The following is a 53,221-nucleotide window of genomic DNA, read 5'->3' as shown; positions in this document are numbered from 1 at the left end:
AGCCGCCGGCGATCATCGACGCCTCGGCCGGGCCGTTGTAGATGACCCAGCGCTTGGTGCCGTCGGCATTCTGGTAATACTGGTTGCCGGCATCGTCCTCGCCGACCTTCTGACCCTTGCGCCAGGTGTAGAATCTCGTGCCGATCGTCTGGCCTTGCCACCAGGTGAAGATCTGCAGCAGCCATTCCTTCATGGGAATTCCAGTCCGTGTCGATGCGGGGACGTTATGCTGCCGCGGCCGCAAAATGTCCACCATGGATCGCGTTCGCTCCGCCCTTCGGCGGCGCCCTGCCCGGCTCAGCCGGCAGCCAGCGTCTTCTCGTAGACCGCGGCCGGAATGCCCGAATCGGCACAGCCGCAATTGGCGGTCGAGCCGGTCTGGGTGAAACCGTGCGCGCGGTAGAAGTCGATCGCCGGCATGTTGGCTTCCTCGACCTCGAGGCGCAACGTGCGCGCCGTCGGGAAGCACTCGGAAATCTCGGCCAGAAGATCGCGGCCGATGCCCTGGCGCTGGCAGCCGGGCCGGACATAGAGCTGATGCAGGACGACCATCTTGCCGTCGCCGGCGGTGGCGGCGGCATAGGCCATGCCGCCGATCCGCGTGCCGTCGTCGGCGACCAGGAACTCCGAGTTCAGCCGGTTGATCCGCGGCCTGAGCGCCTCGACCGAATGCCACGAGCGGGTGATCTCGCTCACCCGCTCAGGCCCGTAGATGTGGTCGTAGGTCGCGTGCCAGGTCTCGCCGAGCAACTGGCTGATCGCCTCCAGATCGGCCGCGCCGGCGGTGCGGACGAAGAAGGTCATTCCACGCCAAGCTTCTGCTTGACCAGCGCGTTGACCGCCTGGGGATTGGCCTTGCCGCCGGTCGCCTTCATCACCTGGCCGACGAACCAGCCGGCCATGGTCGGCTTGGCGCGGGCCTGCTCGACCTTGTCGGGATTGGCTGCGATCACCTCGTCCACCGCCGTCTCGATGGCGCCGGTGTCGGTCACCTGCTTCATGCCGCGCTCGTCGACGATCGTCTCCGGGTCGCCGCCCTCGTTCCAGACGATCTCGAACAGGTCCTTGGCGATCTTGCCGGAGATCGTCTCGGCGCGGATCATGTCGAGGATCGCCCCGAGCTGGTCCGCGGTCACCGGCGTCTCGCCGATGTCCTTGCCGGCCTTGTTCAGCGCACCCAGAAGATCGTTGATGACCCAGTTGGCGGCCTGCTTGGCGTCGCGGCCCTTCGCCACGGCCTCGTAATAGTCGGCGATCGCCTTTTCGGAGACCAGGATCGACGCATCGTAGGCCGACAGGCCGGCATCGCGGATCAGCCGGTTCTTCTTGGCGTCCGGCAGTTCCGGCAGGCCTTCCAGCAGCGCGTCGACATAGGCCTGGTCGAATTCCAGCGGCAGAAGGTCCGGGTCCGGGAAGTAGCGGTAATCATGCGCCTCTTCCTTGGACCGCATGGCGCGGGTCTCGCCCTTGGCCGGATCGTAGAGGCGGGTCTCCTGGTCGATCGTGCCGCCATCCTCGAGGATCGCGACCTGGCGGCGGGCCTCGGCCTCGATGCACTGGCCGACGAAGCGGATGGAGTTGACGTTCTTGATCTCGCAGCGCGTGCCGAAATCGCCGCCGGGACGCCGCACCGAGACGTTGACGTCGGCGCGCATGGAGCCCTCGTCCATGTTGCCGTCGCAGGTGCCCAGATAGCGCAGGATGGTCCGCAGCTTGGTGAGATACGCCTTGGCCTCGTCGGCCGAGCGCATGTCGGGCTTGGAGACGATCTCCATCAGCGCGACGCCGGAGCGGTTCAGATCCACATAGGACATGGTCGGATGCTGGTCGTGCATCGACTTGCCGGCATCCTGTTCGAGATGCAGCCGTTCGACGCCGATCTCGATCTCCTCGAACTCGCCCTTGGAGTCCGGGCCGACGGAGACCGAGACGATGCCCTCGCCGACGATCGGGTCCTTGAACTGGGAAATCTGGTAGCCCTGCGGCAGATCCGGATAGAAATAGTTCTTCCGGTCGAACACCGAGCGGTGCTTGATCTCGGCCTTGAGGCCAAGGCCGGTGCGCACGGCCTGGCGCACGCATTCCTCGTTGATCACCGGCAGCATGCCCGGCATGGCCGCGTCGACGAGGCTGACATGATCGTTGGGCGCGCCGCCGAAATCGGTCGAGGCGCCGGAGAACAGCTTGGCCTCGGACGTCACCTGGGCGTGGACCTCCATGCCGACGACGATCTCCCAGTCGCCGGTGGCGCCGGAGATGAAGTTCTTCGGATCGGGCGTTCGGGTGTCGACGAGGGTCATGGGCGTGTCCAGAAACTGAAGATGGGCTGCCAGAACGGCTGGTTCAATGCGTGAAAACGGTCCGGTGGCGCAGCACGCCGGAGCGGCTGCAGCCGGTCAGCGACCGAGTGCGGCGACGATCGTGTCGCGCTCGGCCTCAAGGCTCTGCGCGCTCGGCTCGCGCCCGGTGCGGCGATACCAGAATTCGGCATTGCCCTGGTCGCCTTCGACGCGGTGGAGATGTGCGTGGATCCAGGCTGCCTCGGCGGAGTGATCGTCCTGCACGATCGCGTGGGCGCCGTGCCAGTCGCCCGCCGCCAAGAGATCGAGTGCCTTGCGAAGATCCGCCATCAGCCTACCACCATTTTGCCGGTTCGAAGCGGCCGGCCGCCTGCTCGATGGCGCTGCCGATCGCAAACAGGGTCTCTTCCTCGAACGGCCGCCCGATAAGCTGAAGACCGAGCGGCAGCCCGTCGCCGGAGAGACCGGCTGGAACGGCGAGGCCCGGCAGGCCGGCCATGTTCACCGTCACCGTGAAGATGTCGTTCAGATACATCTTCACCGGATCGGAGGCCATGTCCTGATCGGCGATGCCGAAGGCGGCCGAGGGGGTGGCCGGCGTCAGCAGCGCGTCGATGCCGTCGGCATAGACGGTCTCGAAGTCGCGCTTGATCAGCGTGCGGACCTTCTGGGCACGCAGGTAATAGGCGTCGTAATAGCCGGCCGACAGCACATAAGTGCCGATCATGATACGGCGCTTCACCTCGCGGCCGAAACCGGCGGCGCGGGTGTTCTCGTACATCTCGGCAACGTCCTTGCCGGGCACGCGCAGGCCGTAGCGCACGCCGTCATAGCGGGCGAGGTTCGACGAGGCTTCGGCTGGCGCAACGATGTAATAGGCCGGCAGGGCGTATTTCGTGTGGGGCAGCGAGACGTCGACGATCTCGGCGCCGGCGTCGCGCAGCCAGGCGATGCCCTGCTGCCAGAGCGCCTCGATCTCCTCCGGCATGTTCTCGACCCGGTATTCCTTCGGAATGCCGATGCGCAGGCCCTTCACCGAACGCCCGACCGCGGCCTCGTAGTCCGGCACCGGCAGGTCGACCGAGGTGGTGTCCTTCGGGTCGACGGACGCCATGGATTTCAGAAGGATCGCCGCATCGCGGACGTCACGGGCGATGGGGCCGGCCTGGTCGAGCGACGACGCGAAGGCCACCGTGCCCCAGCGCGAGCAGCGGCCATAGGTCGGCTTGATGCCGACCGTGCCGGTCAGCGCGGCGGGCTGGCGGATCGAGCCGCCGGTGTCGGTGGCCGTCGCGCCGGCGCACAGATGCGCCGAGACCGCGGCCGCCGAACCGCCGGACGAGCCGCCGGGCACCAGATCGGCATTCGAGCCCTTGCGGCGCCAGGGGTTCTTCACCGGGCCGTAATAGGAGGTCTCGTTGGACGAGCCCATGGCGAACTCGTCCATGTTGAGCTTGCCCAGGATCACGGCGCCATCGGCCCACAGATTGGCGGTGACCGTCGATTCGTAGCGCGGCTCGAACCCGTCGAGAATATGCGACGCGGCCTGGGTGTGGATGCCCTCGGTGGCGAACAGGTCCTTGATACCCATTGGGATGCCTTCGAGCGCGCCGGCCTCGCCCTTGGCCAGCCGCTCGTCGGAGGCCTTCGCCATGGCTAGCGCCTTGTCCGGCGTCACCGCGACATAGGCGTTGATCTGCGGGTTGGCGGCCTCGATCGCGGCATTGTAGGCCTGCGTCAACTCGGTCGCGGAAAACTCCTTCGCCGCGAGCTTGTCCCGCGCTTCGGCGATGGTGAAAGACGTCAATTCGGTCATGGGGACAGCTTCTTCTCGTAAAAGCGACTGTAATCGGAATCCGGGTAGTCGAGCACGGCGCCGCAGCGCGTGAAACCGGATCGTTCGTAAAGTCTCCAGGCCGCCTCGAAGCCGGCCGTGGAGCCCGTTTCCAGGACCAGCCGGCCGAGTTCCCGGCGGCGCGCCTCGGCCTCGATGGACTGCAGGACCAGCCAGCCGAGCCCGGACCCGCGCACCTCCGGCGTCGTGTACATGCGCTTGACCTCACCGATCGCGGGGCTGTGAACCTTCAGCGCGCCCATACCAACCGCGACAGACTGATCATCGCGCACCACGAAGACGGTGGTGTCCTCACGCGCCATCTGCTCGGCGGTGAGTTGAAACTGGAACTCCGGCGGCGACAGCGGCTGCAGATGATCGTTCAGCCGGGCGACCAGTTCGCGCAACTCATCCTGAAGCGGTGATTCCACCGCGACGGTCACCGTCATGGCGCGACTATTCCACCACCTTCGGCACGACGAAGAAATGATCTTCGCTGGCCGGCGCGTTGGCGACGATGTCGTCGGCCTTGGCGCCGTCGGTCACCTCGTCGGCGCGTTTCTTCATCACCATCGGGATCACCGACGTCATCGGCTCGACGCCCTCGACATCGACCTCGCCAAGATGTTCGACGAAGCCGAGGATCGCGTTGAGTTCGCTTTCCATCGCCACGACCTCGTCGTCGGTAACGGCGATCCGGGACAGCCGGGCGACCCGGCGGACTGTTGAAGCATCGACGGACATTGCGGTCCTACTGGTTGCAAGAGGAATTGCGCGAGCTATAGCGGCGCGCCCCTTGCGAGGCAACGCCGCAATGGCCGGACGGCCGAGGCGCTGCTCTGCGCCCCGGCCGTCCGGTCCCGATCCGAAAGCTGAAACGGGTGCGGTCAGACCTCGAAGGCTTCGCCGATCGCCGGATTGAGGATCTTGCCGGCGTCGCCTTCCATCGCCTCGGTGAACTTGTCCGGGGTCTGGTCGAGGATCGGAAGGGTGCCCCAGTGGATCGGGATGATCTTGTCGAAGTTGAAGTAGCGCCGGCAGGCGAGCGCCGCGACCGCCGCGCCCATGGTCAGCCGATCGCCCACCGGCACCATCGCGACCTTCGGGGCGTGCAGTTCCTCGATCAGCGCCATGTCAGCGAAAATGTCGGTGTCGCCCATGTGATAGACCGTCGGGCCGTCGGCGAAGTGGAAGACCAGTCCGTTCGGCATGCCGAGATAGGTCACCGAGCCGTCTTCCTCGACATGGCCCGAGGAATGAAACGCCTGGGTCAGGGTGACGGTGAAGTCGCCGAAGCTCGCGGTGCCGCCGGTGTTCAGCGGCTCGATCGCCTCGATCCCCTTCTTGCCGAGCCAGCTGACCAGTTCGAAGGTACCGACGACCTTGCAGCCATGCTTCCTGGCGATGTCGACGGTATCGCCGACATGGTCGAAGTGGCCGTGGCTCAGGACGATATGGGTGACGCCCGCCACGGCGCTGTCGATATCGCCCTCGAAATGCGGGTTACCGGACAGGAACGGGTCGATCAGGATGACCGACGAGCCGGTGTCGATCCGGAATGCGGAATGGCCGAAATAGGTGATCTTCATGGGGGCTCCTTGCGGTCCGATCGCCGGCCGGACCTCTGTTCTGTGGGTGGTGTCCGGCACTCGGCGTGCTAACTGCACCGGCCCGTCCCCCGGTCAAGGAGAACGCGATGGCCATCGTGTCGCTGGAAGAATTCGCCGACGCCGTCCCGAGCGGCACGACCATCGCCGGTCTCGACCTCGGCACCAAGACCATCGGCCTCGCCGTGTCGGACCGCGGCCAGCGCTTCGCCACGCCGCGCAAGGTGCTGCGGCGAACCAAGTTCACCGCGGATGCGAATGCGCTGGTGGCGGCGCTGAACGAGGACAGCATCGTCGGCATCGTCATCGGCCTGCCGCTGAACATGGACGGATCGGAGGGGCCGAGGGCGCAGGCGACGCGGGCTTTCCTGCGCAATTACAGTCGCTTCGACGAACGGCCGGTGCTGCTGTGGGACGAACGCCTGTCCACGGTGGCCGCCGAACGTGGCCTGCTCGAAGCCGATGTGTCTCGCAAGAAGCGGGCCGAACGGATCGATTCGGCCGCCGCCTCCTTCATTCTTCAGGGGGCGCTCGACCGGCTTTCGTCGCTGCGCTCATAGGCAAAGCCGTTCGCCAGAGCGAGCCGCGCAGCGCGCCGGGCCTGCCACCACGCCCGGATCTTCTTGCGGCGGCGGAAAGCGAGGATCGCGCCGAGGATCAGGCTGTCGATCGCGAGCGCACGGGCCACCAGCGGCGGGATCGTCGCCGGCTCGATACCGAGGATCGCCCCGTAGACCATGAAGACCCGGTCGTGGGTTTCGCGGGAGAAGAGCGGTCCGCCGAGATCGTTCAGCGAGAGAAAGTACCAACCCCAGAAAAAGACCAGGGGTCCGATCCAGAGCACCAGGAAGGTGCGCATCAGCGGGACTCGCCCTTGTCGCTGAACGGCGAGCGATGGCGGCGCATCAGCGCCTCGCGCTCGGCGGCGTGGATCGACCGGAGCACCGATTCGAAGGCCGCGTCGTCGGCCGCGTCGTCGACCTCGACCAGCCGGTCGAACAGCAGCGCGCCGAAGGTCAGCGCCAGCGCGACGAGGAAGCTTGGGCCCTCCCCGAACAGGGTGGCGAGCGGCGATCCGGCGATGCTTGCAGCCGCATAGAAGGCGAAGAGCGCGACCAGCACGGCCGCGGCCAGCGGCTCGGCCCGGCGGACGGCCAGAACCGATGGCGAGGAAAGCCCGACGATCGCCATGCCGAGGCCCGTGGCCAGCGCCACGAAAAGGCCCGCGAAGACGAGGGTCGCCTGGGCCGGCAGATAGAGGTCGGCGGCGATCGCGAGATCCTGCAGGAGCGGCGCGGCCGCGGTGCCAGCGGTCAGCGGATCGAGCCAGCCCGAATGCGCCATGAGCCGCAGACTGCTGACAGCCGCGAACCCAATCCAGGCACTGAGCGCCAAAGTCGTCGCCATTCTGCGCATGGAACCTCCTCGTCACGGTTACCGATCCGTTAACGGCGACCCTGTCGGTGAGAGGCCTTCGCCGCAATCGAAACCGGTTGTTAACCTTAACGCGTCCCCTTCCTTTGCCTCCTTCAGTGCAAACGCTGCAGCTTAGCTTTCGGTTGCCAGAATCCGGTGCCGGGCTCAGCGGATCGGCGGGTAGAGATCCTCGACGATCGCCCGCGAATCATGGCGCAGGTCGAGCATGCCGTAGGTATGGCGGAAGACACCGCCGAGCCGCGTCTCGGTGAAGGCGTCGGCGGTCTGGCCCAACCCCAGCCGGCGCATGGAGGCGCTGGCGCCCGCCAGGGCCAGCTGCTCGGCGAGCAAGCGGCAAGCCCCCTCGTCGGCCAGCGCCATCGACATCGCGGCGCGCAGGACACCGGGCGTGCCGCCGGCGGTCTCGGCCATGTCCGCCTCGATGGTCGCGATCACCGTTTCGAAAGCCTGAGTGTCGCGCTGCAGGATGCGGGCGAGGTCGAGCGCCATCACGTTGCCGGAGCCCTCCCAGATCGCGTTGACCGGGGCTTCGCGATAGGCGCGGGCGAGCCTGCCGTCCTCGACATAGCCATTGCCGCCGAGACACTCCATCGCCTCGTATGTCAGCCCCGGGGCCATCTTGCAGACCCAGTATTTGGTGACCGGGGTCATCACCCGCGCCCAGGCCGCGTCGGCCTCGGATGCCGCCTCCCCCGTTCGCCGGTCGAAGGCTTCGACGAGCCGGAAGGACAGCACCGTCGCGGCCGCGACATCCAATGCCATGTCGGCCAGGACGCGCACCATCTGCGGCTGCTCGATCAGCGTCTTGCCGAACACCCGGCGCTCGCGGGCGTGATGCACCGCCTCGGCGAGCGCGCCACGCATGAGGCCCGCAGAGGCCAGCGCGCAGTCGAGGCGGGTCAGGGTCACCATCTCGATGATGGTCTTCACGCCCTTGCCGGGATCGCCGACACGCCGCGCGTCGGCGTCGACGAACTCGACCTCGGAGGAGGCGTTGGAGCGGTTGCCGAGCTTGTCCTTCAGCCGCTGGAAATGCAGCCCGTTCAGCGAGCCATCGTCGCGGCGCCGGGGCATCAGGAAGCAGGTCGGCCCCTCCTGCGTTTGCGCCAGAACGAGGAACCCGTCGGACATCGGCGCCGACATGAACCATTTGTGCCCGGTCAGCCGATAATGCCCGCCGCCGGCGTCGACCGCACGGGTGGTGTTGGCCCGCACGTCGGTACCGCCCTGCTTCTCGGTCATGCCCATGCCGAGGGTGAGTCCGGCCTTGGTCAGCGGCGCCTTGACGCTGGGATCGTACTGCCGCGTTGCGATGACGGGCAGCCAGGCATCGCGCAGCTTCGGCGCCGCCGCGAGCGCCGCGACCGAGGCGCTGGTCATGGTGATCGGGCACAGATGGCCGCATTCGACGCCGGCCGTCATGTAGAAGCGCGCGGCTCGCACCGCATGGCGGCGCCCGGCCTCCTCCTCCGGCCCCTGCCAGATCGAGGCGTGCAGCCCGTCGGCGACGGAGCGCCGCATCAGGGCGTGATAGGCGGGATGATAGTCGATCAGTTCCAGCCGCCGGCCCTTTTCGTCGAAGCGACGCAGGCGCGGCGTCTCGATATTGGCAAGCCGTGCCAGATCATGGGCCTCGAAGGAGCCGCAGAATCGCCCGTGCCGCTCCAGCGTCGTGAGGACCGGGTCGGAAAAATCGGCGGCCAGGAGACGCAGCAGCGGATCGCCGCGAAACGCGTTGAAACCGGCATAGTCGGAGGACTGGTTGGTCACCTCGTGGGTGTGGAAATTCGTCTCGGCCACACGCGTCTCCTGTGCTTCACTCGCTCTCGATCCTTGCCGCTAAACCACGGATTGCCTATAGGCGTCGTTTTAATGAGCGCGACCCTGCCTTTTCCCCCGTTCGGCCAGCGACACCTTCTGGGTATCGCCCGCCTGCAACCCCACGAGATCGAACAGCTGATCGATCTGGCCGAGGCGGAGGTGGCGGTCAGCCGCCGGCGCGACAAGAAAAAGTCGACGCTGAAGGGCCGCACCCAGATCAACCTGTTCTTCGAGGCCTCGACCCGCACCCAGGCGTCGTTCGAACTGGCCGGCAAGCGGCTGGGCGCCGACGTCATGAACATGGCGGTCGCCAATTCGTCGGTGAAGAAGGGCGAGACTCTGATCGACACGGCAATGACGCTGAACGCCATGCAGCCCGACATCCTGATCGTGCGGCACCATTCGGCCGGCGCCGTGGCGCTGCTGGCCCAGAAGGTCGCCTGCTCCGTGGTCAACGCCGGCGACGGCCAACATGAGCACCCAACCCAGGCGCTGCTCGACGCGCTCACCATCCGCCGCCACAAGGGCCGCATCGCCCGGCTCACGGTGGCGATCTGCGGCGACGTGCTGCACAGCCGCGTCGCGCGCTCCAACATCCTGCTCCTCAATGCGCTGGGCGCCCGGGTCCGCGTCGTCGCCCCGGCAACACTGCTGCCGAGCGGCATCGAATCGATGGGGGTCGAGGTCTACCGGCGCATGGAAGACGGGCTGAAGGACGCGGACGTGGTGATGATGCTGCGCCTCCAGCGCGAGCGCATGGAGGGCTCCTTCGTGCCATCGGTGCGCGAGTATTTCCGCTATTTTGGCCTCGATGCCGCCAAGCTGCGCCATGCCCGGCCCGACGCGCTGGTCATGCATCCCGGGCCGATGAACCGCGGCGTCGAGATCGCCTCGGAGATCGCCGACGGGCCGCAGAGCGTCATCGAGGAACAGGTGGAGATGGGCGTTGCCGTGCGCATGGCGGTGATGTCGGCCCTCATCGGCGGACCGGAGGCCTCGGCATGAGCGTTGCAGCCCCGACCGTCATCGAGCATGTGCGGATCATCGACCCGGCACGGTCGCTGGACGCGGTCGGCACGGTCGTCGTCATCGACGGCCATATCGTCGCCGCAGGCGCCGACGCGCTCAACCAGGGCGTACCCGACGGCGCCGAGATCATCGACGGCCGCGGCCTCTTGCTGGTGCCCGGCCTCGTCGACGCGCGGGTGTTCATCGGCGAACCAGGCGGCGAGCACCGCGAGACGATCGCTTCGGCCTCGGCCGCGGCGGCCGCCGGTGGGGTCACCTCGATCCTCACCATGCCCGACACCAATCCGGTCGTCGACGAGGTGGCAATCGCCGAATTCGTGATGCGGACGGCCCGCGATACCGCGGTCGTCAATGTCTTCCCCGCAGCGGCGCTCACCCGCGGCCTGAAGGGCAAGGAGATGAGCGAGATCGGCCTGCTTACCGGGGCCGGCGTGCGCGCTTTCACCGACGGCCGCCACACCATCGCCGACCCGGTGCTGCTGCGCCGGATCATGACCTATGCGCGCGATTTCGATGCCCTGGTCATGCACGAAACGCAGGATGCGGCGCTGACCGGCAACGGCGTCATGAACGAGGGGTTGCTGGCCTCCTGGCTCGGCCTGCCCGGCGCGCCGGCCGAGGCCGAGATCATTCCGCTGGAGCGCGACCTGCGGCTCGCCGCCCTCACCGGCTGCCGCTACCACGCCGCCAAGCTCTCGCTGGGCGAATCGGCCGATGTCATGCGGCGGGCCAAACGGCGCGGCATCGCGGCGACGGCCGGCGTGTCGATCAACCATCTGTCGCTGAACGAAAACGACATCGGCGAATACCGCACCTTCTTCCGCCTGTCGCCGCCGCTGCGCCGCGAGGAGGATCGCGCCGCCATGGTCGAGGCACTGGCCGACGGCACCATCGACATCATCGTCTCATCCCACGATCCGCAGGACGCCGACGGCAAGCGCCGGCCCTTCGCCGAGGCCGAGAGCGGCGCGATCGGCCTGGAGACGCTGCTGCCGGCGGCGCTGCGCCTGCATCATTCCGGCGCCGTGCCGTTGTCCCGCATCGTCGAGGCGGTGACTGCCGCGCCGGCGAAGCTCCTCGGCCTCGATCGCGGCACGCTGGCGCCGGGATCCGTCGCCGACATGGCGCTGGTCGATCTGGAGGCGCCGTTCCTGTTCAGCGAGGATCGCATCCGCTCGCGCTCCAAGAACACCGCCTTCGAGAACGCCCGCTTCCAGGGCCAGGTCTTGCGGACCTTCGTCGCGGGCCGCACAGTCTTCTCGGAATCGGACCGGAGCGGGGGCTGAATGGTGGATTGGGACTCAAGCCTCTGGCCGATCTGGCTGGCCTGCGTTGCTGGCGGTTATCTCGTCGGCTCGATTCCCTTCGGGCTGATCTTCGCGCGGCTCTTCGGCCTCGGCGACATCCGCAAGATCGGCTCTGGCAATATCGGCGCGACCAACGCGCTGCGGACCGGCAACAAGCCGATGGCGGCGCTGACGCTGGCCGGTGACGTCCTCAAGGGCACGGTGCCGGTCCTGATCGCCTCGCGCTGGGGCGGCGAAGCGGCGATCCTTGCGGGTCTCGCGGCGTTTCTCGGCCACCTCTTCCCGGTCTGGGTCGGATTCAAGGGCGGCAAGGGCGTCGCCACCTATCTCGGCATTCTTCTCGGCATCGCGCCGATCGGCGTCCTGGTCTTCGCGGTGGTGTGGCTCTCGGTCGCCTTCCTCTTCCGCTATTCCTCGCTGGCGGCGCTTGCTGCCACGCTGGTCGTGCCGGTGGTCTATGTCGCGCTCGGCTACATGGACGCCGCCGCCCTCACCGCCATCCTGACCGCCATCGTCTATATCCGCCATCACGCCAATATCCGCCGGCTGCTGGCCGGCACGGAGGGCAAGATCGGAGCCAAGGGGTGAGCCCCTCTGACGCCCCTTCCCACGGCGTCAGACTTCCCGACGAGACGCGGCTCGCCTGGCTCCGGCTGATCCGCAGCGAGAATGTCGGCCCCGCCACCTTCCGGTCGCTGATCAACCGCTATGGCGGCGCCGAGGCGGCACTCGCGGCGCTGCCGGAGCTCGCAGCGCGGGGCGGCCGCAGCGTCCGCGTCGAGAGCCTTGCCGCGGCCGAGGACGAAATGAACCGGGCCAGCCGCATGGGCGCCCGCTTCATCTGTCTCGGCGAACCCGACTACCCGCCGCTCCTCAAGGCCACCGAAAGCGCACCGCCGGTGCTGGCGGTGATGGGCACCGAAACGGTTCTCCACCAGCCTGCCGTCGCCATGGTCGGGGCCCGCAACGCCTCGCTCTCCGGGATCAAGCTCACCCGCCAGTTTGCCGACGAGATCGGCCGGGCCGGCTACGTCATCGTTTCCGGCCTTGCGCGCGGCATCGACGCCGCCGCGCATGAGGCGGCGCTGAACACCGGGACGATCGGTGTCTTTGCCGGCGGCCTCGACCGGCCCTATCCCGACGAGAACCGGCCGCTGATGCGCCGGATCGTCGACGAAGGCGGGTGCCTTCTGTCCGAGCGGCCGTTCGGATGGGAGCCGCGCTCGCGCGATTTTCCCCGGCGCAACCGCCTCGTCGCCGGCTTGGCGCTTGGTCTCGTCGTGACCGAGGCGGCGCTGCGGTCAGGCTCGCTGATCAGCGCGCGGATTGCCGCCGAGATCGGGCGGATCGTCTTCGCCGTGCCCGGATCGCCGCTCGATCCGCGGGCCGCCGGCGCCAATCAGCTTCTGAAGAATGGCGCGATCCTGGCGACCGAGGCGAACGACGTGATCGCAGCGCTGCGGCCGCTGGACGACCGCATGGGCTGGATGCCGCCCGTCATCGAGGAACCGCCGTCCGGCCAGGAAACCGACGAGCCGGCCGAAGGCGAACGTGAGCGCATCATCGAGACGCTCGGGCCGACGCCGATCGATGTCGACGACATCATCCTCCACACCGGTGCGCGGCCGGGTGCCGTGCAACTCGTGCTGCTCGAACTGGATCTGGCGGGACGCCTCGAGCGACATCCGGGCGGACTGGTCTCGCTACTTCTCTGAGCGCCGGGCACCGGACGTGAGCTGGTGCTCGGCCTCGAGACGCGCCATCTCCAGGAAATAACCCAGCAACGAGTTATGCGGCGCGCCGGACACAACCTTAAGTTGCAGCAGCATGTCGCGGACATACCGCAAGCTCGCTTCCCGGTCTTCCGGATGTGCTGTCATGTTCGGCACGCTCCCGAACGCGGCTTGAACTGGCCCCTGATCCTGAAGCCCACCGCTCCGTTGCAAGTTGGGATTATAGAGATTTTCGCTTATTAGTTGCAACCTTTGCTGGGTCACGATCCAGTCGGGGTTGACCGGTCGCGCCGGACTGTCCATGTGACGGTGCGGTCGACGCGCTGCTCGTCGCTGAATTCTCCGCCGCACAGGCGACCTTACCGGGTCGCATCTCTCTTCTCTCAGGACTGCCTTGTCATGGATGTCGTCATCGTTGAATCGCCCGCCAAAGCGAAGACGATCAACAAGTATCTCGGCGGCAACTACCAGGTGATCGCCTCCTATGGTCACGTCCGCGACCTGCCGGCCAAGGACGGCTCGGTGCGCCCGGACGAGGACTTCGCGATGAGCTGGGAGGTCGGCAAGCCGTCCGTGAAGCGAATCAGCGAGATCGCCCAGGCGGTCAAGAAAGCCGACGGCCTCGTGCTCGCCACCGATCCGGATCGCGAAGGCGAAGCGATCTCCTGGCACGTCCTGGAAGTGTTGCGGCAGAAGAAGGTGATCGGCACCAAGCCGGTCAGCCGGGTGGTGTTCAACGCCATCACCAAGAAGGCCGTGCTCGACGCGATGGCCAATCCGCGCGCCATCGACGAGCCGCTGGTGGACGCCTATCTCGCCCGCCGCGCCTTGGACTATCTCGTCGGCTTCACCCTGTCGCCGGTGCTGTGGCGCAAGCTGCCCGGCGCCCGCTCGGCGGGCCGCGTCCAGTCGGTGGCGCTGCGCCTCGTCTGCGACCGCGAAGCCGAGATCGAGCGCTTCAAGAAGGAAGAGTACTGGCAGATTGCCGCGATGCTGGCGACGCCGCGCGGCGACGATTTCCGCGCCCGCCTCACCGGCTTCGGCGGCGACAAGCTGCAGAAGATGTCGATCGGCGACGGCGACAAGGCCGAGACGATCCGCGCCATGCTGGACGGGGCGACCTACCGGGTCGACAGCGTCCAAGCCAAGCCGACCAAGCGCAATCCGGGCCCTCCCTTCACTACCTCGACGCTGCAGCAGGCGGCCTCCGCCAAGCTCGGCTTCTCGGCCTCGCGCACCATGCAGGTCGCGCAGCGGCTCTATGAAGGCGTCGATGTGGGCGGCGAGACCGTCGGCCTGATCACCTATATGCGGACCGACGGCGTGCAGATGGCGCCCGAGGCGATCGCCGACGCGCGCAAGTCGATCGGCGCCGCTTTCGGCGAGCGCTATGTCCCGGAAAAGCCGCGCTATTATTCGAGCAAGGCCAAGAACGCGCAGGAGGCCCACGAGGCCATCCGTCCGACCGAGTTCGGCCGAGCGCCCAAGGATGTCGAGCGCTATCTCGACCGCGACCAGGCGCGGCTCTACGACCTGATCTGGAAGCGCTGCATCGCCAGTCAGATGGCCTCCGCCGAGATCGAGCGCACCACGGCCGAGATCGTCGCCACCAATGGCAGCGAGACCGCGACCCTGCGCGCCACCGGCCAGGTCATCAAGTTCGACGGCTTCATCGGCGCCTATGTCGAGCACCGCGACGACAGCAAGGCGAGCGATCCCGGCGACGAGGACGACGACCGCGCCCGGCTGCCGGAAATCCTCGCCGACGAGGATCTGGCCAAGCGTGCCATCGAGGCCTCGCAGCACTTCACCGAGCCGCCGCCGCGCTATTCCGAGGCGTCGCTGATCAAGAAGATGGAAGAGCTCGGCATCGGCCGGCCCTCGACCTATGCCTCGACGCTGCAGACGCTGGAGGACCGCGGCTACGTGGTGCAGGAGGCCCGCAAGCTCCTGCCCGACGCCAAGGGCCGTCTCGTCACCGCGTTCCTGCACAATTTCTTCGAGCGCTACGTCGAGTACGACTTCACCGCGGCGCTGGAAGAGAAGCTCGACCTGATCTCGGCCGGCCAGCTCGCCTGGAAGGACGTGCTGCGCGAATTCTGGCAGAACTTCTCCGCGCAGGTCGACGGCACCAAGGAACTGCGGGTCACCAATGTTCTCGACGCGCTGAACGTCGAACTGGGACCGCTGGTCTTCCCGCCCAAGGAAGACGGCACCGAGCCGCGCGCCTGCCCGCGCTGCGGCAACGGCCAGCTGTCGCTGAAGCTCGGCAAGTTCGGCGCCTTCGTCGGCTGCTCGAACTATCCCGATTGCGGCTATACCCGCCAGCTCGGCACCAACATGTCGGGCGACGGCGCGGCTGCCGACGAGGGTCCCTCGGATCTCGGCGTCGATCCGGAGACCGGCGAGCCGGTGACCCTGCGCACGGGTCGTTTCGGCCCCTATGTCCAGCGCGGCGAAGGCAAGGAAGCCAAGCGCTCGTCCCTGCCCAAGGGCTGGCAGGCCAGCGAGATGGATCTCGACAAGGCGCTGCGGCTCCTGTCGCTGCCCCGCGAGGTCGGCCTGCATCCCGAAAGCGGCAAGCCGATCCTGGCCGGTCTCGGACGCTACGGGCCGTTCCTCAACCATGACGGCATGTATGCCAATCTCGAGACCATCGAGGACGTGTTCGAGGTCGGCCTCAACCGGGCCGTCACCGTCATCGCGGAGAAGAAGGAAAAGGGCGGTCGCGGGCGCGGCACCCCCGCGGCGCTGGCGACCCTCGGCGAGCATCCCGAATATGGCGGCCAGATCACCGTTCGGGATGGCCGCTTCGGCCCCTATGTGAATGTCGGCAAGGTCAATGCGACGCTGCCCAAGGCCAAGGATCCCGCCAGCGTCACGCTGGAAGAGGCAATCCAGCTGATCAACGAGCGCGTCGAGAAGACCGGCAAGACGCCGAACGCCAAGAAGGCACCTGCCAAGAAGCCGGCGGCCAAGAAGGCTGCCACGAAGAAGGCGCCCGCCAAGAAGGCCGCGACCAAGAAGACGGCGGCGAAGGCCGATGCCGATGGCGAGGCAGCGGTAAAGAAGCCGGCGGCCAAGAAGGCGCCCGCGAAGAAGGCTGCCGCGGCCAGGAAGCCGGCGGCGAAGACAACCACCGAACCGCAGGCCGCCGACGGTTCGGTGCCCTGGGATCAGGAGTAGACCTTGGCGAAAGGCCGGTCCCGGAACGACGCACCGCCCGAGCTCACGCGCGAGGCGGTGCTCCGCTTCATCGCGGACAATCCCGGCCGCGCCTCCAAGCGCGACATCGCCAAGGCCTTTGCGGTCAAGGGCGACGGTCGCGTCGCGCTCAAGGATCTCCTCGCCGATCTGCAGGCCGAGGGGCTTCTGGCGGGGAGCCGCAAGCGCTTCTCGACGCCGGGCGTCCTGCCGCCGGTGGCGGTTCTGGAAATCCGCAGCCGCGACGACGACGGCGGCCTGCTCGCCGAACCGGTGAGCTGGGACGAGGCCGTCGATGGCGAGCGCCCGCGTCTGGCCGTGCGGCAGGATCGCGCCAAGAGCCCGGCGGCGGGCCTGGGCGAACGTATCCTCGCCAGCATCGAGGAGGACGAGGGCGGCACCCGGATCGCCCGGATCATCCGCGTTCTGGAACAGCGCAAGACGACGGCCCTGGGCGTGTTCCGCGCCAAGCCCGGCGGCGGCGGCCGGGTCGAACCGGTCGAGCGCAAGCAGCCGGAATACGCCGTCAAGCCCGGCGACGAGAACGGCGCCCGTAACGGCGACCTCGTGGCCGTCGAGCCGGGGCCGCGCGCGCGTCTCGGCCTGCCCTTCGCCACGGTGACCGATGTCGTCGGTTCGATGGAATCGGAGCGCGCGATCTCGACCATCGCGCTGCATGCCCACTCCATTCCGCATGTCTTCCCGAAGGTGGTGCTGAGCGAGGCCGAGGCCGCCGGCCCGGCGAGCATGGCGCATCGCGAGGACTGGCGGTCCCTGCCGCTGGTCACCATCGACCCGGCCGACGCCAAGGATCACGACGACGCGGTCCATGCGGCGCCCGACGACGACCCGGCCAATCCCGGCGGCATGGTGGTGACCGTCGCCATCGCCGACGTCTCCTATTACGTCCGCCCCGGCACCAAGCTCGATTCCGAGGCCCGGCTGCGCGGCAACTCGGTCTACTTCCCCGACCGGGTCGTGCCGATGCTGCCCGAGCGCATTTCCAACGACCTCTGCTCGCTGCGCGAGAATGTCGACCGGCCGGCGCTCGCCGTGCGGATGGTGCTCGGCGCCAATGGCGAGAAGCGCCGTCACAGCTTCCATCGCGTGATGATGCGCAGCCACGCGAAGATCGCCTACGAGGCTGCGCAGGCGGCCATCGACGGAGCGACCGGCGACGTCGACGCACATGTCACCGAAACGATGCTCAAGCCGCTCTGGGCGGCCTACGCGCTGGCCCGTTCGGCGCGCGAACGCCGCCAGCCGCTGGACCTCGACCTGCCCGAGCGCAAGCTCAAGCTCGGCCCCGACGGCCGGGTGGAGAAAGTCGTCGTGCCGGCCCGCCTCGACGCCCACCGACTGATCGAGGAGTTCATGATCCTCGCCAATGTCGCGGCGGCCGAGAGCCTCGAATCCAAGCGGCAGGCGCTAATCTACCGCGCCCATGACGCCCCGTCCCTGGCCAAGCTGGAATCCCTGCGCGAGTTCCTGCGCACGCTGGAAATCTCGCTAGCCAAGAGCGGCACTCTGCGCCCCTCGCACTTCAACGGCATCCTCAGCCAGGTGAAGGCCAGCGAGCACGAGAGCCTCGTCAACGAGGTCGTGCTGCGCTCGCAGTCGCAGGCGGTCTACTCGCCGGACAATATTGGCCATTTCGGCCTGAACCTCGACCGCTACGCGCATTTCACCTCGCCGATCCGCCGCTATGCCGATCTCATCGTGCACCGGGCGCTGGTCACCGCCTTCGATCTCGGCGAAGGCGGGCTCAGCCGCGAGGACGAGGAAAATCTCCAGGCGACCGCCGAGGAGATCTCGCGCGCCGAACGCCGGGCCATGGCGGCCGAGCGCGACACGGTCGACCGGCTGATCGCCCATCATCTGGCAGACCGGATCGGCGACGATTTCGAGGGACGCATAGCCGGCGTGACAAAAGCGGGTCTTTTCGTCGCGCTTCCGGCCTTTGGCGCCGATGGTTTCGTTCCCATATCGACACTGGGGAACGAGTTCTTCCATTATGACGAGGTCGGACGTTCGCTGGTTGGCGACCGCAGCGGCAACGGCTACCGCCTCGGCGACACCGTCGAGATTCGTCTGAAGGAGGCCATTCCGCTGGCCGGCTCGATGCAGTTCGAGATGCTCAGTGAGCCGCGCAAGCTGCCGCGCGAGGCGGGCTCGTTCCACAAGACCGGACGCAAGCAGCGCTTCGGCCGCCGCGAGAAGAACGTCGCCGGGAAGGTCAGGAAGAAACGATGAACAGTGTGACCATGCACGCAGACGCCGAGGCCCGGGCCAACAGCGCCGAAGGCGATCGCCCGCTCTGGCCGGCGCTCGTCAACGGTTTCCGCTGTCACTGCCCCAATTGCGGTGAAGGCAAGCTGTTCCGCAGCTATCTGCGGAGCGTCGACGACTGCACCGTATGCGGCCAGGAGATCCACCATCACCGCGCCGACGATTTGCCGCCCTATCTGACGATCTTCATCGTCGGGCATATTGTGGTCGCCCTCTTCATGGGCGTCGAGGCCTCCTACGACCTGTCGATGTGGACGCATCTGGCCATGTGGGTTCCGGTCACGCTGGTGCTTTCGCTGGCGCTCCTGCAGCCCCTGAAGGGCGCCACCATCGGCCTGCAATGGTCGCTGCGCCTCGGCGGCTTCGGCACCGAGGACGAGGCGGATCGCGTCGGGTGAGCGAGGCCGGTGATCCGCTCGCCACACTGAACGCCGAACGGGCGCGGCTCGCCCGGCCGAGCGGACTGCCGGCGGCTAAGGCGATCCGCGACGCCGGAACGCTGCTCATCGTCGACGACAGCGACGGCACGGCCCGCGTATTGATGGGACGGCGCTCCACCAAGCATATCTTCATGCCGGGACGCTACGTCTTTCCCGGCGGCCGGGTCGATCCGTCCGATCTGGCACTGGCCCGCGACTTCGCCCTCTCCGAACCCGCCTTCGACCGGCTCTGTGCGGGCCCCCCGGCCCGCTACGACCGCCGGCGGGCGACCGCGACGGCTCTCGCCGCGATCCGCGAAACCTTCGAGGAGGCCGGCGCCATGATCGGAGCGCCGGGCAGCTTCGCCGGCAAGGGCGAACACTGGAGCGTCTTCGGCGCACGCGGCATTCGCCCCGCCCCGGAGATGCTGGTGCCTATCGCACGGGCGATCACGCCGCCCGGTCCCCCGCGGCGCTACGACACCCGCTTCTTCTGCGTTGCCGCCGATGCGATCGGCCATCAGCTTGCCCTCGACGAATTGCCGACGGACGAGCTGGAAGAGCTTGCCTGGGTGGATCTGAACGCGCTCCAGGAGCTGTCGCTGGCGCCGATCACCCTGCGCATCGTCGGCGATCTGAAGGCGCGCATCGCCGACGGGACCTGGCGCGACCCGGCGCGGCCAATGCCGTTCTACCGGGCCATTCGCGGCCAGTTCGTGCGCGAATCGCTCTGACGCAACGGGGGCGGTGACCGATGGACAGGCAAACCGCCGACAACATCGTGGCCGAAGCGGAAGCCGAGATCGAACGGGTCGACTGGGTTGCCGCCGGCGCCGCCATTGCCTCGATCAGCGCCGTCGGCATCGCACTCGGTCTAGGCCTGCCGCTGCTCAGCGTCATTCTCGAAAGCCGCGGCATCTCCACCGCGATGATCGGCGCCAACACGGCTGTCGCGGGCGTCGCCTCGCTGCTGGCCGCGCCGCTCGTGACACCCATTGCGCGTGTCCTCGGCGTGCGGCTGTCGATGCTGATCGCGATCGTCCTCTCCGGCGTCTCTGCCCTCGGCTTCTACTATTTCACCGCCTTCTGGACGTGGTTCCCGCTGCGACTGGTCTTCCACTTCGCCATCACCGCGCTGTTCGTCCTGTCGGAGTTCTGGATCAACGCCGCCGCGCCGCCGAGCCGCCGCGGCTTCATCCTCGGCATCTATGCGACCGTCCTGTCGCTCGGCTTCGCCCTCGGCCCCTACATCTTCTCGGTGGTGGGTTCGCAGGGCTTCCTGCCGTTCGCGATCGGCTCGGGCGTCATCTTCGCCTCGGCGATCCCGCTGCTGTTCGCCTGGGACCGCCAGCCGGCGCTGGGCGAGCGGCGTCACGGGGCATTCTGGCGCCATATCGTGTCGGTTCCCACGGCCACCGGTGCGGTGCTGATCTTCGGGGCGGTCGAAGCCGGGGGATTCGCCCTCTTCCCGATCTATGGCGAGCGCCTCGGCTATACCGAGGCCGCGGCCGCGCAATTGCTCATCGCCATCGGCCTCGGCAACGTCCTGATGCAGATCCCGATCGGGCTGATTTCCGACCGGGTGCGCGACCGGCGCTCGCTGCTGACCCTGTTCGCAGCGGTCGGACTGGCCGGTACGCTGTGCCTGCCGCTTCTGGGCACCGACTGGTGGCTGATGGCGAGCCTCCTGTTCCTGTGGGGCGGGGTGGTGGCCGGCCTCTACACGGTCGGCCTTGCCCATCTCGGCTCGCGACTCGGCGGCGCCGATCTCGCCGCCGCCAACGCCGCCTTCGTGTTCTGCTATTCGGCCGGCATGCTGGTCGGTCCGCAGACCATCGGGTCTTCCATGGATCTCTTCGGCTACAACGGATTTGCCTGGGCCTTGGCGCTGTTCTTCGGGCTTTATCTGGTTCTCACCGTCGCCCGCATGGTCTGGGCCCGCGACCGGTCTTGACTTGGCTGCCGTCATGGCTATGGTCCGGCTCGAATTCGCCGACGCCCTGCGCCGGCGCATCGTCGCGTGCTACCGCTGCAGCGGCTTTTCGCGAATCGAACAATTTGGGTTTCCGCCGTCATCTGGACGAACGGCATCGGCACAGGGCCGGTCGGTTCGAGACGCGGCACGCATCAGCGAACGGATAGGGCCATGGCCAAGGCAACCACGATCAAGATCAAGCTCCTCTCGACCGCCGACACCGGCTTCTTCTACGTTGCGCGCAAGAACAGCCGCACGATGACGGAGAAGATGGTCAAGACCAAGTACGACCCGGTCGCGCGCAAGCACGTCGAGTTCCGCGAAGCCAAGATCAAGTAAGCTCCGGCAGGCCTTCGCCTGCCAGGGACGAATCGAGCGCCGCTCCGGCAACGGGGCGGCGCTTTTCGTCGTTCAGGCGGCGGTTGTGTGCGCGCACAACCCAGAGTACCGTGACCGTGCGGCAGATGCATGCGGAGCCCGGACATGGCGAAGCATCTGATTCTGGTCCACGGGCGCTCGGTGAAACCAGCCGGCAGCCTGATGGCGGAGATGGTCGGAACGGCCCTTCGCGAGGGGTTGCGACGGGCAGACGCCGGGATCGCGCTGTCCGATCTCGAGGCCGGCGACCTCAAGCTGTCCTTCATCTATTACGGCGACATCAACAACGAGATCGCCGCGGCCGATCCTGCCAAGCGCGCCATCCTCACCGCGACCAACGATCCGCGCTATGCGTTCCGGCCGGCCCTGCCCTTCGACCTGATCGAGGTGGGCTACGCCCTCACCTCGGCGCTGCGCCGCTTCAACCGGGCGACCTATCGCGCCGTCCTGGCCGAGGCGGAGGACTGGCGGCTGCTCGACGAGGCGGCAGACATCGCCAGCCTGTTCGGCCAGCTCTTCACCTTCGGCTTTCTGAACGACCGGCTGATCTCCGGCGCCCTGCCGGATTTCTCGGCCTATCTCACCTCGCAGATCGTCTCCTCGGCGATCCGAAGCCGACTGCAGTCGGTGCTTCTCCCAGCAATGGAGGCGCGCGACGATATCTGCCTCCTGACCCACAGCATGGGCTGCATCGTCGCCTGGGACGTGTTGTGGAAGCTGTCCTACATGAGCGAATACGAGCCGCTGCGGGCACGTGGCGGCCATGTCGCGCGCTGGATTACCTGCGGCTGCCCGCTGGGCGAACCGGGCGTGCGGCGCAATCTGCTCGGCGGCTGGGCACGGGCGAACGAGGAGTTCCCGCGGCAGATCCGGCAATGGCGCAACATCCACGCCGAGGACGACTACATCGCCCATGTCGAGCGGATGCGGTCCACCTTCGGCGCCATGATGCGCGCCGGCTTCGTCGGGCAGATCAGCGACCGCAAGATCTACAATTGCTGGCACTATGCGGATGCGACGACCGGGGCCCTCGTCTCCAACCCGCACGATCTCTACGGCTACCTTATGCACCCGGCGATGGGCGCCGCCATCGCCGAATGGGCCCAGCACTGATCGCCCGCATTCCGGGCAGGCCGGGCGCTCGTCGCCGCCCTGCCCCAGCTCCCCTTACAGCGGGATGTTGTCGTGCTTCTTCCAGGGGTTCTCGAGATCCTTGTTGCGCAGCATCGCCAGCGCCCGCGAGACCCGGCGGCGGGTCGAATGCGGCATGATCACCTCGTCCACATAGCCTCGCTCGGCGGCGACGAAGGGCGACAGGAAGCGCTCCTCGTAGGCCTTGGTGTGCGCCGCCAGCTTCTCCGGGTCCTTGGCGTCCTTGCGGTGGATGATCTCGGACGCGCCCTTGGCGCCCATCACGGCGATCTGCGCCGTCGGCCAGGCATAGTTGATGTCGCCGCGCAGATGCTTGGACGCCATGACGTCATAGGCGCCGCCGAAGGCCTTGCGGGTGATCACCGTGACCTTCGGCACGGTCGCCTCGGCATAGGCAAAGAGCAGCTTGGCGCCATGCTTGATCAGGCCGCCATATTCCTGCGCGGTCCCCGGCAGGAAGCCCGGCACATCGACGAAGGTGACCACGGGGATCGAGAAGCAGTCGCAGAAGCGCACGAAGCGGGCGGCCTTGCGCGAGGCGTCGGAATCGAGAACGCCGGCCAGTACCATCGGCTGGTTGGCGACGATACCGACGGTGCGGCCCTCGATGCGGCCGAAGCCGGTGACGATGTTGCCGGCGAAGGCGGCCTGGATCTCGAAGAAATCACCCTCGTCGACAGTCTTCCGGATCAATTCCTTGATGTCGTACGGCTTGTTGGCGTTGTCCGGGATCAGCGTGTCCAGCGACACGTCCTCGGCGGTCACCGACTGGCTGTAGTCGACCTCGGGCACCGGCGAGGTATTGGAGGCCGGCAGGAAGTCGATCAGCCGGCGCATCTGCAACAGCGCGTCGACGTCGTTGTCATAGGCACCGTCGGCGATCGACGACTTCACCGTATGGATGGAGGCGCCGCCCAGTTCCTCGGCGGTGACCGTCTCGTTGGTCACGGTCTTCACCACGTCGGGACCGGTGACGAACATGTAGGAAGTGTCGCGGACCATGAAGATGAAGTCGGTCATCGCCGGCGAATAGACGTCGCCGCCCGCGCAGGGGCCCATGATCACCGAGATCTGCGGGATGACGCCGGAGGCCAGCACGTTGCGCTGGAAGATCTCGGCATAGCCGCCGAGCGCTGCGACGCCTTCCTGGATGCGCGCGCCGCCGGCGTCGTAGAAGCCGATGATCGGGGCGCGGTTGCGCAGAGCGAGGTCCTGGACCTTCTGCACCTTCTCGGCATGGGCCTCGGACAGGGAGCCGCCCAGCACGGTGAAGTCCTTGGCGAAGACGAAGACGGTGCGGCCGTTGACCGTGCCCCAGCCGGTAACGACGCCGTCGCCGGGATAATGCTGCTGGTCCATGCCGAAATCGGTCGCCCGGTGCTGGACGAACATGTCGAACTCCTCGAAGGAGCCCTCGTCGAGAAACACCGTCAGCCGCTCGCGGGCGGTCAGCTTGCCCTTGGCGTGCTGCGCCTCGATCCGCTTCGTGCCGCCGCCTTCGCGGGCCTTCTCGCGCCGCGCCTCGAGTTCCGACAGCATGTCGCGCATTGCCTGTTTCCTCACCTGTTGCGTCTGTACGCGGTCCTTGAGACCGTTCTGCCCTGCGGGCAGACCATAGCAGTGCCGCCGCCCGGGTCGAGCGGCGACCGGCTTATTCGGTGTCCAGAAGGACGGCCGCGACCTGCATTTCCTGCCAGCGCAGTTCGCGGCGGGCGCTCGCCTCGTCGTCGGCGCCCCATTGCTCGATGTTCCAGTCCTCGTCGACATGCGCCCGCAGCCACACGTCCTCGGCCGACAGATGCCCTTCGGCAAGGGCGAGGGCCAGCAGCGCCGAGCCGGTCAGGGTCGTCGCCTGGTGCATGGCCGCGACCTTGAAGGGATCGTCGATGCCGGCGAGCCGGTCCCGAAAGGCGGCGATCGCGGCGGGCGGCTGGGCGACATGCATGACGCCCTCGGTCAGGAGATAGCGGGCGCCGAAGCTGTCCCGCGCCCAGTCGAGCACCGGGTCCCAGAGCTCCTGCTGGCGCACCACCAGCCGCTCCGGGGTGCCGGCGCGATAGAACAGGAGATCGGTCTCGATATAGCGGGCGAGATCGTCACGGACCGGGATCGGATCGTCGGCGATCGCCTCGACCACGGTGTTGACCAGCCGGGTCATCGGCATGGTCGCCGGATCGATGCGCTCGCGCTGGGCGTCCCATTCGGCGGCGACCACCTCGGCGGCCCTCCGCATGGGGACCGCGAGCGGCCGTCGGCCGGGCGTCTTCACCGTCCGGCCATCGAGGAGGACCGCGAAGCCATCGTCGGTCGGCGCCAGCGTCACCTCGCTGTAGAAGCGCTTCGGCAGTTCAGCCTTCGCCTTGTCCTGCGTCATCCGTGTCTCTCATCTTGCGTGCCGCACACGGGAGCGCTGTCACCCGCGTCGCACAACATGCCATTGTCGTCTGCCGGCCTCGCCGAGCTCTGCCCTACAGCGCCGGAGCGGCTTGCCGCATCGCGGGCTGGATGATCGAGTCCGCCAGCCAGCGATCCACGCTCTCGACCAGCCCGGTCACGGTTTCGGCCACGGCATAGGCGCCGGAGGCAAGCAGCGGCGCCGGCTCATGCGTGCCCCAGGCAACCCCCAGCGCCGCGGCGCCCGCGGCCCGGGCCATTTCCATGTCGAAGATCGAATCGCCGACGACCAGCGCATCGCGCGGCGCGACGCCGAAGACCGTGCAGCATTCCTCGACCATCGCCGGATGCGGCTTGGACGGGCAGTCATCTGCCGTTCGGACCGCGAGGAAGGCATCGGTCAGGCCATGGGCCTCGCAGATCGACGCGACGCCGCGGCGCGACTTGCCGGTCACCAGCCCGACGAACACGTCGTCGCGCGCCGCCAGGTCCTGGACCAGCGCCTTCATGCCGGGAAACAGGTGCTCGCGGAAATCGGGATCGGCGCGCTGGATGCGGAAGGCCTGCCGGTAACCGTCGACCAGGGTCGCGACGAGCGCCGGCTCGGCGACGGGATGCAGCCGCCGGATCGCCTCGTCGAGGGACAGGCCGATGATGCCCTGTGTCGCGGCATCCTCCGGCGCCGGCAAGCCGTGCGCCTCGAAGGCCAGGCGCATCGTGGCACAGATGACCCCGCAGGAATCGGCAATCGTGCCATCGCAATCGAACAGAACGGCCTTCATCAGTCGTTCGTCGCCGTTTCGTCGAAGCCGAACAGATTGAAGGTCTGGATCATGTGCGGCGGCAGCGGCGCGATCTGGTCGATGAAGCCGCCGCTCGGATGCGGGATGACGATGCGGCGCGCGTGCAGGTGCAGCCGCTTCTGGACGCCGCCGGGAAACTCCCAGTTAGTGTCGTGCTCGAAATATTTCGGGTCGCCCAGTATCGGGTTGCCGATATGCAGCGCGTGGACGCGCAGCTGGTGGGTGCGACCGGTATAGGGCTCCATCTCCACCCAGGAGAAGTTCTGCGCCAGGTTCTCGATGACCCGGTAATGGGTCAGCGCATGGTCGGCGCCCTCCTCGCCATGCTTGGCGGTCCGCATACGGTCGCCGTCCGGCGTCTGTTCCTTGACGAGAAAGGTCGAGATGCGGCCCTCATGGGGCACCGGTACGCCCTTGAGGATGGCCCAGTAGGTCTTCTTGGTGTCGCGCTCGCGGAACGCCTTGGTCAGCGCGGTGGCCGCGCCGCGGGTGCGGGCGACGACCAGCACGCCGGAGGTGTCGCGGTCGAGGCGGTGGACCAGCCGGGGCTTCTCGCCCTTGCGGCTGCGCCAGGCCTCCAGCATCTTGTCGACATGCCGGTTCAGGCCGGAGCCGCCCTGCACGGCCAGGCCCGCCGGCTTGTTGAAGACGAAGACCTTTTCGTCCTCGTAGATCAGCATCTGCGACAGCACCTCGTCGTCGTGCTTGTCGCGCATGGTGTTGGCCGTCAGCGGCCCGATCTTGGGGCGCCCGGCATCGCCGCTCATCGGCGGAATGCGGACCATCTGCCCGGGCTGCACGCGGGTATCGGTCTTGGCGCGACCGCCGTCGATGCGCACCTGTCCCGAGCGCAGCAGCTTCTGCAAATGGCCGAAGCCCAGTCCCGGGTAGTGCAGTTTGAACCAACGATCGAGGCGCAATCCCGCCTCGTCATCCTCGATCCGTCTTTGTTCGACCGACGCCATTATCTCATGCCTTCCGCTTGAACTGGTGCAGATAGCATCAGGCGAGCCCGCGCGCGAGGGCGAGACCGGCAAACAACGCCGCGATCCCCACAACCACCGACCCGATCACGTAGATCGCGGCCAGTGTGTGGGATCCGCGCTCGGCCAACGCCATCGCATCCAGCGAAAAGGTCGAGAAGGTGGTGAAGCCTCCGAGGCATCCGGTGGCGACGAACAGGCGAACTTCCTGCGAGGCTCCGAAGCGACGCGCCGCCAGCTCGATGAACAGCCCCATCAGGAACGAGCCGAAGACGTTCACGAAGACCGTGCCCCACGGAAATCCTGCGCCGAACAGGCGCATGGCGGCGATACCGGAGAGGTGCCGGAGGGTGGCGCCGACGGCACCGCCGGCGGCAACGAGGAGAAGCTGTGACATGGCCGCCTTCTAACCGATGGCGCGACGTGGCGTAAGATGCCGGGGAAGCCCGGTGTCGGCGGGCCGAGAGAGTGCCGTCCGAACGCAAAACGGCGGGACCAGTGGCTGGCCCCGCCGTCGAATTCTCGTCCTGGGAAGGCGGCCTACTCGGCGGCGCGCGCTTCCGCCTCGGCGTGCTGCTGGAACGGCTGCTTCAGCTCCCCATGGAGGCCGCGCAGGGTCGAATAGCAGAGCACGAGCAGCAGCACCGCGAAGGGAAGGCCCGTCGTGATCGCCGCCCCCTGCAGGGCCGCCAGACCACCGCCGATCAGCAGCGTGATCGCCACCAGACCTTCGAAGGTCGCCCAGAAGATGCGCTGGGGCACCGGCGCGTCGATCTTGCCGCCTGCCGTGATCGTGTCGATCACCAGCGAGCCGGAGTCCGACGAGGTGACGAAGAACACGATCACGAGGATGATGCCGATGAACGAGCTGATCGAGGACAGTGGCAGCTCGCCGAGCATGGCGAACAGCTTCACCGACAGGTCGGCGTCCACGATCCCGGTGTAGCCGGCGATCGTTTCGGTCAGCGCGGTGCCGCCGAAGATCGTCATCCAGATCACCGAGACGACGGTCGGGATGAGCAGCACGCAGGTGATGAACTCACGGACCGTGCGACCGCGCGAAACGCGGGCGATGAACATGCCGACGAAGGGCGACCAGCTGATCCACCAGGCCCAGTAGAAGGTCGTCCAGCCGGTGCGATAGCCGTCATCGGTCCGACCGAACGGGTTCGACAGCGGGATGACCTCGCGCAGATAGGCGACCGAGTTGCCGAAGAAGCCGTAGACGAGGTCCATCGTCGGCCCGACCGCAAAGATGAACAGCATCAGCAGCAGCGCCAGGACCATGTTCAGCTCCGACAGCCGCTTCACGCCACCGTCGAGGCCGGCCACGACCGACACCAGCGCGACGGCGGTGATCAGGCAGATCAGCACGATCTTGGACAGGAGCGAATCCGGCACGCCGAACAGGAAGTTGAGACCGGACACCGCCTGCTCCGCACCGAAGCCGAGCGAGGTCGCCAGACCGAACAGCGTGGCGAAGACCGCCAGGATGTCGATCAGATGGCCGGGCCAACCCCAGGTCTTCTCGCCGAGCAGCGGATAGAAGGCCGAGCGGATGGTCAGCGGCAGACCGAGATTGTAGCTGAAGAAGGCCAGGGCCAGCGCGACCACGGCGTAGATTGCCCAGGGATGCAGCGCCCAGTGGTAGATCGTGGCGGCCATGCCGAGACGGCGTGCCGCCTCGATGTCGCCGGGTGCGCCACCCAGCGGAGCGGCCGATCCGCCTTCCATGGCGGCAGTGAAGTGGGTGATCGGCTCGGACACGCCGTAGAACATCAGGCCGATGCCCATGCCGGCGGCGAACAGCATCGCGAACCAGCCGAAATAGCCGTAGTCCGGACGCGCGTCCTTTCCGCCGAGCCGGATCTTGCCGTAGGGCGAGACGATCAGGAACAGGCAGAACAGCACGAAGATGTCGCCGGCGATTATGAACAGCCAGTCGAAGGTGTTGGTGATCGCCGGACGCAGCCACCCGAAGAAGCCGTCCGCCATCGTCGGGAACAGCAGGGTGAAGGTGACGAAGGCGATGATGACGCCGGCGGAAATCGGAAAAACCGGATTATGAATATCCAGCCCGAACCGTTGCATGTTGTCTTGACCGACCTCGTAATCGGTTATCGAATGTTCGGCCAATTGGCCCGGTTCGAGAGACATCTGAACCTCGCTTTGCACGATTATGGAAATTCGGGGGCGTCAAACGAAGCCCGGACGATCAAGCCGCCATATTGCCACAGATCGGGCACGCGGACACTCCGGCGATATTCTCACCGGTGCTGATTACTTGGCGTCGCCGGAAAAGTATCAACCCCTGCGGTCACGATTGCGGCGAAGTTTCGCCCAATTTTGAAGCCGGTCGCCGATCGGGATCTCTGCACCACGATCAGTCGGCCGGTAGAATTGCTGCCGGTCCATCTCGTCCGGAAAATAGTCCTGACCGGAAAACGCGTCGGGCGCGTCATGGTCATAGGCATATCCGGAGCCGTAGCCCTCGTCGCGCATCAGCGCAGTCGGGGCGTTGAGAATGTGTTTCGGCGGCAGCAACGAGCCGTGTTCCTTCGCCGCGCGCATGGCCGCCTTGTAGGCGGTGTAGACGGCGTTGGATTTCGGTGCGCTCGCCAGATAGACAGTCGCCTCGGCCAGCGCGAGTTCGCCCTCCGGCGATCCGAGATAGTCGAAGGCGTCTTTGGCGGCGAGCGCAATGCCCAGCGCACGGGGATCGGCCAGTCCGATATCCTCGGAAGCCATGCGCACCAGACGGCGGCCGAGATACAGGGGGTTCTCCCCTGCGTCAAGCATGCGGCACAGCCAGTAGAGGGCAGCGTCCGGGTCCGAGCCGCGCACCGACTTGTGCAGCGCGGAGATGAGATTGTAGTGGCCGTCCTGGCCCTTGTCGTAGACCGGCGCGCGCCGCTGCACGATCTCCTGCAGGCCCGCCGCGTCGAAGATCTCGCCCTTGCGGCTGGCGCGCCAGACCTCTTCGGCCAGCGTCAGCGCGGCGCGGCCGTCGCCATCCGCCATGCGCAGCAGCACTGCCCTCGCCTGTTCGTCGAGCGGCAACGCCATGCCCTCGGTCGCCTCGGCCCGCTCCAGCAGCTTCACGAGGCTGGCCGAGCCATGCGGCTTGAAGGTCAGCACCCGTGCGCGCGACAGGAGAGCGGCGTTGAGCTCGAAGGACGGGTTCTCGGTCGTCGCGCCGACGAGGACGACGGTGCCGTCCTCCATGACCGGCAGGAAGGAATCCTGCTGGGCGCGGTTGAAGCGATGGATCTCGTCGACGAAGAGCAGCGTGCGCCTGCCGTTGGAGCGGCGCAGCCGCGCCGCCTCGAACATCTTCTTCAGATCGGCGACGCCGGAAAAGATCGCCGAGATCTGCTCGAAGGCGTAATCCACCTCATGGGCGAGCAGCCGCGCCACGGTGGTCTTGCCGGTGCCCGGCGGTCCCCAGAAGATCATCGAACCGAGGCTCGTCGCCTCGAGCATGCGCGACAGGACCCCGCCCTCGCCGGTCAGATGTTCCTGGCCGACGACCTCGCCGAGCTGGCGCGGTCGCAGCCGGTCGGCCAGCGGCCGGGTGCGGTCGTTCCGCTCGTCCACCGCCGTTGCGGATGGACGCGGCCGCTCGCTCGGAGCGCCCCCACCGTCGCCGAAGAGATCCGCCATGTCAGCGCACCCGCCGCGCCAGACGGCGTCCGTTCCGGTCGATCTCGAAGCTCCAGCCGCGATTGCTGTCGATGGCGGCGGCCTCCAACTCCCTCGTGGTCCTCACCGGCTCGCCGTTGACAGCGAGGACGATGTCCCCCGGCCGCAGCCCGAAACGCTGCGCGAGCGAGTCGCGCGCCACCTCCGCCACGAGCACGCCGGTCTTTTCGAGCGGCATGTCGAACTCCTCCGCCACGCGCGGCGACAGGTTGAGGACGGTGGCACCGGCGAACGGATTCTGCCCGTCGATGGTGCGGGCGTCGCGCGGCGGGATCTCCGGCGCCGGCTGCAGCGGCAGTTCCAGCGTGCGGCGTTCGTCGCCGCGCAGCACTGTCAGACTCACGGTCTTGCCGATCCCGGCCGTCGCCAGCCGGTAGCCCAGGGCATCTGCGCCGCCGATCTCGAGGCCGTCCACCGCCAGGATCACGTCGCCGACCGCAAGGCCCGCCGCTTCCGCGGGACCGCCGGGCATGATGCCCCGGACGAGGGTTCCCGACGGGCGGTCGAGCCCCACCGCCTCGGCGATGTCGGCGGTCACCGGCACGAAGCTCGCCCCGATGAAGGGCCGCTCGAAGCGGCCGCCGGCCTTGGCCGAACGGATGAAGCTCGCGACCATGTTGGCTGGAATGGCGAAGCCGACGCCGTTCGAGCCGCCCGAGCGCGAGAAGATGGCGGTGTTCACCCCGACCAGCTCCCCCGACATGCCGATCAGCGCGCCGCCGGAATTGCCGGGATTGATCGCCGCGTCGGTCTGGATGAAGAACCCGAAATCGTCAACGCCGATATGGGTTCGGGCGAGCGCCGAGACGATGCCGCTGGTCACCGTCTGGCCGATGCCGAAGGGATTGCCGATCGCCAGCACGAGATCGCCGATCTGCAGTTGGTCCGAATCGGCGATCGGCAGGGTCGGGAACGGCCCCTCACCCTCGATCTTCAGCACCGCCAGATCGACGCTGTCGTCCTTGAGCAGGACCTCCGTTTTGAACTCGCGCCCGTCGGCAAAGCCGATCTTCACCTCGTCCGCATCTGCCACGACGTGGTTGTTGGTGACCACGAGCCCCGACGCGTCGACGATGACGCCGGAGCCGAGGGACGATTCCATCCGCGGCTGGCGGTTGCGCGGCTGGCCGAAGAACTGACCGAAGAAGGGATCGCCGGCGAAGGGCGAGCGCTGCGCCGGGACGGCCCGCGCGGCATAGACATTGACCACCGCTGGCGCGGTCCGCTTCACCAGCGGCGCGAAGGAAAGCTGGATCTGCGCCTGGCTCTCCGGCACGCGGGCATCGGCCTCGCCGACGGGGGATGACGGTACCGGCTGCCCGGCCGGGGCGGTGTCGGCCTCGGCGACGCGGGTCTCGCCGTCATCGAGGGGGACGACCCCATCGCGCGGCGCCGCGCTGCCCGCCGCATCCTGCTCCAGCGACGGCTTCGGATCGCCGCCGTCGAAGAGGTCGAGATAGGGGGCCGCGAGCACCCCGGCGCCAATCAGTAGACCCGCGAGAATCAGTTTCATCTGCATATCCGGTCCGCCGTGGTGGCTCGGCAGTATCGGACCGGCACCCTGATCGGGCGCTGGAACCGGATGCTGCCCTGCGAAAGGTCAAACGCCGCGCAACGACGGCCTGCTTTCGCATAGACCAGACCGCGGACGCGAAAAAGGGGCCGTTGCGGCCCCTTCCTCGTCATTCCGATCTGTGTGGCTGACGTCGCCTAGTCTGCGACCGCCGTCTGCGTGCTGGTCGCAACCGCCTCGTCAGGCAGGTCGGCCGTCGCGTAGCTGGCGGTCAGGACGCCAAATGCCGCCATGGCACACAGGAGGGTCAGAAAAGTGCGTCGCATGGAGAGCCGGCCCGTGGTGTTCATGATGTCCGCATTTTTCATAGAAGTTGTTTCATCCGCGTAAATGTCGCCACTTTTGCGTGGCTGCGTCCCGTTCTTGAGGGCAAAAGCGTTCGGCCGCCAAAAGGTTGCCTCGTTTTGAACGAAATTTCTGCTGGCTCCCCCGAGACCCCGCCTATGCCACGCCCCGGCGGCCCTCGCCATGGCATTTGCATCACACTCACCGAATACGCGAAATGTGTAGCAGCCGAAGCTGGAGCGGCCCATGCGCGGGCCTCTCAGGCGGGCCGCGGCAGCTGCACGATGCTCTGCGCCATCGCGGCGACGGCGTCTTCCGGCGACCGTGCCGACAGGCCGAGGATGTCGCGCGCCGGCGTGGTGTCCAGCGATTTGCGGCGGCCGAGTTCGGGCACGGCGGCGCGTGCCTGCGGCGACAGGATCGCGGCAAGCCGCACGACGCGGTCGGGCAATGTCCAGCGCGGCAAGCGGCGTGCCTCACCGGGGCAGGCTTCGCCCACCACCTTGCCGATCTCGATCAGGCTGAGCGTTCCGCTGGACAGGGCGAAGCGGCGGCCAACGGCTGACGGCGTCGTCATCGCCGCGAGATGCGCGTCGGCGACATCGCGGACGTCGGCCAGTGCAAAGGCGAGATCGGGAACGACGGGCATACGGCCCCCCATCACGGCCCGGATCAGCGCGGCCGACGTGCCCTCGCCTCGCGCCGCGCCTGCCCCCAGCAGAGGCCCAAGAACCAGCGCAGGATTGATCGCGACCAGGTCGAGCCCCGCGTCTCGCGCCGTATCCCAGGCAGCGCGTTCGGCCAGTGTCTTCGACAGGGCGTAGGCGGAGATGTCGGGGCTTTCCGTGTCCGACCAGTCGGCCTCTCCGTAGGAATCGCCGGGGCGCGGGGGATGGGCCGAATAGATCGCCGCGGCCGACGACGTCAGGACGACCCGCTCGGCGCCAGCGCGTTCCGCGGCGGCCATCACCCGCAGTGTGCCGTCTAGGGCTGCCGGAACCAGCGCATGCCGATCGCTTGGCGGGCTGGCAGGAAATGGCGATGCGGAGTGCAGCACATAGCGGCAGCCTGCGGCCGCCTCCGCCCAGCCGGCGTCGTCAGTGAGGTCCGCAGCGACGAAGGACAGCCGATCGATATCCGCACCGGCGGCGGCGAGCAGGCCGCGAACGGCGTCCGCCTTGTCGAGCCCGCGCACCGTTCCGCGCACATCGTAGCCGGCCTGGAGCAGACGCAGCGCCACATGGCCTGCGATGAAGCCCGATATGCCGGTGAGCAGCACCCGATCCCGCCCCATCGCTAGCCTCCTCGTTCGTGCTGTCCCACGCCGCACGACGAGGCGCGGGTCAGCCGGTCACCCTCCGGCAGATAGCGTGGGGTGGAGCGGACATGAAAAAGGGGCCACATGGGCCCCTCGTTCCTTCGTTCCGATGATCGGGTCGATCAGGCTGCGTCGAGCTCGCCTTCGGCCTCGACGCGCTCGCGATCGATGGCGCCACGGGCTTCCGGGTCACGATCGACGAATTCGATGACGGCCAGCGGGGCGTTGTCGCCGCGGCGGAAGCCGGCCTTCAGAACGCGGGTGTAACCGCCGTTGCGCTCGGCGTAACGCGGAGCCAGCGTGTCGAACAGCTTGCCGATGACCGACGGGTCGCGAACCTGCGAGATCGCCTGGCGGCGCGCATGCAGATCACCGCGCTTGCCCAGCGTGATCATCTTCTCGACGATCGGGCGCAGTTCCTTGGCCTTCGGCAGGGTGGTCACGATCTGCTCGTGCAGGATCAGCGAAGCGACCATGTTGGCGAACATCGCCTTACGGTGGCTGGCGGTACGATTAAGCTTACGACCGCGTTTTGCGTGGCGCATGGGATTTCCTCAAGTCAAATAAGCCGGCGTCATTGCGCCGGAAGTCGGGATCTTTGCGTCCCTGCCCCGTTCTCGGGACAGGCCGCCGTTCCTTTGAATGATTGAAATCCTCCCGCCGACGCGGGCGCCGGCGGGAGGCAGTCTCGTTCTAGTACTGGTCTTCGTAGCGCTTGGCCAGATCGTCGATGTTCTCCGGCGGCCAATCCGACACTTCCATGCCGAGATGCAGCCCCATGGACGCGAGAACTTCCTTGATCTCGTTGAGCGACTTGCGGCCGAAATTCGGCGTACGCAGCATCTCCGCCTCGGTCTTCTGAATCAGATCACCGATATAGACGATGTTGTCGTTCTTCAGGCAGTTCGCCGAACGCACGGACAGTTCGAGCTCGTCGACCTTCTTGAGCAGCGCCGGGTTGAAGGCCAGTTCGGCCATCTGTTCCTCGGCACCGGCCGGCGCGCGCTGGTCGCGCTGCGGCTCCTCGAAGTTCACGAACACCGAAAGCTGGTCCTGCAGGATGCGCGCGGCGTAGGCCACGGCGTCCTCACCGCTGATCGAGCCATCGGTCTCGATCTGCATGGTCAGCTTGTCCTTGTTCAGGTCCTGACCCTCGCGGGTCGCCTCGACCTTGTAGGACACCTTCTTGACCGGCGAGAATAGCGAATCGACCGGGATCAGCCCGATCGGCGCATCCTCGGCGCGGTTCTGGTCGGCCGGGACGTAGCCCTTGCCGGTGTTGACCGTGAACTCCATGCGGATCTCGGCGCCCTCGTCGAGGGTGCAGATCTCGTGCTCGGGGTTCAGGACCTCGATGTCACCGACCGTCTGGATATCGCCGGCGCGGACGATGCCCGGGCCCTGCTTGCGCACCACCATCCGCTTCGGGCCTTCGCCCTGCATGCCGATGTTGATTTCCTTGACGTTCAGGACGATGTCCGTGACGTCTTCACGGACGCCCGGGATCGAGGAGAACTCGTGCAGAACGCCGTCGATCTGGATGGCCGTGATGGCGGCACCCTGGAGCGACGACAGAAGAACGCGACGCAGCGCGTTGCCGAGCGTCAGGCCGAAGCCGCGCTCCAGCGGCTCGGCCGTCAGGGACGCCTTCGAACGGCTTCCGCCATTCTTGAACACCACCTGGTTCGGCTTGGTAAGATCTTGCCAATTGCTAGCAATCATGCGGATGCCTTTCAGTTTCCTCGCCACCATCCAATCGTGGCGATAGGTCTGAGTGCGGAAGGCGGAACCCTTCCTGTCGGCTGCACACCGCGCTCAGACGAACGCGGCGAAAAGCATCAGACGCGGCGCTTCTTGCGGGGGCGCACGCCGTTGTGCGGGATCGGCGTGACATCACGGATCGAGGTGATCGTGAAACCGGCGGCCTGCAGCGCGCGGAGCGCCGACTCGCGACCCGAACCCGGACCGCGGACTTCGACCTCGAGGGTCTTCATGCCGTGTTCCTGCGCCTTCTTGGCGGCGTCCTCGGCAGCGACCTGCGCGGCGAACGGCGTCGACTTGCGCGAGCCCTTGAAACCCTGCGCGCCAGCCGACGACCAGGCAATCGAGTTGCCCTGCGCATCGGTGATGGTGATCAGCGTGTTGTTGAAGGTCGAGCTCACATGGGCGACGCCCGACGTGATGTTCTTGCGCTCGCGACGGCGAACGCGCTGTGCTTCTTTAGCCATTAAACTGTCCTGTTGATATCGACACCGCCGTAATTCCGGCAGCTACACCACGGCGCGCCCGAGGACGCGCCGCATCGTATGAAACGGTTCCGGAAGGACCCGTCTTACTTCTTCTTGCCGGCGATCGCCTTTGCCGGACCCTTGCGGGTGCGGGCATTGGTGTGCGTGCGCTGACCGCGAACCGGAAGGCTGCGACGATGACGCAGGCCGCGGTAGCAGCCGAGGTCCATCAGACGCTTCACGTTCATTGCGGTCTCGCGACGCAGATCGCCCTCGACGCGGTAGTCGCGGTCGATGATCTCGCGGATCTGCAGGACTTCAGCGTCGGTCAGGTCGTTGACGCGGCGCTCGTCGCCGAGATTGACCTTCTTGACGATGTCCTTGGCATGGGCAGCGCCGATACCATGGATGTACTGCAGCGCGATGACGACGCGCTTGTTGGTCGGGATGTTGACGCCAGCGATACGGGCCACAACCATACTCCTAGAATTAGATGGGCTCTGGGCCCGCCATACACAAGATGCGGGGCCCTGCAGCCGAAAGCGACCGATGCAGGACTCCGAATGAAGACATGCGCCGATCGCTAAGGATTCGCGAATAGCGCAGGCTATAGATCAGCGGGGCTTGACAAGTCAACCGCCCGCCCCCTTGCGGCGGCTGTGGCCGCCGCCGGTTTCGACGCGTCAGGCCTTGCCCGAAACGATGCGCTCGATGCTCTCGGTCACCACGTCGATTGGCTGCATGCCGTCGACGGCACGCAGCGTGCCCTTGCAGTGGTAGTAACCGACCAGCGGCGAGGTGTCCTTGTAATAGGACCGCAGCCGGGTGCGCATGGTCTCGGCGTTGTCGTCGGGACGGCGCTTGAAATCCGTCGAGCCGCAGACGTCGCAGACGCCTTCGACCTTCGGACGCTTGTCCTCGTCGTGATAGACCGCGCCGCAGCTGGCGCAGGAGAAGCGACCCGAAACGCGGTTGACGAGGATATCGTCATCGACCTTGATCTCGATCACGTGATCGAGCTTCAGCCCCTTGCGCTCCAGCATCGCCTCAACCGCATCGGCCTGGTTCAGCGTCCGCGGATACCCGTCGAGGATGAAGCCCTCGGCGCAGTCCGCCTGGTCGATCCGCTCGGAGACGATCGCGTTGACGATGTCGTCCGAGACGAGATTGCCGGAATCCATCACCGCCTTGGCTTTCAGCCCGACTTCGGACTGGGCGGTCACAGCGGCCCGCAGCATGTCCCCGGTCGAGAGCTGCGGGATCTTGTGCGTTTCGATCAGGCGCTGCGCCTGGGTGCCCTTCCCGGCTCCCGGCGGCCCCAACAATATCAGCCTCATCTGGCCCCCCGTCTTCCACCCCTGAGTTTCGCCTTCTTCACGAGGCCCTCATACTGGTGCGCCAGGAGGTGCCCCTGCACCTGCGCAACAGTATCCATCGTGACGCTGACGACGATCAGCAGCGACGTGCCGCCAAGATAGAACGGGACACCCACGGCCGAGATCAGGAATTCCGGCAGAAGACAGATGATCACCAGATAGATGGCGCCGACGACCGTGATGCGGGTCAGCACGTAGTCGATGTATTCGGCCGTGCGCTCGCCCGGACGGATGCCCGGAATGAAGCCGCCATGCTTCTTCAGATTGTCGGCCGTGTCCTTCGGATTGAACACGACGGCCGTGTAGAAGAAGGCGAAGAACGCGATCAGGCCGGCATACATCGCCATGTAGAGCGGCTGGCCGTGGCCGAGCGAAGCGATCGTCGCCGAAGCCCAGCCCGGCAGATCCTCCGTGCTGGTGAAATTCGCGATCGTCACCGGCAGAAGCAGGAGCGAAGAGGCGAAGATCGGCGGAATGACGCCGGCGGTGTTCAGCTTCAGCGGCAGATGCGACGTGTCGCCCTGGAACATCCGGTTGCCGACCTGACGCTTCGGATACTGGATCAGCAGCCGGCGCTGGGCGCGCTCGAAGAACACGATGACCGCGATGCAGGCAACCGCCACGACGATCACCAGAAGGATCACAGCGGTGGACAGCGCGCCGGTGCGGCCGAGCTCGAGGAGATTCGCGATAGCAGAAGGCAGATGAGCCACGATGCCGGCGAAGATGATCAGCGAGATGCCGTTGCCGATGCCGCGGGCGGTTATCTGCTCGCCCAGCCACATCAGGAACATGGTGCCGCCGACCAGCGTAATCACCGCGGAGACCTGGAAGAACATGCCCGGATCGACGACGATGCCGGGCTGGGTCTGCAGGCCGGCAGCGATACCGTAGGCCTGGACCGTGGCCAAAAGCACGGTGCCGTAGCGGGTGTACTGATTGATGACCTTGCGGCCCTGCTCGCCTTCCTTCTTCAGCTGCTCGAGCGACGGAATGACCGACGTCATCAGCTGAATGATGATGGAAGCGGAGATGTAGGGCATGATTCCCAGCGCGAAGATCGCCATGCGTCCGACGGCACCGCCGGAAAACATGTTGAACAGACCGAGAATGCCGGTCGACTGCTGCTGGAAGGCCTGCGCGAGCGCGTCAGGGTTGATGCCCGGCATCGGAATGTAGGTGCCGAGCCGATACACCAGAAGCGCACCCAGGGTGAACCAGATGCGCTTCTTGAGATCCTCAGCCTTCGCAAAGGCCGAAAAGTTCAAATTCGCGGCGAGTTGTTCCGCAGCCGATGCCATACTTTACCTGTCTCCGGGGTTGTCCGGCGGGTCGGCATCGAATGCGCGCCCGTACCGTCAGCCGCGCCGTCTACCGGCGGGCTCCTCCATGAGGAAGACCGAGAGATAGACGCCGCGTCCGCCGGGTGCAAGAAGCCTTAGGCTTCCGCTCCCACGGTCTTGATGGAACCACCAGCCTTCTCGACCTTCTCGACGGCCGACTTGGAGGCGCCGTCGACGAGGAAGGAGACCTTGGCGGTCAATTCGCCGTCGCCCAGGACGCGCACGCCGTCCTTGGCGCGACGCACCAGACCGGCAGCCTTGAGGGCTGCGAGATCGACCGTCGCCGAGGCGTCGAGCTTGCCGGCGTCGATCGCTTGCTGCACGCGTCCGAGCGACACGACGTTGAAGTTCTTGGCGAAGATGTTGACGAAGCCACGCTTCGGCAGACGGCGGAACAGCGGCATCTGGCCGCCCTCGAAGCCGTTGATCGAGACGCCCGAACGGGACTTCTGTCCCTTGACGCCACGACCACCGGTCTTGCCCTTGCCCGAACCGATTCCGCGACCGACACGCTTGCGCGAGTGGGTCGCGCCCTCGACGTCGGAAATCTCATTGAGTTTCATGTTGCTTCTCCTGGTCTACCGGAGGGTGGGCAACGCCCTGCCCTGCGCGGTAGCCCGATGCTCTGGCAAAATTACGGTCTGGTGCGGCCGCGCCCAACGCGATGCCGCTCCACGCACTCGTCAGGCCGGCTCGACCACGCGCACGAGATGGGCGACCTTAGCGATCATCCCACGCACGGCGGGGGTATCCTCGAGCGTCCGGCGACGGTGCATCTTGTTCAGCCCCAAACCGATCAGCGTCTGGCGCTGGTCGGCGGAGCGACGGATGGGGCTGCCGGTCTGCACGACGGTGACGGTGCTGCCTGCGGTTTTGGTTTCGGCCATCGATTGGCTCCTTCAGTCAAAGCGCGAGGAGTTCGCCGAACTCCCCGCATCCAATCAATCCTCGGAAGCGGCCTGCGCACCGATGACTTCCCGGCGACGTGCCTGGAGCTCGGAGTACTTGATGCCGCGACGCGAAGCGACGTCCTTCGGATGCATGGCCTGCTTCAGGCCGTCGAAGGTCGCGCGAACCATGTTGTAGGGGTTCGACGAGCCGAGCGACTTGGCGACGACGTCATGCATGCCGACGGCTTCGAAGACGGCGCGCATCGGGCCGCCGGCGATGATGCCGGTACCGGCCTCGGCGGCGCGCAGGATGACCTTGCCGGCGCCGTGGCGACCGCTGACGTCATGATGCAGCGTACGACCGTCGCGCAACGGCACGAAGATCAAATCGCGCTTGGCGGCTTCCGTCGCCTTGCGGATGGCCTCCGGCACTTCGCGTGCCTTGCCGTGGCCGAAGCCGACGCGGCCCTTCAAGTCGCCGACGACGACGAGGGCGGCGAAGCCGAAGCGACGGCCACCCTTGACCACCTTGGCAACGCGGTTGATGTGAACGAGCTTGTCGACGAAACCGTCATCGCGGTCTTCACGTCGATCGTTACGAGGCGCCATATCCTGTTCCTTGTTCTTTTCCGGAGGCGTCTGTCGGTGGCGACCGCGTCAAGCGGCCGCAATGGTACGGGCGATGCGCCCGAGCGGCCTCAGAAGTTGAGACCGCCTTCACGTGCCGATTCGGCGAGTGCCTTGATGCGGCCGTGATAGATGAACGCGCCACGATCGAAAACCACGTCGGTGACGCCGGCTTCCTTCGCACGCTCGGCGACCAGCTTGCCAACCGCCGCAGCGGCCTCGGTGTCGGCACCCGTCTTCAGCTGCGAACGCAGCGAGGTGTCGAGGGTCGAGGCAGCGGCGAGCGTACGGCCCGCGGTGTCGTCGATGATCTGCGCATAGATGTTCTTCGAAGACCGATGGACGGACAGCCGAGGACGACCGTTCGCCACCTTCTTGATCGAGCGGCGGATGCGCGAGGCCCGCCGTCGCAGATTTTCCTTCAAGGTAGCCATTACGAGCCCTACTTCTTCTTGCCCTCTTTGCGGACGATCGTCTCGTCAGCATATTTGACGCCCTTGCCCTTGTAGGGCTCGGGGCCGCGGTACTCGCGAATCTCTGCCGCAACCTGCCCGACCCGTTGACGGTCGATGCCCGAGATGACGATCTCGGTCGGCTTGGGCACGGTGATCTGGATACCTTCCGGCACCGGGTAGATCACATCGTGCGAGAAGCCAAGGGCCAGCTGCAGGTTCTTGCCCTGCAGCGAGGCACGATAGCCGACGCCGTTGATCTCGAGCTTCTTCTCGAAGCCCGTCTTCACGCCGTTGACGATGTTGGAGATCATCGTGCGGGACATGCCCCACTTGGAGCGTGCATCCTTGGAATTGTCGCGCGGATCCACCTGGACCGCGCCGTCTTCCATCTTCACGAGGACTTCCTCGTTCACCACGAAGGTGAGCTCGCCCTTAGGGCCCTTTGCCGTCACGGTCTGACCGTCGACGGTGGCAGAGACACCCTCCGGCAGTGCGATCGGCTTCTTACCAATACGAGACATTTCGAAACCCTGTGCGTTCGCTGGGCGTCAGTGCTGCCGCGTCAGAAGACGCGGCAGAGCACCTCGCCGCCGACATTCTGTTCACGGGCGCTATGGTCGGCCATGACGCCCTTCGGCGTCGACAGGACCGAGATGCCCAGACCGTTCGCGACCTGCGGAATCGTCTTGGCCGACACATAGACGCGACGACCAGGCTTCGAGACGCGGGCGATCTCCCGGATGACGGGTCCGCCTTCGTAGTACTTCAGCTCGATTTCGTACTCGGACTTGCCGGCAACGAACTCGGTCTGGGTGTAGCCACGGATGTAGCCCTCGTCCTTGAGGACGTCGAGCACACGGCCGCGCAGCTTCGACGCGGGCGTCGTCACCGAGGACTTGTTGCGCATGATGGCGTTGCGGATACGGGTCAGCATATCGCCGAGCGGATCAGACAAAGACATGTCTATACCTCCTTACCAGCTCGACTTCACGATACCGGGGATCTGGCCGTTGTTGCCCAGGTCCCGGAGCGCAATGCGGCTCATCTTCAGCTTGCGATAGTAGGCGCGCGGACGGCCCGTCACCTCGCAGCGGTTACGAATGCGAACCTTCGACCCGTTCCGCGGCAGTTCCGCGAGCTGGAGCTGCGCCTGAAATCGCTCTTCCATGGGGGCGTCGGCATTCTTGGTGATCGCCTTCAGAGCAGCCCGCTTGGCGGCGTATTTCGCCACCATCTTCTGACGGTGCTTGTTCTGCTCGATCATGCCCTTTTTGGCCATTATCTCGTCCTTTGCTCGTCAGCCGTTACTGGCGGAACGGGAAGTTGAACGCTGTCAGCAGCGCCCGGGCTTCGTCGTCGGTGTTCGCCGTCGTACAGACGATGATGTCCATGCCCCACATCTGATCAACCTTGTCGTAGTTGATCTCCGGGAACACGATGTGCTCCTTGACGCCCATGGCGAAATTGCCACGACCGTCGAAGCTCTTCGGGTTCAGGCCGCGGAAGTCGCGGACACGCGGCAGTGCGATCTGCACCAGCCGGTCCATGAACTCGTACATGCGGTCCTTGCGCAGCGTGACCTTGGCGCCGATCGGCATGCCTTCGCGGACCTTGAAGCCTGCGATGGAGTTGCGCGCATAGGTGATGACCGGCTTCTGGCCCGCGATGCGGCCCAGGTCCTCGGCAGCGACCGTCGGCTTCTTGGAGTCGGCAGTTGCCTCGCCGACGCCCATGTTGATGACGATCTTGTCGACGCGCGGGACCTGCATCTCGTTCTGATACGAGAACTGGTCCTGAAGCGTCTTGCGGACCTCTTCGCGATAGACGCGCTTGAGGCGCGGCTCGTAAGCGGTTTCCGTATCAGCCATTGATCTGCTCTCCCGAGCGCTTGGCGACGCGCACCTTGGTGCCATCGTCGAGTACCTTGAAGCCGACGCGGGTCGCCTTGCCGTCCTTCGGGTCAGCGACCGCCAGGTTGGAAAGCTGAATGCCGGCTTCCTTGTTGATGATGCCGGCTTCCTGGGAAGCGGTCTGACGCTGGTGGCGCTTGATCATGTTGATCCCACGCACCAATGCACGACCGTCCTTCGGCATCACCTTAATGACTTCACCCGACCGGCCCTTGTCCTTGCCGGCGAGCACGACGACCGTGTCGCCCTTGCGGATCTTCTGCATCGTCCGCTCTCCTTCTTACAGAACTTCGGGGGCCAGCGAGACGATCTTCATGTGGTTCTTGCCGCGAAGCTCGCGGGGAACCGGGCCGAAGATACGGGTGCCGACCGGCTCTTTCTTGTTGTCGATCAGGACCGCGGCGTTCGAATCGAACCGGATCACCGAACCGTCGGCGCGGCGGATGTCCTTGGCGGTACGTACCACCACGGCCTTCATCACGTCGCCCTTCTTCACACGGCCCCGCGGAATTGCCTCCTTCACGGAAACGACGATGATGTCGCCGACCGAGGCATATTTCCGCTTCGAGCCGCCCAATACCTTGATGCACATGACACGACGCGCACCGGAGTTATCCGCGACGTCGAGGTTTGTTTGCATCTGAATCATGTCAGACCGCCTTCAAAGCTTGCTGCCGGGGTGCGCATAACGCGCGCGTCCCGGCCAAATCATCAACTGGCTGCTGCCGCTTCGCTCGAAACGACGATCCAGCTCTTGTCGCGCGAGATCGGCCGCGTCTCCTCGATGGAGACGATGTCGCCGACCTTGTACTGATTGCTCTCGTCGTGCGCCTTGTACTTCTTGGTACGGCGCACGGTCTTCTTGAACAGCGGGTGGGTGAAGCGACGCTCCACCAGGACCACTACCGTCTTGTCGTTCTTGTCGGAGACGACGGTCCCCTGCAGGATACGTTTGGGCATATTCTCGTCCTCAGGCCTTGGCCTCGCCCGCCTTCAGGCGAGAAATCGTCTTGATCCGCGCGATGTCGCGGCGCACCTTGCGCACGCGGGCGGTGTTCTCGAGCTGACCCGTGGCACGCTGGAAGCGCAGGTTGAACTGCTCCTTCTTCAGCTTGGCGAGCTCGTCGGTGAGTTCGTCCTGGGTCATTGTCTTGACGTCGGAAGCTTTCACTTCAAACTCTCCTATTCGGCAATGCGCTGAATGAAGCGCGTACGGATCGGCAGCTTGGCCGCGCCGAGACGAAGCGCCTCGCGGGCCGTCGTCTCGTCGACACCGTCGATCTCGAAGACCACGCGGCCGGGATGCACCCGCGCCGCCCAATAGTCAACGGACCCCTTGCCCTTACCCATGCGGACTTCGGTCGGCTTGGAGGTCACGGGCAGGTCCGGGAAGATCCGGATCCACACGCGGCCCTGGCGCTTCATCTGGCGGGTGATCGCGCGGCGGGCCGCCTCGATCTGACGCGCGGTGACCCGCTCTGGTTCCATCGCCTTCAATCCGAAGGCGCCGAAATTAAGGCCGGTTCCGCCTTTTGCGGTACCGTGAATGCGTCCCTTGAACGCCTTCCGGTACTTTGTGCGCTTTGGCTGCAGCATCTTATGTCACTCCGAATTCGATAAGGCTCAGGCGTGCTCGCGACGACGACCGCCGCCGCCCTGACCCTCGCCTTCGACCTGACGGCGCTCGGAGGCCATCGGGTCGTGCTCGAGAATCTCGCCCTTGAATATCCAGACCTTGACGCCGCAGATGCCGTAGGCCGTCTTGGCTTCGGCAGTCCCGTAGTCAATGTCGGCGCGCAGCGTGTGCAGCGGCACCCGGCCTTCGCGGTACCATTCGGTGCGCGCGATCTCCGCGCCGCCGAGACGGCCACCGCAATTGATGCGGATGCCTTCCGCGCCGAGGCGCATGGCGGACTGGACGGCACGCTTCATCGCACGGCGGAACGCCACGCGGCGCTCGAGCTGCTGGGCGATGGACTGAGCCACCAGGGTCGCATCGGTCTCGGGCTTGCGCACCTCGACGATGTTGATGTGCGTCTCGGCGTTGGTCATCGCGGCGAGCTTCTTGCGAAGCTTCTCGATGTCGGCGCCCTTCTTGCCGATGACGATGCCCGGACGCGCCGAGTGGATCGTGATACGGCACTTCTTGTGCGGACGCTCGATGACGATCTTGGAGACCGCGGCCTGCTTCAGCTCGTTGAGCAGATAGGCGCGGATCTTCAGATCCTCGTGCAGCAGGTGACCGTACTCGCCGGTGTTCGCATACCAGCGCGAATCCCAGGTGCGGTTGATGCCGAGCCGAAAACCGGTCGGATTGATCTTCTGACCCATTATGCGGCCTCCTCGATTGCGGCGATCTCGCGCACGACGATCGTCAGATGCGAGAACGGCTTCTCGACGCGGCTGGCACGACCGCGACCGCGGGCATGAAAGCGCTTCATCGTGATCGACTTGCCGACATAAGCCTCGGCGACGACCAGCGAATCGACGTCGAGATCATGGTTGTTCTCGGCGTTGGCGATGGCGCTTTCCAGCGTCTTCTTGACCGTCTCGGCGATCCGCTTGCGCGAGAAGGTCAGGTCCGCGAGTGCGGCGTCGACCCTCTTGCCGCGGATCATCTGCGCGACGAGGTTCAGTTTTTGCGGGCTGACACGGATCGTCCGGGCGACCGCTCTCGCCTCGTTCTCCGACAGCCGACGTTCGGCTTTGGCCTTGCCCATTGCTACTTCCTCTTCGCCTTCTTGTCGGCGCCGTGGCCGTAATAGGTGCGGGTCGGAGCGAACTCGCCGAACTTGTGTCCGACCATATCCTCGTTGACCGACACCGGAATGTGCTTCGAGCCGTTGTAGACGCCGAAGGTCTGACCGACGAACTGGGGCAGGATCGTCGAACGACGGCTCCAGATCTTGATCACATCGTTGCGGCCGCTCTCGCGCCCCTTCTCGGCTTTCTTGAGAAGGTAGCCATCGACGAACGGACCCTTCCAGACGGAACGTGTCATGAAGAAATCCTCTTACTTCTTGCGCTGATGGCGCGAGCGCATGATGAACTTGTCAGTCGACTTGTTCTGGCGGGTACGTTTGCCCTTGGTCGGCTTGCCCCACGGCGAAACCGGGTGACGACCACCGGACGTACGACCTTCACCACCACCATGCGGGTGATCGACGGGGTTCATCACGACACCGCGAACGTGCGGGCGACGACCCAGCCAGCGCGAACGACCAGCCTTGCCGAGGTTGATGTTCGAGTGATCGGCGTTGGAGACCGCGCCGACCGTCGCGAGACAGGACGACGGGACCAGGCGCTGCTCGCCCGAATTCAGGCGCAGGATCGCCAGACCCGAGTCACGACCGACGAGCTGCGCATAGGCGCCAGCCGAACGGGCGATCTGACCACCCTTTTCCGGCTTCATCTCGACGTTGTGGACGATCGTGCCGACCGGCATGGCCGACAGCGGCATCGCGTTGCCCGGCTTGACGTCGACGCCGGACAGGCCCGAGATCACCGTGTCGCCGGCAGCCACGCGCTGCGGCGCCAGGATGTAGGCGAACTCGCCATCCTCGTACTTCAGCAGCGCGATGAAGGCGGTGCGGTTCGGATCGTACTCGATCCGCTCGACCGTCGCCGACACGTCAAACTTGCGACGCTTGAAGTCGATGATGCGGTAGGTCCGCTTGTGACCGCCGCCCTGGTAGCGAGCCGTGACGCGACCGGCATTGTTGCGGCCGCCCTTCTGGCTGAGGCCCTCGGTCAACTGCTTGACCGGCTTGCCCTTCCAGAGGCCCGAGCGATCGACGATGACCAGCTGACGCTGGCTCGGCGTGTTCGGTTTGAAATTCTTAAGTGCCATTGCCTAGCTCCCTCCGGTCCCGATCAAAGACCGGTCGAGACGTCGATGGACTGGCCTTCGGCCAACGTCACGACGGCTTTTTTCTGATCGCTCTGGCGGCCGATGCGGCCACGGAAGCGCTTGACCTTGCCCTTGCGGACCATGGTGTTGACGGCGGTCACCTTGACATTGAAGAGCGCCTCGACGGCGGCCTTGATGTCCGGCTTGGTCGCCGTCCCCGGGACGTTGAAGACCACCTGGTTGTTGTCGGACAGAAGCGTCGACTTTTCGGTGATCACCGGGCTCGTGATGACGTCGTAATGGCGCAGATCGGTCATTTGAACCGCTCCTCGAGAGCCTCGACCGCAGCCTTCGACAGAACAAGCGTCTGGCGGCGGAGAATGTCGTAGACGTTGATGCCCTGAACCGGCAGCACGTCCATTTGCGGGATGTTGCGAGCCGAGCGCGTGAAGTTCGCGTCGAGCTCCGCACCACCGATGAACAGCGCGTTGGTCAGGCCCAGATCGGCGAAGGTCTTGACCATCGCCTTGGTCTTGCCTTCGGCAGCCTTCAGCTCGTCGATGACGACGATGCCGCCCGACTTGGCCTTGGCCGACAGCGCATGGCGCAGGGCAAGGGCCCGCACCTTCTTCGGCAGGTCATGCGCATGGCTGCGCGAGACCGGACCGTGGGCCTTGCCACCACCGCGGAACTGCGGCGCACGCGCCGAGCCGTGACGGGCACGACCGGTGCCCTTCTGGCGGTACAGCTTGGCGCCGGTCCGTGCGATTTCCGCACGGCCGAGGGTCTGGTGGGAGCCCTGCTGGCGCTTGGCCAGCTGCCAGCGAACCATGCGCTGAAGAATGTCTTCGCGCGGCTCGAGACCGAAGATGTCGTCGGCCAGGGTCGCCGTGCCGGCGTCGTTGCCGTCGAGGCTTTTGATCGTAACGTCCATTATTCCGCTCCCTCGGAAGCGTCCGCGGTCTCGACAGCAGCACCGTTTCCGGCGTTGCGGAGCGCGGCCGGCTTCGGCGCGTTGTCGGGCAGCGACGCCTTCACGGCGTCACGAATTTCGATCCAGCCACCCTTGGAGCCCGGGACGGCGCCACGAACCAGGATCAGGCCCTTCTCGGGATCGGTGCGCACGACCTGCAGGTTCTGCGTGGTCACGCGGACGTCGCCCATATGGCCGGCCATCTTCTTGTTCTTGAAGACCTTGCCGGGATCCTGACGCTGACCGGTCGAACCGTGCGAACGGTGCGAGACGGACACGCCGTGGGTGGCGCGCAGGCCGCCGAAGTTGTGGCGCTTCATGGCGCCGGCGAAGCCCTTACCGATCGAGGTGCCGGTCACGTCGACCATCTGGCCCGGCACGAAGTGCTCGGCCGTGATCTCGGCACCGACGTCGATCATGTTGTCGTCCGACACGCGGAACTCGACGAGCTTGCGCTTCGGTTCGACCGAAGCCTGGGCAAACACGCCGCGCATCGGCTTGGACGTGTTCTTGACCTTGGCGAGGCCAGCGCCGACCTGGACGGCGGTGTAACCGTTCTTTTCCTTGGTCCGCTGGGCGACGACCTGGAGGTTCTCGACCTTCAGGACGGTGACCGGAACATGCTCACCGACGTCGTTGTAGACGCGGGTCATGCCGACCTTCTGTGCTATCACACCTGAACGCATGGGCGTTATCCTTCCCGTGCTCGGATCAGAGCTTGATCTCGACATCAACGCCGGCGGCGAGGTCGAGCTTCATGAGCGCATCAACCGTCTGCGGCGTCGGATCGACAATGTCGAGGAGCCGCTTGTGGGTGCGCATTTCGAACTGCTCGCGCGACTTCTTGTCGACGTGCGGCGAACGGTTCACGGTAAACTTTTCGATCCGCGTCGGCAGCGGGATCGGCCCCCGCACATTCGCGCCGGTGCGCTTAGCGGTCGACACGATCTCGCGGGTCGACGCATCGAGAACCCGGTGATCGAACGCCTTGAGGCGGATGCGGATATTCTGGCCGTTCATTTTATTCGTCCTCTCGTCGGAGACCACCGGCGCGGCGGCGCTTTCCGAGCGCTTGTCTTGTCAAAGCAGCCAATGTCGCGCGGGGCGAACCCCGGCTCGCCCGCGGGGGGGCAAAGAACCGGGGACGCCGCTCTCAAGCGTGCGGCGTCCCCGAGATCGCGTCGTCCTACTCGATGATCGAGGCGACGATGCCGGCGCCGACGGTGCGGCCGCCTTCGCGGATGGCGAAGCGCAGCTTGTCTTCCATCGCGATCGGCACGATCAGCGTCACGTCCATCGTCACGTTGTCGCCCGGCATCACCATCTCGGTGCCCTCGGGGAGCGTGCACACGCCGGTCACGTCCGTCGTGCGGAAGTAGAACTGCGGGCGGTAGTTGGTGAAGAACGGCGTATGACGGCCACCCTCTTCCTTCGTCAGGATGTAGGCCTCGGCCATGAAGCGCGTGTGCGGCTTCACCGAACCCGGCTTGCACAGGACCTGACCGCGCTCGACGCCTTCACGATCGACACCGCGAACCAGCGCGCCGATGTTGTCGCCGGCCTGGCCCTGGTCGAGCAGCTTGCGGAACATCTCGACGCCGGTCACCGTCGTCTTCTTGGTGTCGCGGATGCCGACGATCTCGACTTCCTCGCCGACCTTGACGATGCCGCGCTCGACGCGGCCGGTCACCACCGTGCCACGACCCGAGATCGAGAACACGTCCTCGATCGGCATCAGGAACGGCTGGTCGACCGGACGCTCCGGGGTCGGGATATAGGCGTCGACTTCCTTCATCAGCTCACGCACCGCGTCCTCGCCGATCTCCTTGTTGGAGTCCTCGAGGGCGGCCAGCGCCGAGCCCTTGATGATCGGAATGTCGTCACCCGGGAAATCGTAGGACGACAGCAGCTCGCGAACCTCGAGCTCAACCAGCTCCAGGAGCTCGGCGTCGTCGACCTGGTCGACCTTGTTCAGGAACACCACGATCGCCGGCACGCCGACCTGGCGGGCCAGGAGGATGTGCTCGCGGGTCTGCGGCATCGGGCCGTCGGCGGCCGAGCACACCAGGATCGCGCCGTCCATCTGCGCGGCACCGGTGATCATGTTCTTCACGTAGTCGGCATGGCCCGGGCAGTCGACATGGGCGTAGTGACGGGCTTCCGTCTCGTACTCCACATGCGCCGTCGAGATCGTGATGCCGCGCGCCTTCTCTTCCGGCGCCGCGTCGATCATGTCGTACGCACGGTACTCGCCGAAGTACTTCGTGATCGCCGCCGTCAGCGACGTCTTGCCATGGTCAACGTGACCGATCGTGCCGATGTTCACATGCGGCTTGTTGCGCTCGAATTTGCTCTTGGCCATCTTGCCACTCCGTTTGTCTAGTCCGGGCTCAGGGAGCCCTATTCGTCTCGAAGCCGTTCGCGATCAGGCGAACTTCTTCTGGATCTCGTCAGCGACCTGGTTCGGAACCTGCTCGTAGTGATCGAACTGCATCGTGTACTGGGCGCGGCCCTGGGACATCGAGCGGAGCTGGTTCACGTAACCGAACATGTTGGCCAGCGGGACCATGGCGTTGACGACCTGCGCGATGCCGCGCGGCTCGGTGCCCTGGATCTGACCACGCCGCGAGTTCAAGTCGCCGATGACATCGCCGACGTAATCCTCAGGCGTCACAACCTCGACCTTCATCACCGGCTCCAGCAGGCGCGGACCGGCCTTCTGGATGGCTTCGCGGAACGCCGCACGGGAGGCGATCTCGAAGGCTAGGACCGAGGAGTCGACGTCATGGTAAGCACCGTCGAGGAGCTCGGCCTTGATGTCGACCATCGGGAAGCCCGCAAGCGGACCCGCACCGAGGACGGACTGGATGCCCTTCTGGACGCCCGGGATGTATTCCTTCGGCACGGCGCCGCCGACGATCTTCGACTCGAAGGAGAACCCTTCGCCGATCTCGGCCGGCTCGAACACAAGCTTGACGCGGGCGAACTGACCCGTACCACCGGTCTGCTTCTTGTGGGTGTAGTCCACCTCGGCCTTCCGCGTGATCGTCTCGCGGTATGCCACCTGCGGTGCACCGATATTCGCCTCGACCTTGAACTCCCGCTTCATGCGGTCGACCAGGATGTCGAGGTGAAGCTCACCCATGCCGGCGATGATCGTCTGGCCGGATTCCTCGTCGGTCTTGACGCGGAAGGACGGATCCTCGGCTGCCAGGCGGTTGAGCGCGAGGCCCATCTTCTCCTGGTCGCCCTTGGTCTTCGGCTCGATCGCGATCTCGATGACCGGATCGGGGAATTCCATGCGCTCGAGAATGACCGGCTTCAGCGGATCGCAGAGCGTGTCGCCCGTGGTGGTCTCCTTGAGACCGGCCAGCGCCACGATGTCGCCTGCATACGCCTCTTCGATGTCCTCACGCGAGTTGGAGTGCATCTGCAGCATGCGGCCGACGCGCTCGCGCTTGTCCTTCACCGTGTTCATCACCGAGGAGCCCTTGGTGAGGACACCCGAATAGATGCGGGCGAAGGTGAGCGAGCCGACGAACGGGTCGTTCATGATCTTGAAGGCCAGCATCGACAGCGGCTCGTCGTCCGACGACTTGCGGATCATCTCGCCATCGGTCTTCGGGTCGATACCCTTGATCGCCTGGACTTCGACCGGCGACGGCAGGAAGTCGACGACGGCGTCGAGCAGCGGCTGAACGCCCTTGTTCTTGAAGGCCGAGCCACACAGAACCGGGGTGAACCAGACGTCGCAGGTCCCCTTGCGGATCAGGCGACGCAGTTCATCATTGTCGGGCATCTCGCCTTCGAGATACTTCTCGGTGGCGGCTTCGTCGATCTCGACCGCAGCCTCGATCATCAGCTCGCGATATTCCTCGGCGCGATCCTTCAGATCGTCCGGGATCTCGACGATGTCCCACTCGGCACCGAGATTCTCGTTGCGCCAGACAAGCGCCTTCATCTCGATGAGGTCGACGACGCCCTTGAACTCGTTCTCGGCGCCGATCGGCAGCTGGATCACGACCGGACGCGCACCGAGGCGCGACTTGATCATCTCGACGCAGCGGTAGAAGTCGGCGCCGGTCTTGTCCATCTTGTTGACGAAGATCATGCGCGGGACATGATACTTGTCGGCCTGGCGCCAGACGGTCTCGGTCTGCGGCTCGACACCGGCATTGGCGTCGAGCAGTGCGATCGCACCGTCGAGCACACGGAGCGAACGCTCGACTTCAATGGTGAAGTCGACGTGGCCCGGGGTGTCGATGATGTTGAAGCGGCGCTTCTTGCCGTCGCGACCCTGCCAGAAGGTGGTCGTCGCAGCGGAGGTAATCGTGATGCCGCGCTCCTGCTCCTGCTCCATCCAGTCCATCGTCGCAGCGCCGTCGTGCACTTCGCCGATCTTGTGGGACTTGCCGGTGTAGAAGAGCACCCGCTCGGTCGTCGTCGTCTTTCCCGCATCGATGTGAGCCATGATGCCGAAATTACGGTAATCTTCGATCTTATAGTCGCGTGCCATCGGGCGTCGCCTTTCGGACAGAAGCTAGAATTACCAGCGGTAGTGCGAGAAGGCGCGGTTCGCTTCCGCCATGCGGTGCGTGTCTTCGCGCTTCTTCACGGCGGTACCGCGGTTGTTGGCGGCGTCCATGAGTTCGCCCGAAAGGCGATCGACCATGGTCGTCTCGTTGCGGTTACGGGCCGCAGTGATCAGCCAGCGAATGGCCAGTGCCTGACGGCGCTCCGGACGAACGTCGACCGGGACCTGGTAGGTCGCACCACCAACGCGGCGCGAACGGACTTCCACATGCGGCGAGATGTTCTCGAGCGCCTGGTGGAAGATCGCCACGGCGTCCTGGCGGGACTTCTCGTGGACGGCGTCGAACGCGCCATACACGATGCGCTCGGCAACCGACTTCTTGCCGTCATACATGACGGCATTCATGAACTTGGATACGATGAGATCGCCGAACTTCGGGTCCGGGTTGATCTCGCGCTTTTCGGCTCTGTGACGGCGGGACATTTATCGTCTCTTCCAGTGATCAGCGTTGGGCTTATTTCGGACGCTTGGCGCCGTACTTCGAACGCCGCTGCTTCCGGTTCTTGACACCCTGCGTGTCGAGCACGCCGCGAATGATGTGATAGCGAACGCCGGGAAGATCCTTCACGCGACCGCCGCGGATCATCACCACGGAGTGCTCCTGAAGGTTATGCCCCTCGCCCGGGATATAGCCGATCACCTCGTAACCGTTGACGAGGCGAACCTTGGCGACCTTACGCAGAGCCGAGTTCGGCTTCTTCGGGGTCGTCGTATAAACTCGCGTGCAGACACCGCGCTTCTGCGGGTTCGCTTCGAGTGCCGGGACCGTATTGCGCTCGGTGGGACGTACGCGAGGCTTGCGGACAAGCTGGTTGATGGTCGGCATTCCAACCTTCCCTCTTCTTCCAAATCCAAAGTTCGAAACGAAGCAGCCCGCCCGTACATGGAGTGGACTTCTCCATGCACGAAACCGAGCATATCGTTCGCATGTATTGCGAACTGCCCGGCACGAAGCAGAGGACCGCCAGGGCGATCGTGCATACAGCGATGTGGCGTCTCGTTGAACGAAGCCTTGTTTGAAGCTCTGGATCCCGGACGCGGCGTCCTTGGGAAGAGTCGGCTTCACATCGGCTCTGTTGGAGGGCTATCTATCGATTCCCTCCCCCCTCGTCAACCCCGATCCCCCGGTCCTGCCGGAAAGCGCCAGCAGATTGCGGGCGCTCGCGCCGTGCAGCGCCGCATCAAGGCGTCAGAACGACAAAGGGCCGCCCTAAGGCGGCCCCTGAAGGTTGTTAACAGGCGGTTAAGGCCTATTCGGCCGGGTCGCTGACCGAGGTCAGCATCCGGTCGGTCTCGGCGACGTTGGCCGCCTTGCGGCGATCGTCGAGAATCAGGTCGTCGCGCGCCGTGGCGATGCGGCGGACCTGGGTCATGGTGCCACCGGTACCGGCCGGGATGAGTCGGCCGACGATGACGTTCTCCTTGAGGCCCT

General features: G+C 66.0%; 66 protein-coding genes (2 of these 66 only partly in view). 12 read left to right on the top strand and 54 right to left on the bottom strand.

Features of this window, described 5'->3' with window-relative positions:
• The 8 genes from H9Q09_RS01665 to H9Q09_RS01630 form a co-directional block, all read right to left on the bottom strand.
• Positions 1 to 193, bottom strand: partial view of an NADH:ubiquinone oxidoreductase subunit NDUFA12 gene (locus H9Q09_RS01665; RefSeq protein WP_024351728.1) — the 5' portion only. The gene continues 188 nt to the left of window position 1, outside the view; only the first 193 of its 381 coding nucleotides appear in the window; it begins with the start codon at positions 191 to 193; its stop codon lies off the left edge, out of view.
• Positions 194 to 297: 104 nt separating this feature from the next.
• A complete protein-coding gene (locus tag H9Q09_RS01660; RefSeq protein ID WP_187389630.1) occupies positions 298 to 804 on the bottom strand; it encodes a GNAT family N-acetyltransferase in 507 nt (168 codons plus the stop codon).
• Positions 801 to 2,300, bottom strand: a complete 1,500-nt coding sequence (gatB, locus tag H9Q09_RS01655; RefSeq protein ID WP_187389629.1) for an Asp-tRNA(Asn)/Glu-tRNA(Gln) amidotransferase subunit GatB — start codon at positions 2,298 to 2,300, stop codon at positions 801 to 803. The genes H9Q09_RS01660 and gatB overlap by 4 nt, the downstream gene beginning before the upstream one ends.
• A 96-nt stretch (positions 2,301 to 2,396) precedes the next feature.
• A complete protein-coding gene (locus H9Q09_RS01650) occupies positions 2,397 to 2,630 on the bottom strand; it encodes a hypothetical protein (protein ID WP_246715952.1) in 234 nt (77 codons plus the stop codon).
• Positions 2,631 to 2,634: 4 nt separating this feature from the next.
• Complete coding sequence (gene gatA, locus H9Q09_RS01645) at positions 2,635 to 4,116, bottom strand: Asp-tRNA(Asn)/Glu-tRNA(Gln) amidotransferase subunit GatA (protein WP_187389628.1); 1,482 nt, start codon at positions 4,114 to 4,116, stop codon at positions 2,635 to 2,637.
• The gene (locus H9Q09_RS01640) at positions 4,113 to 4,583 is read right to left on the bottom strand and encodes a GNAT family N-acetyltransferase (RefSeq protein WP_187389627.1); all 471 of its coding nucleotides are present in this window, start codon (positions 4,581 to 4,583) and stop codon (positions 4,113 to 4,115) included. The genes gatA and H9Q09_RS01640 overlap by 4 nt, the downstream gene beginning before the upstream one ends.
• A 7-nt stretch (positions 4,584 to 4,590) precedes the next feature.
• Complete coding sequence (gene gatC / locus H9Q09_RS01635; RefSeq protein WP_009209688.1) at positions 4,591 to 4,878, bottom strand: Asp-tRNA(Asn)/Glu-tRNA(Gln) amidotransferase subunit GatC; 288 nt, start codon at positions 4,876 to 4,878, stop codon at positions 4,591 to 4,593.
• A 143-nt stretch (positions 4,879 to 5,021) separates the two neighbouring features.
• Complete coding sequence (locus H9Q09_RS01630) at positions 5,022 to 5,723, bottom strand: metal-dependent hydrolase (RefSeq protein ID WP_187389626.1); 702 nt, start codon at positions 5,721 to 5,723, stop codon at positions 5,022 to 5,024.
• Positions 5,724 to 5,830: 107 nt separating this feature from the next.
• Here H9Q09_RS01630 and ruvX point away from each other — a divergent pair, with 107 nt between their 5' ends.
• Positions 5,831 to 6,301, top strand: a complete 471-nt coding sequence (gene ruvX / locus H9Q09_RS01625) for a Holliday junction resolvase RuvX (RefSeq protein ID WP_187389625.1) — start codon at positions 5,831 to 5,833, stop codon at positions 6,299 to 6,301.
• On the opposite strand, the gene H9Q09_RS01620 is transcribed toward ruvX, so the two are convergent.
• The 3 genes from H9Q09_RS01620 to H9Q09_RS01610 all read right to left on the bottom strand — a co-directional run bounded on the left by H9Q09_RS01620 (position 6,262) and on the right by H9Q09_RS01610 (position 8,978).
• Positions 6,262 to 6,600: a DUF6105 family protein gene (locus H9Q09_RS01620; protein WP_024351720.1), complete on the bottom strand. Its 339-nt coding sequence runs from the start codon at positions 6,598 to 6,600 to the stop codon at positions 6,262 to 6,264. The two genes, ruvX and H9Q09_RS01620, sit on opposite strands and share 40 nt — an antisense overlap.
• Positions 6,600 to 7,157, bottom strand: coding sequence for a hypothetical protein (locus H9Q09_RS01615; RefSeq protein WP_187389624.1), 558 nt, complete (start codon positions 7,155 to 7,157; stop codon positions 6,600 to 6,602). The genes H9Q09_RS01620 and H9Q09_RS01615 overlap by 1 nt, the downstream gene beginning before the upstream one ends.
• A gap of 165 nt (positions 7,158 to 7,322) precedes the next feature.
• Positions 7,323 to 8,978 (bottom strand): acyl-CoA dehydrogenase family protein, encoded by a 1,656-nt coding sequence (locus H9Q09_RS01610; protein WP_187389623.1) that lies wholly within the window; start codon positions 8,976 to 8,978, stop codon positions 7,323 to 7,325.
• Between the two features lie 72 nt (positions 8,979 to 9,050).
• Here H9Q09_RS01610 and H9Q09_RS01605 point away from each other — a divergent pair, with 72 nt between their 5' ends.
• Genes H9Q09_RS01605 through dprA form a run of 4 tightly spaced genes read left to right on the top strand, consistent with a single transcriptional unit; the run spans position 9,051 to position 13,050 of the window.
• The gene (locus H9Q09_RS01605) at positions 9,051 to 10,004 is read left to right on the top strand and encodes an aspartate carbamoyltransferase catalytic subunit (RefSeq protein ID WP_187389622.1); all 954 of its coding nucleotides are present in this window, start codon (positions 9,051 to 9,053) and stop codon (positions 10,002 to 10,004) included.
• Positions 10,001 to 11,314, top strand: a complete 1,314-nt coding sequence (locus H9Q09_RS01600; RefSeq protein WP_187389621.1) for a dihydroorotase — start codon at positions 10,001 to 10,003, stop codon at positions 11,312 to 11,314. Before H9Q09_RS01605 ends, H9Q09_RS01600 begins: the two co-directional genes overlap by 4 nt.
• Positions 11,315 to 11,923 carry a glycerol-3-phosphate 1-O-acyltransferase PlsY gene (gene plsY, locus H9Q09_RS01595; RefSeq protein ID WP_187389620.1) on the top strand — a complete coding sequence of 203 codons (609 nt, stop codon included), beginning with the start codon at positions 11,315 to 11,317 and terminating at the stop codon, positions 11,921 to 11,923. It abuts the gene before it with no gap.
• Positions 11,920 to 13,050, top strand: coding sequence for a DNA-processing protein DprA (dprA, locus tag H9Q09_RS01590; RefSeq protein ID WP_187389619.1), 1,131 nt, complete (start codon positions 11,920 to 11,922; stop codon positions 13,048 to 13,050). The genes plsY and dprA overlap by 4 nt, the downstream gene beginning before the upstream one ends.
• On the opposite strand, the gene H9Q09_RS01585 is transcribed toward dprA, so the two are convergent.
• Entirely contained in the window at positions 13,039 to 13,371 is a 333-nt protein-coding gene (locus H9Q09_RS01585) for a hypothetical protein (protein WP_187389618.1), read from the bottom strand. The genes dprA and H9Q09_RS01585 overlap by 12 nt on opposite strands.
• A 96-nt stretch (positions 13,372 to 13,467) precedes the next feature.
• Here H9Q09_RS01585 and topA point away from each other — a divergent pair, with 96 nt between their 5' ends.
• The 7 genes from topA (at position 13,468) to H9Q09_RS01550 (ending at position 22,446) form a co-directional block, all read left to right on the top strand.
• A complete protein-coding gene (gene topA / locus H9Q09_RS01580; protein ID WP_187389617.1) occupies positions 13,468 to 16,254 on the top strand; it encodes a type I DNA topoisomerase in 2,787 nt (928 codons plus the stop codon).
• 3 nt (positions 16,255 to 16,257) lie between these two features.
• Positions 16,258 to 18,525 carry a ribonuclease R gene (gene rnr, locus H9Q09_RS01575; RefSeq protein ID WP_187389616.1) on the top strand — a complete coding sequence of 756 codons (2,268 nt, stop codon included), beginning with the start codon at positions 16,258 to 16,260 and terminating at the stop codon, positions 18,523 to 18,525.
• Positions 18,522 to 18,959 (top strand): DUF983 domain-containing protein, encoded by a 438-nt coding sequence (locus H9Q09_RS01570; protein WP_187389615.1) that lies wholly within the window; start codon positions 18,522 to 18,524, stop codon positions 18,957 to 18,959. Before rnr ends, H9Q09_RS01570 begins: the two co-directional genes overlap by 4 nt.
• Entirely contained in the window at positions 18,956 to 19,714 is a 759-nt protein-coding gene (locus tag H9Q09_RS01565; RefSeq protein WP_187389614.1) for an NUDIX domain-containing protein, read from the top strand. Before H9Q09_RS01570 ends, H9Q09_RS01565 begins: the two co-directional genes overlap by 4 nt.
• A gap of 20 nt (positions 19,715 to 19,734) precedes the next feature.
• Complete coding sequence (locus H9Q09_RS01560; protein ID WP_187389613.1) at positions 19,735 to 20,934, top strand: MFS transporter; 1,200 nt, start codon at positions 19,735 to 19,737, stop codon at positions 20,932 to 20,934.
• Between the two features lie 192 nt (positions 20,935 to 21,126).
• Positions 21,127 to 21,294 carry a 50S ribosomal protein L33 gene (gene rpmG, locus H9Q09_RS01555; protein ID WP_024351709.1) on the top strand — a complete coding sequence of 56 codons (168 nt, stop codon included), beginning with the start codon at positions 21,127 to 21,129 and terminating at the stop codon, positions 21,292 to 21,294.
• A 144-nt stretch (positions 21,295 to 21,438) separates the two neighbouring features.
• Positions 21,439 to 22,446 (top strand): hypothetical protein, encoded by a 1,008-nt coding sequence (locus H9Q09_RS01550; RefSeq protein WP_187389612.1) that lies wholly within the window; start codon positions 21,439 to 21,441, stop codon positions 22,444 to 22,446.
• Positions 22,447 to 22,500: 54 nt separating this feature from the next.
• Here H9Q09_RS01550 and H9Q09_RS01545 read toward each other — a convergent pair whose 3' ends face one another.
• The 42 genes from H9Q09_RS01545 to rpoC form a co-directional block, all read right to left on the bottom strand.
• The gene (locus H9Q09_RS01545) at positions 22,501 to 24,033 is read right to left on the bottom strand and encodes an acyl-CoA carboxylase subunit beta (RefSeq protein WP_187389611.1); all 1,533 of its coding nucleotides are present in this window, start codon (positions 24,031 to 24,033) and stop codon (positions 22,501 to 22,503) included.
• 103 nt (positions 24,034 to 24,136) lie between these two features.
• A complete protein-coding gene (locus tag H9Q09_RS01540; RefSeq protein ID WP_187389610.1) occupies positions 24,137 to 24,859 on the bottom strand; it encodes an ATP12 family protein in 723 nt (240 codons plus the stop codon).
• Positions 24,860 to 24,953: 94 nt separating this feature from the next.
• Positions 24,954 to 25,661 carry an HAD-IA family hydrolase gene (locus H9Q09_RS01535; RefSeq protein WP_187389609.1) on the bottom strand — a complete coding sequence of 236 codons (708 nt, stop codon included), beginning with the start codon at positions 25,659 to 25,661 and terminating at the stop codon, positions 24,954 to 24,956.
• Entirely contained in the window at positions 25,661 to 26,647 is a 987-nt protein-coding gene (locus tag H9Q09_RS01530) for an RluA family pseudouridine synthase (protein ID WP_187389608.1), read from the bottom strand. Before H9Q09_RS01530 ends, H9Q09_RS01535 begins: the two co-directional genes overlap by 1 nt.
• Positions 26,648 to 26,684: 37 nt before the next feature.
• Positions 26,685 to 27,062 carry a fluoride efflux transporter CrcB gene (gene crcB, locus H9Q09_RS01525; RefSeq protein WP_187389607.1) on the bottom strand — a complete coding sequence of 126 codons (378 nt, stop codon included), beginning with the start codon at positions 27,060 to 27,062 and terminating at the stop codon, positions 26,685 to 26,687.
• 143 nt (positions 27,063 to 27,205) lie between these two features.
• Complete coding sequence (locus H9Q09_RS01520; RefSeq protein WP_024351702.1) at positions 27,206 to 28,822, bottom strand: BCCT family transporter; 1,617 nt, start codon at positions 28,820 to 28,822, stop codon at positions 27,206 to 27,208.
• 147 nt (positions 28,823 to 28,969) lie between these two features.
• Complete coding sequence (locus tag H9Q09_RS01515; protein WP_187389606.1) at positions 28,970 to 30,328, bottom strand: replication-associated recombination protein A; 1,359 nt, start codon at positions 30,326 to 30,328, stop codon at positions 28,970 to 28,972.
• Between the two features lies 1 nt (position 30,329).
• Positions 30,330 to 31,880, bottom strand: a complete 1,551-nt coding sequence (locus tag H9Q09_RS01510) for a DegQ family serine endoprotease (RefSeq protein WP_246715951.1) — start codon at positions 31,878 to 31,880, stop codon at positions 30,330 to 30,332.
• A gap of 197 nt (positions 31,881 to 32,077) precedes the next feature.
• On the bottom strand, positions 32,078 to 32,473 hold the full coding sequence (locus tag H9Q09_RS01505; RefSeq protein ID WP_187389605.1) for a hypothetical protein: 396 nt from the start codon (positions 32,471 to 32,473) through the stop codon (positions 32,078 to 32,080).
• An 11-nt stretch (positions 32,474 to 32,484) separates the two neighbouring features.
• Positions 32,485 to 33,519, bottom strand: a complete 1,035-nt coding sequence (locus H9Q09_RS01500; protein ID WP_187389604.1) for an NAD-dependent epimerase/dehydratase family protein — start codon at positions 33,517 to 33,519, stop codon at positions 32,485 to 32,487.
• A 146-nt stretch (positions 33,520 to 33,665) separates the two neighbouring features.
• Positions 33,666 to 34,088, bottom strand: a complete 423-nt coding sequence (rplQ, locus tag H9Q09_RS01495) for a 50S ribosomal protein L17 (RefSeq protein ID WP_009209711.1) — start codon at positions 34,086 to 34,088, stop codon at positions 33,666 to 33,668.
• A 148-nt stretch (positions 34,089 to 34,236) separates the two neighbouring features.
• Positions 34,237 to 35,265 (bottom strand): DNA-directed RNA polymerase subunit alpha, encoded by a 1,029-nt coding sequence (locus tag H9Q09_RS01490; RefSeq protein WP_009209712.1) that lies wholly within the window; start codon positions 35,263 to 35,265, stop codon positions 34,237 to 34,239.
• Between the two features lie 116 nt (positions 35,266 to 35,381).
• The gene (gene rpsK, locus H9Q09_RS01485) at positions 35,382 to 35,771 is read right to left on the bottom strand and encodes a 30S ribosomal protein S11 (protein ID WP_009209713.1); all 390 of its coding nucleotides are present in this window, start codon (positions 35,769 to 35,771) and stop codon (positions 35,382 to 35,384) included.
• Positions 35,772 to 35,875: 104 nt separating this feature from the next.
• The gene (gene rpsM, locus H9Q09_RS01480; protein ID WP_009209714.1) at positions 35,876 to 36,244 is read right to left on the bottom strand and encodes a 30S ribosomal protein S13; all 369 of its coding nucleotides are present in this window, start codon (positions 36,242 to 36,244) and stop codon (positions 35,876 to 35,878) included.
• A 210-nt stretch (positions 36,245 to 36,454) separates the two neighbouring features.
• On the bottom strand, positions 36,455 to 37,108 hold the full coding sequence (locus H9Q09_RS01475) for an adenylate kinase (protein ID WP_009209715.1): 654 nt from the start codon (positions 37,106 to 37,108) through the stop codon (positions 36,455 to 36,457).
• Positions 37,105 to 38,448: a preprotein translocase subunit SecY gene (secY, locus tag H9Q09_RS01470; protein WP_024351698.1), complete on the bottom strand. Its 1,344-nt coding sequence runs from the start codon at positions 38,446 to 38,448 to the stop codon at positions 37,105 to 37,107. Before secY ends, H9Q09_RS01475 begins: the two co-directional genes overlap by 4 nt.
• Positions 38,449 to 38,585: 137 nt before the next feature.
• Complete coding sequence (rplO, locus tag H9Q09_RS01465) at positions 38,586 to 39,053, bottom strand: 50S ribosomal protein L15 (RefSeq protein ID WP_009209717.1); 468 nt, start codon at positions 39,051 to 39,053, stop codon at positions 38,586 to 38,588.
• A gap of 120 nt (positions 39,054 to 39,173) precedes the next feature.
• Positions 39,174 to 39,377, bottom strand: a complete 204-nt coding sequence (gene rpmD, locus H9Q09_RS01460) for a 50S ribosomal protein L30 (RefSeq protein WP_024351697.1) — start codon at positions 39,375 to 39,377, stop codon at positions 39,174 to 39,176.
• Positions 39,378 to 39,431: 54 nt separating this feature from the next.
• Complete coding sequence (gene rpsE / locus H9Q09_RS01455) at positions 39,432 to 39,989, bottom strand: 30S ribosomal protein S5 (protein ID WP_009209718.1); 558 nt, start codon at positions 39,987 to 39,989, stop codon at positions 39,432 to 39,434.
• 89 nt (positions 39,990 to 40,078) lie between these two features.
• Complete coding sequence (gene rplR / locus H9Q09_RS01450; RefSeq protein WP_009209719.1) at positions 40,079 to 40,441, bottom strand: 50S ribosomal protein L18; 363 nt, start codon at positions 40,439 to 40,441, stop codon at positions 40,079 to 40,081.
• 8 nt (positions 40,442 to 40,449) lie between these two features.
• Positions 40,450 to 40,983 (bottom strand): 50S ribosomal protein L6, encoded by a 534-nt coding sequence (rplF, locus tag H9Q09_RS01445; RefSeq protein ID WP_009209720.1) that lies wholly within the window; start codon positions 40,981 to 40,983, stop codon positions 40,450 to 40,452.
• A gap of 41 nt (positions 40,984 to 41,024) precedes the next feature.
• Positions 41,025 to 41,423: a 30S ribosomal protein S8 gene (rpsH, locus tag H9Q09_RS01440; protein WP_009209721.1), complete on the bottom strand. Its 399-nt coding sequence runs from the start codon at positions 41,421 to 41,423 to the stop codon at positions 41,025 to 41,027.
• Positions 41,424 to 41,435: 12 nt separating this feature from the next.
• Positions 41,436 to 41,741, bottom strand: coding sequence for a 30S ribosomal protein S14 (gene rpsN / locus H9Q09_RS01435; RefSeq protein ID WP_009209722.1), 306 nt, complete (start codon positions 41,739 to 41,741; stop codon positions 41,436 to 41,438).
• A 25-nt stretch (positions 41,742 to 41,766) separates the two neighbouring features.
• Complete coding sequence (rplE, locus tag H9Q09_RS01430; RefSeq protein ID WP_024351696.1) at positions 41,767 to 42,330, bottom strand: 50S ribosomal protein L5; 564 nt, start codon at positions 42,328 to 42,330, stop codon at positions 41,767 to 41,769.
• Positions 42,323 to 42,637 carry a 50S ribosomal protein L24 gene (rplX, locus tag H9Q09_RS01425; RefSeq protein WP_009209724.1) on the bottom strand — a complete coding sequence of 105 codons (315 nt, stop codon included), beginning with the start codon at positions 42,635 to 42,637 and terminating at the stop codon, positions 42,323 to 42,325. The genes rplE and rplX overlap by 8 nt, the downstream gene beginning before the upstream one ends.
• Before the next feature lie 15 nt (positions 42,638 to 42,652).
• Entirely contained in the window at positions 42,653 to 43,021 is a 369-nt protein-coding gene (gene rplN, locus H9Q09_RS01420) for a 50S ribosomal protein L14 (RefSeq protein ID WP_009209725.1), read from the bottom strand.
• 62 nt (positions 43,022 to 43,083) lie between these two features.
• Complete coding sequence (rpsQ, locus tag H9Q09_RS01415; RefSeq protein ID WP_024351695.1) at positions 43,084 to 43,332, bottom strand: 30S ribosomal protein S17; 249 nt, start codon at positions 43,330 to 43,332, stop codon at positions 43,084 to 43,086.
• 10 nt (positions 43,333 to 43,342) lie between these two features.
• Positions 43,343 to 43,543: a 50S ribosomal protein L29 gene (gene rpmC / locus H9Q09_RS01410; RefSeq protein WP_009209726.1), complete on the bottom strand. Its 201-nt coding sequence runs from the start codon at positions 43,541 to 43,543 to the stop codon at positions 43,343 to 43,345.
• 11 nt (positions 43,544 to 43,554) lie between these two features.
• On the bottom strand, positions 43,555 to 43,968 hold the full coding sequence (gene rplP, locus H9Q09_RS01405; RefSeq protein ID WP_009209727.1) for a 50S ribosomal protein L16: 414 nt from the start codon (positions 43,966 to 43,968) through the stop codon (positions 43,555 to 43,557).
• Between the two features lie 27 nt (positions 43,969 to 43,995).
• Positions 43,996 to 44,703: a 30S ribosomal protein S3 gene (gene rpsC / locus H9Q09_RS01400; protein ID WP_009209728.1), complete on the bottom strand. Its 708-nt coding sequence runs from the start codon at positions 44,701 to 44,703 to the stop codon at positions 43,996 to 43,998.
• On the bottom strand, positions 44,703 to 45,092 hold the full coding sequence (rplV, locus tag H9Q09_RS01395; protein WP_187389603.1) for a 50S ribosomal protein L22: 390 nt from the start codon (positions 45,090 to 45,092) through the stop codon (positions 44,703 to 44,705). The genes rpsC and rplV overlap by 1 nt, the downstream gene beginning before the upstream one ends.
• 2 nt (positions 45,093 to 45,094) lie before the next feature.
• Entirely contained in the window at positions 45,095 to 45,373 is a 279-nt protein-coding gene (gene rpsS, locus H9Q09_RS01390; protein WP_024351694.1) for a 30S ribosomal protein S19, read from the bottom strand.
• 12 nt (positions 45,374 to 45,385) lie between these two features.
• Entirely contained in the window at positions 45,386 to 46,222 is an 837-nt protein-coding gene (gene rplB, locus H9Q09_RS01385; protein ID WP_009209730.1) for a 50S ribosomal protein L2, read from the bottom strand.
• Between the two features lie 23 nt (positions 46,223 to 46,245).
• The gene (locus H9Q09_RS01380; protein ID WP_024351693.1) at positions 46,246 to 46,539 is read right to left on the bottom strand and encodes a 50S ribosomal protein L23; all 294 of its coding nucleotides are present in this window, start codon (positions 46,537 to 46,539) and stop codon (positions 46,246 to 46,248) included.
• Positions 46,536 to 47,156: a 50S ribosomal protein L4 gene (rplD, locus tag H9Q09_RS01375; RefSeq protein WP_187389602.1), complete on the bottom strand. Its 621-nt coding sequence runs from the start codon at positions 47,154 to 47,156 to the stop codon at positions 46,536 to 46,538. Before rplD ends, H9Q09_RS01380 begins: the two co-directional genes overlap by 4 nt.
• Positions 47,156 to 47,881, bottom strand: coding sequence for a 50S ribosomal protein L3 (gene rplC, locus H9Q09_RS01370; protein WP_024351692.1), 726 nt, complete (start codon positions 47,879 to 47,881; stop codon positions 47,156 to 47,158). The genes rplD and rplC overlap by 1 nt, the downstream gene beginning before the upstream one ends.
• 25 nt (positions 47,882 to 47,906) lie before the next feature.
• Positions 47,907 to 48,215: a 30S ribosomal protein S10 gene (rpsJ, locus tag H9Q09_RS01365; RefSeq protein ID WP_006205468.1), complete on the bottom strand. Its 309-nt coding sequence runs from the start codon at positions 48,213 to 48,215 to the stop codon at positions 47,907 to 47,909.
• 166 nt (positions 48,216 to 48,381) lie between these two features.
• Positions 48,382 to 49,557: an elongation factor Tu gene (gene tuf / locus H9Q09_RS01360; RefSeq protein ID WP_060577032.1), complete on the bottom strand. Its 1,176-nt coding sequence runs from the start codon at positions 49,555 to 49,557 to the stop codon at positions 48,382 to 48,384.
• 63 nt (positions 49,558 to 49,620) lie between these two features.
• A complete protein-coding gene (fusA, locus tag H9Q09_RS01355; RefSeq protein ID WP_187389601.1) occupies positions 49,621 to 51,711 on the bottom strand; it encodes an elongation factor G in 2,091 nt (696 codons plus the stop codon).
• A 30-nt stretch (positions 51,712 to 51,741) separates the two neighbouring features.
• Positions 51,742 to 52,212: a 30S ribosomal protein S7 gene (rpsG, locus tag H9Q09_RS01350; RefSeq protein ID WP_009209735.1), complete on the bottom strand. Its 471-nt coding sequence runs from the start codon at positions 52,210 to 52,212 to the stop codon at positions 51,742 to 51,744.
• Positions 52,213 to 52,243: 31 nt separating this feature from the next.
• Positions 52,244 to 52,615, bottom strand: a complete 372-nt coding sequence (gene rpsL / locus H9Q09_RS01345; RefSeq protein ID WP_009209736.1) for a 30S ribosomal protein S12 — start codon at positions 52,613 to 52,615, stop codon at positions 52,244 to 52,246.
• A 424-nt stretch (positions 52,616 to 53,039) separates the two neighbouring features.
• Positions 53,040 to 53,221, bottom strand: partial view of a DNA-directed RNA polymerase subunit beta' gene (gene rpoC / locus H9Q09_RS01340; protein WP_024352401.1) — the end only. The gene runs 4,015 nt beyond the window's last position; only the last 182 of its 4,197 coding nucleotides appear in the window; the start codon falls outside the window, past its right edge; the stop codon is at positions 53,040 to 53,042.

Origin of the sequence: Aurantimonas sp. DM33-3 (assembly GCF_014334315.1) — a bacterium.
Lineage (GTDB): Bacteria > Pseudomonadota > Alphaproteobacteria > Rhizobiales > Rhizobiaceae > Aurantimonas > Aurantimonas coralicida.
The sequence above is the reverse complement of the archived record's forward strand: the minus strand, read 5'-3'. Positions and strand labels throughout refer to the sequence as shown.

Bases quoted from the DNA above. Each gene is read 5' to 3' on its own strand.
- H9Q09_RS01660 (WP_187389630.1), bottom strand. From the start codon at position 804: ATGACCTTCTTCGTCCGCACCGCCGGCGCGGCCGATCTGGAGGCGATC.
- gatB (WP_187389629.1), bottom strand. From the start codon at position 2,300: ATGACCCTCGTCGACACCCGAACGCCCGATCCGAAGAACTTCATCTCC.
- H9Q09_RS01650 (WP_246715952.1), bottom strand. From the start codon at position 2,630: ATGGCGGATCTTCGCAAGGCACTCGATCTCTTGGCGGCGGGCGACTGG.
- gatA (WP_187389628.1), bottom strand. From the start codon at position 4,116: ATGACCGAATTGACGTCTTTCACCATCGCCGAAGCGCGGGACAAGCTC.
- H9Q09_RS01640 (WP_187389627.1), bottom strand. From the start codon at position 4,583: ATGACGGTGACCGTCGCGGTGGAATCACCGCTTCAGGATGAGTTGCGC.
- gatC (WP_009209688.1), bottom strand. From the start codon at position 4,878: ATGTCCGTCGATGCTTCAACAGTCCGCCGGGTCGCCCGGCTGTCCCGG.
- H9Q09_RS01630 (WP_187389626.1), bottom strand. From the start codon at position 5,723: ATGAAGATCACCTATTTCGGCCATTCCGCATTCCGGATCGACACCGGC.
- ruvX (WP_187389625.1), top strand. From the start codon at position 5,831: ATGGCCATCGTGTCGCTGGAAGAATTCGCCGACGCCGTCCCGAGCGGC.
- H9Q09_RS01620 (WP_024351720.1), bottom strand. From the start codon at position 6,600: ATGCGCACCTTCCTGGTGCTCTGGATCGGACCCCTGGTCTTTTTCTGG.
- H9Q09_RS01615 (WP_187389624.1), bottom strand. From the start codon at position 7,157: ATGCGCAGAATGGCGACGACTTTGGCGCTCAGTGCCTGGATTGGGTTC.
- H9Q09_RS01605 (WP_187389622.1), top strand. From the start codon at position 9,051: ATGAGCGCGACCCTGCCTTTTCCCCCGTTCGGCCAGCGACACCTTCTG.
- H9Q09_RS01600 (WP_187389621.1), top strand. From the start codon at position 10,001: ATGAGCGTTGCAGCCCCGACCGTCATCGAGCATGTGCGGATCATCGAC.
- plsY (WP_187389620.1), top strand. From the start codon at position 11,315: ATGGTGGATTGGGACTCAAGCCTCTGGCCGATCTGGCTGGCCTGCGTT.
- H9Q09_RS01585 (WP_187389618.1), bottom strand. From the start codon at position 13,371: ATGGACAGTCCGGCGCGACCGGTCAACCCCGACTGGATCGTGACCCAG.
- topA (WP_187389617.1), top strand. From the start codon at position 13,468: ATGGATGTCGTCATCGTTGAATCGCCCGCCAAAGCGAAGACGATCAAC.
- H9Q09_RS01570 (WP_187389615.1), top strand. From the start codon at position 18,522: ATGAACAGTGTGACCATGCACGCAGACGCCGAGGCCCGGGCCAACAGC.
- H9Q09_RS01560 (WP_187389613.1), top strand. From the start codon at position 19,735: ATGGACAGGCAAACCGCCGACAACATCGTGGCCGAAGCGGAAGCCGAG.
- rpmG (WP_024351709.1), top strand. From the start codon at position 21,127: ATGGCCAAGGCAACCACGATCAAGATCAAGCTCCTCTCGACCGCCGAC.
- H9Q09_RS01550 (WP_187389612.1), top strand. From the start codon at position 21,439: ATGGCGAAGCATCTGATTCTGGTCCACGGGCGCTCGGTGAAACCAGCC.
- H9Q09_RS01545 (WP_187389611.1), bottom strand. From the start codon at position 24,033: ATGCGCGACATGCTGTCGGAACTCGAGGCGCGGCGCGAGAAGGCCCGC.
- H9Q09_RS01540 (WP_187389610.1), bottom strand. From the start codon at position 24,859: ATGACGCAGGACAAGGCGAAGGCTGAACTGCCGAAGCGCTTCTACAGC.
- H9Q09_RS01535 (WP_187389609.1), bottom strand. From the start codon at position 25,661: ATGAAGGCCGTTCTGTTCGATTGCGATGGCACGATTGCCGATTCCTGC.
- H9Q09_RS01530 (WP_187389608.1), bottom strand. From the start codon at position 26,647: ATGGCGTCGGTCGAACAAAGACGGATCGAGGATGACGAGGCGGGATTG.
- crcB (WP_187389607.1), bottom strand. From the start codon at position 27,062: ATGTCACAGCTTCTCCTCGTTGCCGCCGGCGGTGCCGTCGGCGCCACC.
- H9Q09_RS01520 (WP_024351702.1), bottom strand. From the start codon at position 28,822: ATGTCTCTCGAACCGGGCCAATTGGCCGAACATTCGATAACCGATTAC.
- H9Q09_RS01515 (WP_187389606.1), bottom strand. From the start codon at position 30,328: ATGGCGGATCTCTTCGGCGACGGTGGGGGCGCTCCGAGCGAGCGGCCG.
- H9Q09_RS01510 (WP_246715951.1), bottom strand. From the start codon at position 31,880: ATGAAACTGATTCTCGCGGGTCTACTGATTGGCGCCGGGGTGCTCGCG.
- H9Q09_RS01505 (WP_187389605.1), bottom strand. From the start codon at position 32,473: ATGGGCCGCTCCAGCTTCGGCTGCTACACATTTCGCGTATTCGGTGAG.
- H9Q09_RS01500 (WP_187389604.1), bottom strand. From the start codon at position 33,519: ATGGGGCGGGATCGGGTGCTGCTCACCGGCATATCGGGCTTCATCGCA.
- rplQ (WP_009209711.1), bottom strand. From the start codon at position 34,088: ATGCGCCACGCAAAACGCGGTCGTAAGCTTAATCGTACCGCCAGCCAC.
- H9Q09_RS01490 (WP_009209712.1), bottom strand. From the start codon at position 35,265: ATGATTGCTAGCAATTGGCAAGATCTTACCAAGCCGAACCAGGTGGTG.
- rpsK (WP_009209713.1), bottom strand. From the start codon at position 35,771: ATGGCTAAAGAAGCACAGCGCGTTCGCCGTCGCGAGCGCAAGAACATC.
- H9Q09_RS01475 (WP_009209715.1), bottom strand. From the start codon at position 37,108: ATGAGGCTGATATTGTTGGGGCCGCCGGGAGCCGGGAAGGGCACCCAG.
- secY (WP_024351698.1), bottom strand. From the start codon at position 38,448: ATGGCATCGGCTGCGGAACAACTCGCCGCGAATTTGAACTTTTCGGCC.
- rplO (WP_009209717.1), bottom strand. From the start codon at position 39,053: ATGAAACTCAATGAGATTTCCGACGTCGAGGGCGCGACCCACTCGCGC.
- rpmD (WP_024351697.1), bottom strand. From the start codon at position 39,377: ATGGCCGAAACCAAAACCGCAGGCAGCACCGTCACCGTCGTGCAGACC.
- rpsE (WP_009209718.1), bottom strand. From the start codon at position 39,989: ATGGCGCCTCGTAACGATCGACGTGAAGACCGCGATGACGGTTTCGTC.
- rplR (WP_009209719.1), bottom strand. From the start codon at position 40,441: ATGGCTACCTTGAAGGAAAATCTGCGACGGCGGGCCTCGCGCATCCGC.
- rplF (WP_009209720.1), bottom strand. From the start codon at position 40,983: ATGTCTCGTATTGGTAAGAAGCCGATCGCACTGCCGGAGGGTGTCTCT.
- rpsH (WP_009209721.1), bottom strand. From the start codon at position 41,423: ATGTCTTTGTCTGATCCGCTCGGCGATATGCTGACCCGTATCCGCAAC.
- rpsN (WP_009209722.1), bottom strand. From the start codon at position 41,741: ATGGCCAAAAAGGGCATGATCGAGCAGAACAAGCACCGTCAGAAGATG.
- rplE (WP_024351696.1), bottom strand. From the start codon at position 42,330: ATGGCTGATACGGAAACCGCTTACGAGCCGCGCCTCAAGCGCGTCTAT.
- rplX (WP_009209724.1), bottom strand. From the start codon at position 42,637: ATGCAGAAGATCCGCAAGGGCGACACGGTCGTCGTGCTCGCCGGCAAG.
- rplN (WP_009209725.1), bottom strand. From the start codon at position 43,021: ATGATTCAGATGCAAACAAACCTCGACGTCGCGGATAACTCCGGTGCG.
- rpsQ (WP_024351695.1), bottom strand. From the start codon at position 43,332: ATGCCCAAACGTATCCTGCAGGGGACCGTCGTCTCCGACAAGAACGAC.
- rplP (WP_009209727.1), bottom strand. From the start codon at position 43,968: ATGCTGCAGCCAAAGCGCACAAAGTACCGGAAGGCGTTCAAGGGACGC.
- rpsC (WP_009209728.1), bottom strand. From the start codon at position 44,703: ATGGGTCAGAAGATCAATCCGACCGGTTTTCGGCTCGGCATCAACCGC.
- rplV (WP_187389603.1), bottom strand. From the start codon at position 45,092: ATGGGCAAGGCCAAAGCCGAACGTCGGCTGTCGGAGAACGAGGCGAGA.
- rpsS (WP_024351694.1), bottom strand. From the start codon at position 45,373: ATGACACGTTCCGTCTGGAAGGGTCCGTTCGTCGATGGCTACCTTCTC.
- rplB (WP_009209730.1), bottom strand. From the start codon at position 46,222: ATGGCACTTAAGAATTTCAAACCGAACACGCCGAGCCAGCGTCAGCTG.
- H9Q09_RS01380 (WP_024351693.1), bottom strand. From the start codon at position 46,539: ATGACCGATCTGCGCCATTACGACGTCATCACGAGCCCGGTGATCACC.
- rplD (WP_187389602.1), bottom strand. From the start codon at position 47,156: ATGGACGTTACGATCAAAAGCCTCGACGGCAACGACGCCGGCACGGCG.
- rplC (WP_024351692.1), bottom strand. From the start codon at position 47,881: ATGCGTTCAGGTGTGATAGCACAGAAGGTCGGCATGACCCGCGTCTAC.
- rpsJ (WP_006205468.1), bottom strand. From the start codon at position 48,215: ATGAACGGCCAGAATATCCGCATCCGCCTCAAGGCGTTCGATCACCGG.
- tuf (WP_060577032.1), bottom strand. From the start codon at position 49,557: ATGGCCAAGAGCAAATTCGAGCGCAACAAGCCGCATGTGAACATCGGC.
- fusA (WP_187389601.1), bottom strand. From the start codon at position 51,711: ATGGCACGCGACTATAAGATCGAAGATTACCGTAATTTCGGCATCATG.
- rpsG (WP_009209735.1), bottom strand. From the start codon at position 52,212: ATGTCCCGCCGTCACAGAGCCGAAAAGCGCGAGATCAACCCGGACCCG.
- rpsL (WP_009209736.1), bottom strand. From the start codon at position 52,615: ATGCCGACCATCAACCAGCTTGTCCGCAAGCCTCGCGTACGTCCCACC.